Source organism: Streptomyces sp. NPDC096105, assembly GCF_044763335.1.
GTDB lineage: Bacteria > Actinomycetota > Actinomycetes > Streptomycetales > Streptomycetaceae > Streptomyces.
The window spans coordinates 100696-156221 of the sequence record NZ_JBIWGC010000006.1 but is presented as its reverse complement, the minus strand read 5'-3'; the positions used below and the strand labels follow the sequence as shown (position 1 = coordinate 156221).

The 55526-nt window shown below is 74.1% G+C and carries 51 protein-coding genes and 3 pseudogenes (1 of these 54 running past the window's edge); 26 read left to right on the top strand and 28 right to left on the bottom strand.

The features are described from left to right. Positions 1-22 carry the start of a LysR family transcriptional regulator gene (locus tag ACIQ8B_RS12550; protein WP_403546657.1) on the bottom strand. The gene continues 896 nt to the left of window position 1, outside the view, so only the first 22 of its 918 coding nucleotides appear in the window; its start codon is at positions 20-22; its stop codon lies off the left edge, out of view. 112 nt (positions 23-134) lie between these two features. On the opposite strand from ACIQ8B_RS12550, the pseudogene ACIQ8B_RS12545 reads away from it, so the two are divergent. Next, positions 135-323: pseudogene (locus ACIQ8B_RS12545) on the top strand (EamA family transporter); the annotation flags it as partial. 202 nt (positions 324-525) lie between these two features. Here the strand turns inward: ACIQ8B_RS12545 and ACIQ8B_RS12540 are convergent. The 4 genes from ACIQ8B_RS12540 to ACIQ8B_RS12525 form a co-directional block, all read right to left on the bottom strand. Further along, on the bottom strand, positions 526-1764 hold the full coding sequence (locus ACIQ8B_RS12540) for an MFS transporter (protein ID WP_403546656.1): 1239 nt from the start codon (positions 1762-1764) through the stop codon (positions 526-528). A gap of 128 nt (positions 1765-1892) precedes the next feature. Beyond that, the gene (locus ACIQ8B_RS12535; protein ID WP_403546655.1) at positions 1893-2693 is read right to left on the bottom strand and encodes a sugar phosphate isomerase/epimerase family protein; all 801 of its coding nucleotides are present in this window, start codon (positions 2691-2693) and stop codon (positions 1893-1895) included. Between the two features lie 157 nt (positions 2694-2850). Further along, positions 2851-3897 (bottom strand): LacI family DNA-binding transcriptional regulator, encoded by a 1047-nt coding sequence (locus ACIQ8B_RS12530; protein ID WP_403546654.1) that lies wholly within the window; start codon positions 3895-3897, stop codon positions 2851-2853. Next, positions 3894-4067, bottom strand: a complete 174-nt coding sequence (locus ACIQ8B_RS12525; protein WP_157951284.1) for a hypothetical protein — start codon at positions 4065-4067, stop codon at positions 3894-3896. Before ACIQ8B_RS12525 ends, ACIQ8B_RS12530 begins: the two co-directional genes overlap by 4 nt. A gap of 135 nt (positions 4068-4202) precedes the next feature. Between ACIQ8B_RS12525 and ACIQ8B_RS12520 the strand changes: the two genes are divergently transcribed. Genes ACIQ8B_RS12520 through ACIQ8B_RS12510 form a run of 3 tightly spaced genes read left to right on the top strand, consistent with a single transcriptional unit; the run spans position 4203 to position 7338 of the window. Continuing rightward, positions 4203-5354 (top strand): Gfo/Idh/MocA family protein, encoded by a 1152-nt coding sequence (locus ACIQ8B_RS12520; RefSeq protein ID WP_198602552.1) that lies wholly within the window; start codon positions 4203-4205, stop codon positions 5352-5354. Beyond that, the gene (locus ACIQ8B_RS12515) at positions 5351-6508 is read left to right on the top strand and encodes a dihydrodipicolinate synthase family protein (protein WP_403546653.1); all 1158 of its coding nucleotides are present in this window, start codon (positions 5351-5353) and stop codon (positions 6506-6508) included. Before ACIQ8B_RS12520 ends, ACIQ8B_RS12515 begins: the two co-directional genes overlap by 4 nt. After that, positions 6505-7338, top strand: a complete 834-nt coding sequence (locus ACIQ8B_RS12510) for a sugar phosphate isomerase/epimerase (protein ID WP_290004514.1) — start codon at positions 6505-6507, stop codon at positions 7336-7338. The genes ACIQ8B_RS12515 and ACIQ8B_RS12510 overlap by 4 nt, the downstream gene beginning before the upstream one ends. 211 nt (positions 7339-7549) lie before the next feature. Here ACIQ8B_RS12510 and rbsD read toward each other — a convergent pair whose 3' ends face one another. The 7 genes from rbsD to ACIQ8B_RS12475 all read right to left on the bottom strand — a co-directional run bounded on the left by rbsD (position 7550) and on the right by ACIQ8B_RS12475 (position 15104). Then, on the bottom strand, positions 7550-7939 hold the full coding sequence (rbsD, locus tag ACIQ8B_RS12505; RefSeq protein ID WP_290004513.1) for a D-ribose pyranase: 390 nt from the start codon (positions 7937-7939) through the stop codon (positions 7550-7552). After that, the gene (locus ACIQ8B_RS12500) at positions 7936-8841 is read right to left on the bottom strand and encodes a ribokinase (protein WP_403546652.1); all 906 of its coding nucleotides are present in this window, start codon (positions 8839-8841) and stop codon (positions 7936-7938) included. Before ACIQ8B_RS12500 ends, rbsD begins: the two co-directional genes overlap by 4 nt. Positions 8842-8931: 90 nt before the next feature. Then, complete coding sequence (locus ACIQ8B_RS12495; RefSeq protein WP_403546651.1) at positions 8932-10890, bottom strand: substrate-binding domain-containing protein; 1959 nt, start codon at positions 10888-10890, stop codon at positions 8932-8934. Next, positions 10880-12412: a sugar ABC transporter ATP-binding protein gene (locus tag ACIQ8B_RS12490; protein WP_403546650.1), complete on the bottom strand. Its 1533-nt coding sequence runs from the start codon at positions 12410-12412 to the stop codon at positions 10880-10882. The genes ACIQ8B_RS12495 and ACIQ8B_RS12490 overlap by 11 nt, the downstream gene beginning before the upstream one ends. After that, entirely contained in the window at positions 12409-13449 is a 1041-nt protein-coding gene (locus ACIQ8B_RS12485; RefSeq protein ID WP_290004509.1) for a LacI family DNA-binding transcriptional regulator, read from the bottom strand. The genes ACIQ8B_RS12490 and ACIQ8B_RS12485 overlap by 4 nt, the downstream gene beginning before the upstream one ends. A 27-nt stretch (positions 13450-13476) precedes the next feature. Beyond that, positions 13477-13869, bottom strand: a complete 393-nt coding sequence (locus ACIQ8B_RS12480; protein WP_403546649.1) for a hypothetical protein — start codon at positions 13867-13869, stop codon at positions 13477-13479. Positions 13870-14165: 296 nt separating this feature from the next. Next, the gene (locus tag ACIQ8B_RS12475; protein WP_403546648.1) at positions 14166-15104 is read right to left on the bottom strand and encodes an alpha/beta hydrolase; all 939 of its coding nucleotides are present in this window, start codon (positions 15102-15104) and stop codon (positions 14166-14168) included. A 107-nt stretch (positions 15105-15211) separates the two neighbouring features. Here ACIQ8B_RS12475 and ACIQ8B_RS12470 point away from each other — a divergent pair, with 107 nt between their 5' ends. The 3 genes from ACIQ8B_RS12470 (at position 15212) to ACIQ8B_RS12460 (ending at position 17558) form a co-directional block, all read left to right on the top strand. Then, positions 15212-15847, top strand: coding sequence for a TetR/AcrR family transcriptional regulator (locus ACIQ8B_RS12470; RefSeq protein ID WP_403546647.1), 636 nt, complete (start codon positions 15212-15214; stop codon positions 15845-15847). 377 nt (positions 15848-16224) lie between these two features. Next, positions 16225-16572, top strand: coding sequence for a GntR family transcriptional regulator (locus ACIQ8B_RS12465; protein WP_106414149.1), 348 nt, complete (start codon positions 16225-16227; stop codon positions 16570-16572). A 29-nt stretch (positions 16573-16601) separates the two neighbouring features. Then, a complete protein-coding gene (locus ACIQ8B_RS12460) occupies positions 16602-17558 on the top strand; it encodes a DUF1648 domain-containing protein (protein WP_403546780.1) in 957 nt (318 codons plus the stop codon). Between the two features lie 30 nt (positions 17559-17588). On the opposite strand, the pseudogene ACIQ8B_RS12455 reads toward ACIQ8B_RS12460, so the two are convergent. Together ACIQ8B_RS12455 and ACIQ8B_RS12450 are read right to left on the bottom strand one after the other, a co-directional pair. Then, positions 17589-17846, bottom strand: a pseudogene (locus ACIQ8B_RS12455) (epoxide hydrolase); the annotation flags it as partial. Continuing rightward, positions 17843-18415 (bottom strand): CGNR zinc finger domain-containing protein, encoded by a 573-nt coding sequence (locus ACIQ8B_RS12450; protein WP_403546779.1) that lies wholly within the window; start codon positions 18413-18415, stop codon positions 17843-17845. The pseudogene ACIQ8B_RS12455 and the gene ACIQ8B_RS12450, both read right to left, overlap by 4 nt. Positions 18416-18573: 158 nt before the next feature. On the opposite strand from ACIQ8B_RS12450, the gene ACIQ8B_RS12445 reads away from it, so the two are divergent. The 6 genes from ACIQ8B_RS12445 (at position 18574) to ACIQ8B_RS12420 (ending at position 25765) form a co-directional block, all read left to right on the top strand. Beyond that, a complete protein-coding gene (locus ACIQ8B_RS12445) occupies positions 18574-19029 on the top strand; it encodes a VOC family protein (RefSeq protein WP_290004505.1) in 456 nt (151 codons plus the stop codon). Between the two features lie 98 nt (positions 19030-19127). Next, positions 19128-20045 carry a pyridoxamine 5'-phosphate oxidase family protein gene (locus ACIQ8B_RS12440; RefSeq protein WP_403546646.1) on the top strand — a complete coding sequence of 306 codons (918 nt, stop codon included), beginning with the start codon at positions 19128-19130 and terminating at the stop codon, positions 20043-20045. A gap of 89 nt (positions 20046-20134) precedes the next feature. After that, positions 20135-20344: a ferredoxin gene (locus ACIQ8B_RS12435; RefSeq protein WP_403546645.1), complete on the top strand. Its 210-nt coding sequence runs from the start codon at positions 20135-20137 to the stop codon at positions 20342-20344. After that, complete coding sequence (locus ACIQ8B_RS12430; RefSeq protein WP_403546644.1) at positions 20341-21561, top strand: NAD(P)/FAD-dependent oxidoreductase; 1221 nt, start codon at positions 20341-20343, stop codon at positions 21559-21561. Before ACIQ8B_RS12435 ends, ACIQ8B_RS12430 begins: the two co-directional genes overlap by 4 nt. A 302-nt stretch (positions 21562-21863) precedes the next feature. Continuing rightward, positions 21864-24176, top strand: a complete 2313-nt coding sequence (locus ACIQ8B_RS12425; RefSeq protein WP_290004501.1) for an ATP-dependent RecD-like DNA helicase — start codon at positions 21864-21866, stop codon at positions 24174-24176. A gap of 299 nt (positions 24177-24475) precedes the next feature. Further along, complete coding sequence (locus tag ACIQ8B_RS12420; RefSeq protein ID WP_106414153.1) at positions 24476-25765, top strand: citrate synthase; 1290 nt, start codon at positions 24476-24478, stop codon at positions 25763-25765. A 679-nt stretch (positions 25766-26444) separates the two neighbouring features. Here the strand turns inward: ACIQ8B_RS12420 and ACIQ8B_RS12415 are convergent. Together ACIQ8B_RS12415 and ACIQ8B_RS12410 are read right to left on the bottom strand one after the other, a co-directional pair. Further along, complete coding sequence (locus ACIQ8B_RS12415) at positions 26445-28709, bottom strand: heavy metal translocating P-type ATPase (protein WP_403546643.1); 2265 nt, start codon at positions 28707-28709, stop codon at positions 26445-26447. Positions 28710-28834: 125 nt separating this feature from the next. After that, positions 28835-29074 carry a heavy-metal-associated domain-containing protein gene (locus tag ACIQ8B_RS12410; RefSeq protein WP_006136275.1) on the bottom strand — a complete coding sequence of 80 codons (240 nt, stop codon included), beginning with the start codon at positions 29072-29074 and terminating at the stop codon, positions 28835-28837. A gap of 201 nt (positions 29075-29275) precedes the next feature. On the opposite strand from ACIQ8B_RS12410, the gene ACIQ8B_RS12405 reads away from it, so the two are divergent. Beyond that, a complete protein-coding gene (locus tag ACIQ8B_RS12405; RefSeq protein ID WP_403546642.1) occupies positions 29276-30319 on the top strand; it encodes a zinc-dependent alcohol dehydrogenase family protein in 1044 nt (347 codons plus the stop codon). Positions 30320-30385: 66 nt separating this feature from the next. On the opposite strand, the gene ACIQ8B_RS12400 is transcribed toward ACIQ8B_RS12405, so the two are convergent. Beyond that, positions 30386-30577: an AlpA family transcriptional regulator gene (locus ACIQ8B_RS12400; RefSeq protein ID WP_106414156.1), complete on the bottom strand. Its 192-nt coding sequence runs from the start codon at positions 30575-30577 to the stop codon at positions 30386-30388. Positions 30578-31037: 460 nt separating this feature from the next. Between ACIQ8B_RS12400 and ACIQ8B_RS12395 the strand changes: the two are divergent. From ACIQ8B_RS12395 to ACIQ8B_RS12375, 5 genes and pseudogenes are all read left to right on the top strand, one after another. Next, positions 31038-31142 (top strand): annotated as a pseudogene (locus ACIQ8B_RS12395) (5-deoxy-glucuronate isomerase); the annotation flags it as partial. A 203-nt stretch (positions 31143-31345) separates the two neighbouring features. Beyond that, positions 31346-32848: a CoA-acylating methylmalonate-semialdehyde dehydrogenase gene (gene mmsA / locus ACIQ8B_RS12390; RefSeq protein ID WP_403546641.1), complete on the top strand. Its 1503-nt coding sequence runs from the start codon at positions 31346-31348 to the stop codon at positions 32846-32848. A gap of 133 nt (positions 32849-32981) precedes the next feature. Beyond that, positions 32982-35627, top strand: a complete 2646-nt coding sequence (locus ACIQ8B_RS12385) for an alpha/beta fold hydrolase (protein ID WP_403546640.1) — start codon at positions 32982-32984, stop codon at positions 35625-35627. Then, the gene (locus ACIQ8B_RS12380) at positions 35624-36523 is read left to right on the top strand and encodes an ABC transporter permease (protein ID WP_403546639.1); all 900 of its coding nucleotides are present in this window, start codon (positions 35624-35626) and stop codon (positions 36521-36523) included. The genes ACIQ8B_RS12385 and ACIQ8B_RS12380 overlap by 4 nt, the downstream gene beginning before the upstream one ends. A gap of 176 nt (positions 36524-36699) precedes the next feature. After that, positions 36700-37611: a chaplin gene (locus ACIQ8B_RS12375; protein ID WP_403546638.1), complete on the top strand. Its 912-nt coding sequence runs from the start codon at positions 36700-36702 to the stop codon at positions 37609-37611. 99 nt (positions 37612-37710) lie between these two features. Here the strand turns inward: ACIQ8B_RS12375 and ACIQ8B_RS12370 are convergent, their stop codons facing one another. Both ACIQ8B_RS12370 and ACIQ8B_RS12365 read right to left on the bottom strand, forming a co-directional pair. Continuing rightward, positions 37711-38976: an NAD(P)-binding domain-containing protein gene (locus ACIQ8B_RS12370; RefSeq protein ID WP_403546778.1), complete on the bottom strand. Its 1266-nt coding sequence runs from the start codon at positions 38974-38976 to the stop codon at positions 37711-37713. Positions 38977-38978: 2 nt separating this feature from the next. After that, a complete protein-coding gene (locus ACIQ8B_RS12365) occupies positions 38979-40235 on the bottom strand; it encodes an ATP-grasp domain-containing protein (protein ID WP_403546637.1) in 1257 nt (418 codons plus the stop codon). A gap of 169 nt (positions 40236-40404) precedes the next feature. Here ACIQ8B_RS12365 and ACIQ8B_RS12360 point away from each other — a divergent pair, with 169 nt between their 5' ends. Continuing rightward, positions 40405-41733 carry a glycoside hydrolase family 26 protein gene (locus ACIQ8B_RS12360; RefSeq protein WP_403546636.1) on the top strand — a complete coding sequence of 443 codons (1329 nt, stop codon included), beginning with the start codon at positions 40405-40407 and terminating at the stop codon, positions 41731-41733. Positions 41734-41765: 32 nt separating this feature from the next. Here ACIQ8B_RS12360 and ACIQ8B_RS12355 read toward each other — a convergent pair whose 3' ends face one another. Genes ACIQ8B_RS12355 through ACIQ8B_RS12320 form a run of 8 tightly spaced genes read right to left on the bottom strand, consistent with a single transcriptional unit; the run spans position 41766 to position 51486 of the window. Next, positions 41766-42416: a lipopolysaccharide biosynthesis protein gene (locus tag ACIQ8B_RS12355; protein WP_403546635.1), complete on the bottom strand. Its 651-nt coding sequence runs from the start codon at positions 42414-42416 to the stop codon at positions 41766-41768. Then, complete coding sequence (locus tag ACIQ8B_RS12350) at positions 42413-43567, bottom strand: glycosyltransferase (RefSeq protein WP_290004491.1); 1155 nt, start codon at positions 43565-43567, stop codon at positions 42413-42415. Before ACIQ8B_RS12350 ends, ACIQ8B_RS12355 begins: the two co-directional genes overlap by 4 nt. Before the next feature lies 1 nt (position 43568). Continuing rightward, positions 43569-44336 carry a polysaccharide deacetylase family protein gene (locus tag ACIQ8B_RS12345; protein ID WP_403546634.1) on the bottom strand — a complete coding sequence of 256 codons (768 nt, stop codon included), beginning with the start codon at positions 44334-44336 and terminating at the stop codon, positions 43569-43571. Beyond that, a complete protein-coding gene (murJ, locus tag ACIQ8B_RS12340; protein ID WP_403546633.1) occupies positions 44320-46338 on the bottom strand; it encodes a murein biosynthesis integral membrane protein MurJ in 2019 nt (672 codons plus the stop codon). Before murJ ends, ACIQ8B_RS12345 begins: the two co-directional genes overlap by 17 nt. Continuing rightward, entirely contained in the window at positions 46335-47681 is a 1347-nt protein-coding gene (locus ACIQ8B_RS12335) for an O-antigen ligase family protein (RefSeq protein ID WP_403546632.1), read from the bottom strand. The genes murJ and ACIQ8B_RS12335 overlap by 4 nt, the downstream gene beginning before the upstream one ends. Before the next feature lie 6 nt (positions 47682-47687). Next, positions 47688-49112 carry an exopolysaccharide biosynthesis polyprenyl glycosylphosphotransferase gene (locus ACIQ8B_RS12330; protein ID WP_403546631.1) on the bottom strand — a complete coding sequence of 475 codons (1425 nt, stop codon included), beginning with the start codon at positions 49110-49112 and terminating at the stop codon, positions 47688-47690. Further along, entirely contained in the window at positions 49109-50350 is a 1242-nt protein-coding gene (locus ACIQ8B_RS12325) for a glycosyltransferase family 4 protein (RefSeq protein ID WP_403546777.1), read from the bottom strand. Before ACIQ8B_RS12325 ends, ACIQ8B_RS12330 begins: the two co-directional genes overlap by 4 nt. Before the next feature lie 44 nt (positions 50351-50394). Continuing rightward, positions 50395-51486, bottom strand: coding sequence for a DUF3344 domain-containing protein (locus ACIQ8B_RS12320; protein ID WP_290004485.1), 1092 nt, complete (start codon positions 51484-51486; stop codon positions 50395-50397). A gap of 324 nt (positions 51487-51810) precedes the next feature. Between ACIQ8B_RS12320 and ACIQ8B_RS12315 the strand changes: the two genes are divergently transcribed. Together ACIQ8B_RS12315 and ACIQ8B_RS12310 are read left to right on the top strand one after the other, a co-directional pair. After that, on the top strand, positions 51811-52734 hold the full coding sequence (locus ACIQ8B_RS12315; protein WP_403546630.1) for a hypothetical protein: 924 nt from the start codon (positions 51811-51813) through the stop codon (positions 52732-52734). Between the two features lie 160 nt (positions 52735-52894). Then, positions 52895-53161 carry a hypothetical protein gene (locus ACIQ8B_RS12310; protein WP_290004483.1) on the top strand — a complete coding sequence of 89 codons (267 nt, stop codon included), beginning with the start codon at positions 52895-52897 and terminating at the stop codon, positions 53159-53161. A gap of 153 nt (positions 53162-53314) precedes the next feature. On the opposite strand, the gene ACIQ8B_RS12305 is transcribed toward ACIQ8B_RS12310, so the two are convergent. Continuing rightward, a complete protein-coding gene (locus tag ACIQ8B_RS12305; RefSeq protein WP_290004482.1) occupies positions 53315-53554 on the bottom strand; it encodes a chaplin in 240 nt (79 codons plus the stop codon). Between the two features lie 314 nt (positions 53555-53868). Here ACIQ8B_RS12305 and ACIQ8B_RS12300 point away from each other — a divergent pair, with 314 nt between their 5' ends. The 4 genes from ACIQ8B_RS12300 to ACIQ8B_RS12285 all read left to right on the top strand — a co-directional run bounded on the left by ACIQ8B_RS12300 (position 53869) and on the right by ACIQ8B_RS12285 (position 55410). Then, the gene (locus ACIQ8B_RS12300) at positions 53869-54129 is read left to right on the top strand and encodes a hypothetical protein (RefSeq protein WP_403546629.1); all 261 of its coding nucleotides are present in this window, start codon (positions 53869-53871) and stop codon (positions 54127-54129) included. Positions 54130-54216: 87 nt separating this feature from the next. Next, positions 54217-54510: a hypothetical protein gene (locus ACIQ8B_RS12295; protein ID WP_403546628.1), complete on the top strand. Its 294-nt coding sequence runs from the start codon at positions 54217-54219 to the stop codon at positions 54508-54510. A gap of 209 nt (positions 54511-54719) precedes the next feature. After that, entirely contained in the window at positions 54720-54989 is a 270-nt protein-coding gene (locus tag ACIQ8B_RS12290) for a hypothetical protein (RefSeq protein ID WP_403546627.1), read from the top strand. 142 nt (positions 54990-55131) lie between these two features. Then, complete coding sequence (locus ACIQ8B_RS12285) at positions 55132-55410, top strand: hypothetical protein (RefSeq protein WP_403546626.1); 279 nt, start codon at positions 55132-55134, stop codon at positions 55408-55410. Positions 55411-55526: the final 116 nt, after the last annotated feature.

The following is a 55526-nucleotide window of genomic DNA, read 5'->3' as shown; positions in this document are numbered from 1 at the left end:
GCAGACGCTGGAGATCGAGCATGGCGGTACCCCTGAACGGTCAGCGATGCTTCATCCAACCATGCAGCGGACGTCGCTGGTGCCGAAGTGCCGTCACCGGAGATGCTCGACGCGTGCGGCCGGCACACGTGTGGGGCCCGTCGGCGGACCTGGCCGCCCTGCGCTCCCTGGACCGGCCGGGCGCGGGCACGGTGCTCCACGTCGCCCGGCGCGCCACGGTGTTCGGGTTCGGCGCCTGCGGCCGGCTCCTGCGCCGTCACCCCGCCTCCACGGTCGTCCCGTTCTCCCTCCTGGCCCCGGTCTTCGGCATGACCGGGGACGCCGGCCGGCCGTCCCCGGACGCGGGGCGCGGGACCAGGGGGTGGCGGTGCGGGCCGGGGACGGTCACACGGTGCCCGTCCCGGTCCGGTGCGTGCGACGGGACACGGGGGTGCGCGCCGGGTCGCCCGGCCCGGCGCACACCCCGCGGGCCGGCGCCGGCCGTCCTGACCGGGCGCCGGGTGACCGTGACGTCGGACATGAGGATCAGGGCGATTCCGGGGCGGGGACGCCGGCGCGCAGTTCGGGCGTGCTCGTGGCGACCCAGACCACCGCGAACAGGCACAACAGCCCGCCCGTCACCAGGGCCGTCGCACCGGAGGCCGCGCCCGCCACCAGTCCCGCCCGCATGTTGCCGAGGTGCGGGCCGGCCTGTCCGACGATCTGCTCGGCGGCGGTGACCCGGCCCAGCAGGGCGTCGGGCGTACGGGTCTGCACGATCGTGGTGCGCGAGAGCACCGAGAGGGCGTCGGCCGCCCCGGCCAGGACCAGCAGGCCGAGGCCCGCCCAGGGGCTGCTCATCATGCCGAACGCGGCCAGCGCGGCCCCCCAGACGCCGGCGCCGCACAGCATCACGAGGCCCGGACGGCCCAGGCGGGTCACCGTCCCGGACAGCGCCGACGCCGTCACCCCGCCGATCGCGATCGCCGACATGAACAGACCCAGTGTGCGCGGGTCGCCGCCGAACCGCTCCTCGTTGATCAGCGGGAAGAGGCTGGCCGGCATGGACAGCACGGTGGCGGCCAGGTCGGTGACCAGCGCGCCCCGCACCACCCGGTGGCCGGCCAGGAAGCGCAGCCCGTCCAGCACGCCGTGCAGCCCGGCCCGGGACGGCTCCCCCTCGGGCGGCAGCGCGGGCAGACCGAACGCACCGTAGAAGGCGATGAGGAAGCTCAGCGCGTCCAGCAGGTAGCAGACGCCCAGGCCGAACCAGCCGAGCATCAGCCCTCCGAGGGCGGGGCCGATCAGCATCATCGACTGGGCGGTGACCTGGTAGAGCGCCAGACCGGAAGCCACCTGCTCCTTGGGCAGCACCCGGGGCACGAACACGCCGGCCGCCGGACCGCCCACCGCCGCGCAGGCGGACTGGGCGGCCACCAGGGCCAGCACACCGGCCACCGGCACGTGTCCGGTGAATCCCTGCAGCGCCAGCAGCAGCGAGCACACCGCCTGGCCGACCGTCGCGGCCAGGTAGATCCGGCGCCGGTCGCCCCGGTCCACCCAGGCCCCGGCGAACAGGCCGAAGCACACGAGCGGCAGGGCCTGAGCCAGGCCCACCGCACCGCTCCAGGCCGCGCTGTGCGTCATCTCCCAGACCTGGTACATGACGGTGACCATGGTCATGAAGCTGCCGAGCACGGACACGGTCCGTCCGATCAGCAGACGTCGGAAGAGGGGGGAGGCACGCAGCGGACGCACGTCGATGAACGCGCGGGACACACTCACGAGGGCATGACAGGGCGGCGGCGGACAGGCTGAGGCACGGCGGGGACGTTATCCGCCCGCCCACGGCCCGGGCCAGTCGTTTTCCCCGCCGCCCGGCCGGCACGCCAGCGCCGGGCCGCCCGCGGCCGTCAGGCCGATTCGTTCAGCAGTCGCGACAGGTGCTCGCGGCCGGGGGTGAGGAGCCCGGGCAGGGGCGCCGCGCCGGCGTGCCACCGCTGCTCGTACTCCCAGCACAGCCACCCGTCCCACTCGTGCCGCGACAGCACCTCGACCACGTCGGCCAGCGGCAGCACCCCCGCCCCCAGCGCGACCGGCGCCGGGTCCTCCGCGGAGGCGATGTCCTTCACCTGGACGTACCCCAGGTGCGGCGACAGCGCGGCGAAGCTGTCCACCGGCTGCTCGCCGCCGAGCCACGTGTGCATCACGTCCCAGAGGGCGCCCACGTGCCGGTGTCCGACCAGCCCCAGCACCCGCATCGCGTCCGCACCGGTGCGGTGGGAGTCGTGCGTCTCCAGCAGGATCCGTACGCCCCGGTCGGCCGCGTACCTCGCGGCCGTGCCCAGCCGCCGCGCGGCCGTCGCGTCCGCCTCCTCCGCGCCCTGCTCGTCCCCGCCGCCGGGGAGGACCCGTACGAACGGGGCGCCGATGTCCCCGGCGAGATCGACCAGCGCGCGGACCTCGGCGAGGACCGGCCCGTCGTCACCGGGCGCGGCGACCCGGGCGTACCCGGCCACCCCCAGGACGTCGAGCCCGGCCGCCTCGAACCCGGCGGCCACGTCCGCCCGCTGCTCCGCGGTGAGACCCGGGTGGACGGGCTCCTCGGGGTGGGCGCGCAGCTCGACGCCGTGATAGCCGTGCGCGGTCGCCAGGGCCGTCACCTCGGAGAGAGGGAGGCCGGGGACACCGAGGGTGGAGAACGCCAGTTTCATGGATACGGGACTACCCCCGACCGGCGCGGGCGATTCCTCCCTCACTCCGGTGCCGCACAGGGGCTCCTCGGCGGATCGCCGGGCGCGGTCCGGCGGGGGCCGGTCGCGCAGTTCCCGCGCCCGTGCGGGAGGCGACCGCCGGCCCCCTCGGCAAGGCTCAGCCCCGCGGCCCCGCCGTGGACCCCCGCACCGTCAGCTCCCCCCGCACCGAAGCGATCCCCCCGGCCGGCGCCTCCTCCCGCCCCATCGCGATCCGCCCCGCCCGCGCCCCCGCCTCCGCGAGGGGCAGCCGGACCGTCGTCAGCGCGGGCACCGCGTCGATGCTGAACGGCAGGTCGTCGAAGCCGGCCACCGACACGTCGTCCGGGATGCGCAGCCCCGACTCCCGCAGCGCCGCGCACGCGCCCAGCGCGACGGAGTCGTTCGCCGCGACCACGGCGGTCAGCGACGGGTCGCGGCGCAGGAGTTCGAGCGTGGCCTCGTAGCCGGACCGCCGGTCGTAGCGTCCGTGCACGGTCCACCGCGGGTCCTCCTCGATGCCGTGCGCGGCCAGTGCGGCCCGGTGGCCCTCCAGGCGGTGCCGGGTCGTGGTGCGCTCCTGGGGGCCCGCGATGTAGCCGAGCCGCCGGTGCCCGAGCCCGATCAGGTGCTCGGTGAGCTCCTGCCCGCCGCCCCGGTTGTCGAAGGTCAGCGCGATCGCCCCGGTCTCCGGCGCCTGCGGCCGCCCGCACAGCACCACCCGCGTCCCGGCGTCCGCCAGCTTCCGCAGCTTGGCGTCCATCGCCGCCTTGTGCTGCGCGTCCTCGATCGCCCCGCCGGTCAGCACCACCGCCGCGGCCCGCTGCCGCTGGAGCAGCGTGAGGTAGGTCAGTTCGCGCTCGGGCGATCCCCCCGTGTTGCACACCACGGCGAGTCTCTCCCCGCCCGCGCGCCCGCCGGGACCGCCGATCTCCGACTGGATCGCGCTCGCCATGATCCCGAAGAACGGGTCGGCGATGTCGTTCACCAGGATGCCGACCAGGTCGGAGGTGGCGGCGGCGAGGGCGCTGGCGGGACCGTTGAGGACGTAGTCGAGTTCGTCGACGGCCTTGAGCACCCGCTCGCGGGTGGACGCGGCCACGGGATAGTTCCCGTTGAGCACACGCGACACCGTCGCGGGGGAGACCTGCGCCCGCGCCGCCACGTCCGCCAGGGTCACCGTCATGTCTCGTCCTCCGCCTCGCCGCCGTGCCGTCCGCCCGCCGTGCCGTCCGCCCGTGCCGTACGCGTCGTGCCCGCCCACGCCCGCACCGGGGGTTCCGAGCAGACCCTACGGCCAACGGCCCGGTTGTCCGCCCCCTCGAACAAGTCGGGGTCGGCAGTGGTCTTGTCCACACCGCGGTCCAGAGGCTAGCTTCTGTCTGTATAGAAAGCGCTTGCTGTCACGCCCACCAGTCCCGCCGCTCCTCCGGAAGCGCGTGGGACGCGTGCGGCGTACGCGGCGCGCGGACCGCGTACGAAGGGAACGACGTGACACGCAAGACGGTGCGTATCGCCATGAACGGTGTGACCGGACGCATGGGCTACCGCCAGCACCTCGTCCGCTCCATCCTGGCCCTGCGCGAGCAGGGCGGCCTCGACCTCGGCGACGGCACCGTGCTGTGGCCCGAGCCGGTGCTGGTCGGCCGCCGCGAGCACGCGCTGCGGGCGCTGGCCGAGCGCCACGGACTCGAACACCTCTCCACCGACCTGGACGCGGTCCTCGCCGACGACAGCGTGGACATCTACTTCGACGCCCAGGTGACCTCCGCCCGCGAGGAGGCGATCAGGAAGGCGATCGCCGCCGGCAAGCACGTCTACACCGAGAAGCCCACCGCCACCGGCCTCGACGGCGCCCTGGAGCTGGCCCGCCTGGCGAACGCCGCCGGGATCAAGCACGGCGTCGTCCAGGACAAGCTGTTCCTGCCGGGCCTGCTCAAGCTCAAGCGCCTCATCGACGGCGGTTTCTTCGGCCGTGTCCTGTCCGTGCGCGGCGAGTTCGGCTACTGGGTGTTCGAGGGCGACTGGCAGGAGGCGCAGCGCCCCTCCTGGAACTACCGCGCCGAGGACGGCGGCGGCATCGTCGTCGACATGTTCCCGCACTGGGAGTACGTGCTGCACGAGCTGTTCGGCCGCGTACGCTCCGTGCAGGCGCTCACCGCCACCCACATCCCGCAGCGCTGGGACGAGAACGGCAAGCCCTACGACGCCACCGCCGACGACGCCGCCTACGGCGTCTTCGAGCTCGACGGCGGCGTGATCGCGCAGATCAACTCCTCCTGGGCGGTCCGCGTCCACCGCGACGAGCTGGTCGAGTTCCAGGTGGACGGCACCGAGGGCTCCGCCGTCGCCGGCCTGCGCACGTGCCGCGTCCAGCACCGCTCCGCCACCCCCAAGCCGGTCTGGAACCCGGACATCCCCGCCACCGAGGCGTTCCGCGACCAGTGGCAGGAGGTGCCGGACAACGGCGAGTTCGACAACGGCTTCAAGGCCCAGTGGGAGCTGTTCCTCAAGCACGTCCACGCCGACGCCCCCTACCACTGGGACCTGCTGGCCGGCGCCCGCGGCGTCCAGCTCGCCGAACTCGGCCTGCGGTCCTCCGCCGAGGGCCGCCGCCTCGACGTGCCGGAGATCGTCCTGTGACCCTGCACCTGCCCGACGCGCACGGCGCCCTGCGCGTCTACGAACCCCGCACCGAGCCCCTCGCCCTCACCCCCGGCGCCCCCCTCACCTCCCGTACGGTCTTCTCCGCCGCGCACGTCGTCGCCGACCCGTACGCCGACACCACCCCCGACTCGCCCGCCGCCGTCGACTGGGACGCCACGCTCGCCTTCCGCCGCCACCTGTGGGCGCACGGGCTGGGCGTCGCCGAGGCGATGGACACCGCGCAGCGCGGCATGGGGCTGGACTGGGCGGGCGCGGCCGAGCTGATCCGCCGGTCCGCCGCCGAGGCGAAGGCGGCCGGCGGCCGCATCGCCTGCGGCGTCGGCACCGACCAGCTCACCGGCGGCCCGGCGACCCTCGCCGAGGTCCGCACGGCCTACGAGGAACAGCTCGCGGTCGTCGAGGAGTCGGGCGCGCAGGCCATCCTCATGGCGTCCCGCGCCCTCGCCGCCACCGCCCAGGGCCCCGAGGACTACCTGGAGGTCTACGGCCACCTCCTCCGCCAGGCCGCGGAGCCGGTCGTCCTGCACTGGCTGGGCCCCATGTTCGACCCGGCCCTTGAGGGCTACTGGGGCTCGTCCGGCCTGGACGCGGCGACGGACACCTTTCTCGACGTGATCGCCGCCCACCCCGACAAGGTCGACGGCATCAAGGTCTCCCTCCTCGACGCCCAGCGCGAGATCGACCTGCGCCGCCGCCTGCCGAAGGGCGTGCGCTGCTACACCGGCGACGACTTCCACTACCCGGAACTCATCGCGGGCGACGACCAGGGCTTCAGCCACGCCCTGCTCGGCATCTTCGACCCGCTCGGCCCGCTCGCCGCGGAGGCGGTCCGGGTCCTCGACACCGGCGACACGGACGGCTTCCGCGCCCTCCTCGACCCGACCGTCGACCTGTCCCGCCACCTCTTCCAGGCGCCCACCCGCTTCTACAAGACCGGCGTGGTGTTCCTGGCGTGGCTGGCCGGCCACCAGAGCCACTTCACGATGGTCGGCGGCCTGCAGTCCGCCCGTTCCCTGCCCCACCTCGCCCGCGCCTACGAACTCGCCGACCGCCTCGGCCTGTTCCCCGACCCCGGGCTGGCCGAGGACCGGATGAGGACCCTGCTGCACCTGTACGGAGTGACGCCGTGAGCGACCTGACCCGCTTCAGCATCAACCAGATGACCGTCAAGCAGCTCACGCTCCCCGAACTGGTCGCCGCCTGCCGCGACCTGGGCGTCCCGGCGGTCGGCCTGTGGCGCGAACCGGTCCAGGAGTACGGCGTGGAGGCGGCCGCCAAGCTCGTACGGGACGCGGGCCTGGCGGTGACGACGCTGTGCCGGGGCGGCTTCCTCACCGCGACCGACCCGGACGAGCGGGCGGCGGCCCTCGCCGACAACCGCCGCGCCGTCGACGAGGCGGCCACGCTCGGCACGGACACCCTGGTCCTGGTCTCGGGCGGCCTCCCGCCCGGCTCGAAGGACCTGCGGGCGGCCCGCGAACGCATCGGGGACGCGCTGACGGAACTGGCCCCGTACGCCGAGGACCACGGGGTGAAGCTGGCGATCGAGCCGCTGCACCCCATGTTCGCGTCGGACCGCTGCGTGGTCTCCACGCTCACGCAGGCCCTGGACCTGGCCGAACGCTTCCCGGCCCACCAGGTCGGCGTCACCGTGGACACGTACCACATCTGGTGGGACGACACGGCCCCCGAGGCCGTCGCCCGCGCCGGCGCCCAGCACCGCATCCACACCTTCCAGCTCGCCGACTGGATCACCCCGCTCCCCGAGGGCGTCCTCAACGGCCGCGGCCAGATCGGCGACGGAGCGATCGACGTGCGCGCGTGGCAGCGCTGCGTGGAGGCGGCGGGCTACACCGGCCCCATCGAGGTCGAACTCTTCAACGAGGAGCTGTGGGCGAGGGACGGCCGCGAACTCCTGGCGGAGACGGCCCGGCGGTGGGCGGAGAACGTGGAGGTGTGAACCGGCCTCGCCGGGTGTCCTCGGGCGGGTGAAAAAACTTCGCGGGGCCGTACAACCCTCCCCCCGCCCCGCCCGTCTCCATACCGTCAGGACTTCCGGGTGGGGACCCGGGGGGGGATTTCAGGGAGGTCCTGGCGGGGGAGGGAAGCGAGGGGCCCGGTCGACGGACCGGGCCCCTCGAAGTTCGTGCGGACGCCCGTCAGGGGGCGGCTCAGAAGAACACCCCGCACCGCAGCAGCACGTTCGCGTACGGGCTCGCCTCGCCCGTGCGGACCACCAGCCGGGCGCCGGACGTCAGTTCCTTCAGCCGCTCGTGCGGGACGTACGCCAGCTCCGGGAAGTGACCGGCCAGCAGCGACGCCGCCGCCGGGTTCGCGTCCCGCACCTCCTCCGCCGCCGTCGCGCCCTCGACGGCCAGCTCGCCGAGCAGTCCCTCCAGCACCTCGGCGAAGGAGGGCACCCCGGCCCGGAAGGCCAGGTCCACCACGCGCGGCCCGGCCGGTATCGGCATCCCCGCGTCGCACACCAGCACCCCGTCGGTGTGGCCGAGTTCGGCGAGGGCGCCGGAGAGGTGCCGGTTCAGGATCCCGTGCTTCTTCACAGCGCCGCGACCTCCGCCGCCGTCGGGAAGGACACCTGCGCGCCCTCCTTGGTGACCGTCGCCGCGCCCACCCGGGCCGCGTAGGCGGCGGCCTCGGCGAGCGGCTCGCCCGTGCCCAGCCGCCACGCCAGCGCCGCGGTGAACGCGTCGCCCGCGCCCGTGGTGTCCACGGCCTCCACCGTCACCGACGCGACCCGCGCGACCCCCGCCGAGGAGGCGACCAGCGCTCCCTCGCCGCCCAGCGTCACCACCACCGAGCGCGGGCCCTTCGCCAGCAGCAGCCGCGCCCAGTCCTCGGGTTCGCCGCTCACCCCGGCGCTGTCGCCGAGGATCACCTTCGCCTCGTGCTCGTTGACGATCAGCGGGTCGCAGGCCGCCAGCACCTCCGACGGCAGCGGCCGCGGGGGCGACGGGTTGAGGACGAAGCGGCTGTCCGGCGACAGGCTCCGCACCACCTCCACCACCGTCTCCAGCGGGATCTCCAGCTGCGTCGACACCACCCGCGAGGCGTGGAAGAGGCTCGCGGCGGCCCGTACGTCCGCCGGGGTCAGCCGGCCGTTCGCGCCCGGCGAGACGACGATGCTGTTGTCGCCCGACGGGTCCACCGTGATCAGCGCGACGCCGGTCGGCGCACCGCCCGCCAGCACGCCCACCGTGTCGGCCCCGGCCTCGCGCAGCGAGTCCAGCAGCAGCCGGCCGTGCTCGTCGTCCCCGACCCGCGCCAGCAGGGCGGTGCGCGCGCCGAGCCGTGCGGCGGCGACCGCCTGGTTCGCGCCCTTGCCGCCCGGGTGCACGGCCAGGTCGGAACCGAGCACCGTCTCCCCGGCGCCCGGCCGGCGCTCCACCCCGATCACCAGGTCGGCGTTGGCCGAACCGACGACCAGGAGGTCGTAGTCGTACATGAATTCGCTCCCGATCCGCTGAGGAGGGCGGGCGGTCGAGGTGACCGCCCGCCCGTGAGCCCCTGTGCCTCTGTGCCCCTGTGTCCGGTGTCAGCCTTCGAAGCCGGCCACGTTCTCCTCGGTGACCACCTTCACCGGCACCTTCACCATCTTCTCCACCTTTTCGTCCTCGGCGGCCCGCAACGCGTTCCGCACGGCGATCCGGCCGAGTTCGCTCGGCTGCTGCGCGACGGAGGCGTACAGCGTGCCCGCCTGCACCGCCTTCAGCCCGTCCGGCGTGCCGTCGAAGCCGACGACCTGCACCGACGTCCCGGCCCTGGAGCCGAGCGCCTTGATCGCGCCGAGCGCCATCTCGTCGTTCTCGGCGAAGACGCCGTTGATGCCGGGGTGCGCCTGGAGCAGGTTCGTCATCACGTCCAGGCCCTTGGTGCGGTCGAAGTCCGCGGGCTGCTTGGCGACGACCTTGATGCCCGGGTAGTCCTTCAGTCCCTCGGCGAAGCCCGCGCCGCGCTCACGGCTGGCGGAGGTGCCGGCCTGGCCCTGGAGGATCACGATGGTGCCCCTGCCGCCGAGCTTCTCGGCGAGCGCCTTGGCACCGAGCGCGCCGCCCTCGACGTTGTCGGAGGCGACCAGTGCGGAGGTGTCCGCCTTGTTGACGCCGCGGTCCACGGCGATCACCGGGATGTCCGCCTGGTTCGCGCCGCGCACCGAGGGACCGGCCGCGTCGGAGTCCACCGGGTTGACGACGACCGCGTCCAGCGAGCCGCTGGTGAAGTTCTGCAGCTGGTTGGCCTGCTGGGAGGCGTCGTTCTGCGCGTCGGTGACCGTCAGGTCGACGCCCAGCTTCTTCGCCTCCTCCTCGGCGCCCTCGCGGATCTGCACGAAGAACGGGTTGTTGAGCGTCGACAGCGACAGGCCGATCCTCGGCTTGGCGGTCCCGGACGAGCCGCCGTGCAGCAGCGAGGTGGCGCCGACGACCGCGACGGCGACGACGGCCGCGATCACGTACGTCAGTGCCTGCCTGCCCTTGTTGCCGCCGCCGGACGCCCCGGCCGCCGGGGCGGTCGCGCCCGCCTTGCGGCGCAGCGTGTCGAACAGCACCGCCAGCGCGATGACCACGCCGATGACGACCTGCTGCCAGAACGCCGACACCGACAGCAGGTTGAGCCCGTTGCGCAGCACCGCGAGGATCAGCGCGCCGATCAGCGTGCCGGACGCCTTGCCGGTGCCGCCCGCGAGGGAGGCGCCGCCGATGACGACGGCGGCGATCGCGTCCAGCTCGTAGCCCTGCGCGGCCTGCGGCTGCGCGGACGCCAGCCGGGAGGCGAGCACGATGCCCGCGGCGGCGGCGAACAGTCCGGAGAAGGCGTAGATGGCGAGCTTCTGCTTCTTCACCCGCAGGCCGGACAGCCGCGCGGCCTCCTCGTTGCCGCCGATGGCGTACATGGACCGGCCGATGTACGTGCGGCCGAGGACGAACGCGGTCAGCAGGCCCATGACGGCCATCACGAGCACCGGCACCGGCAGCCAGCCGCCGAGCGTGTCGCCCAGGTGGGAGACCGAGTCGGGGAAGGCGATGGGCGAGCCCTGCGAGATCACCAGCGACAGACCGCGCGCCACCGACAGCATCGCCAGCGTCGCGATGAACGGCGGGAGTTTGCCGTACGAGACGAGGAAGCCGTTGACCAGGCCGCAGGCGATGCCGGTGACGACGGCGAGGACGACCGCGAGGGCCACCGGGATCCCGGCCTCCGTCGCGCTCCAGGCGAGGACGGTCGCGGACAGCGCGGCGACCGAGCCGACCGACAGGTCGATGCCCGCCGAGACGATCACGAAGGTGACGCCGAAGGCGAGGATCGCGGTCACGGCGGCCTGGACGCCGACGTTGAGCAGGTTGTCGGCGGTCAGGAAGTCCCCGGACAGCGCCGACATGGCGATCACGAGGAGGATCAGCGCGGTCAGCGCGCCGTTGTCGAGGAGCAGCCGGCGCAGGCCGCCCGTGGCGCCGCCCTGCGCGCCCGGCTTGCTCTTGAGCGTGTCAGTGGCCACCGGGGGCCTCCGTTCCGTTGCTGGGGGAAGTGGTGCCGACGGCGAGGGCCATCACGGCGTCCTGGGTCGCCTCGGCGGCGTCCAGTTCGCCCGCGAGCCGGCCCTGCGCCATGACCAGGACCCGGTCGCTCATGCCGAGCACCTCGGGCAGGTCGCTGGAGATCATGAGCACCGCGGCGCCGGCCGCCGTCAGCTCGTTGATCAGCTGGTAGATCTCGACCTTCGCGCCGACGTCGATGCCGCGCGTGGGCTCGTCGAGGATGAGCACCTTGGTGTCCGCCAGCAGCCACTTGCCGATGACGACCTTCTGCTGGTTGCCGCCGGACAGGGTGCGCACGTGCTGGCCGAGACCGGCCATCCGCACGCCGAGCTGGTCGGCGATGCGGGCCGCCGCCTCGCGCTGACCCTTGAGGTCGACCAGCCCGGCGCGGGACGAGGAACGGAGGGTGACCAGGCCGAGGTTCTCCTCCACGGAGGCGTCCAGCACCAGCCCCTGGCCCTTGCGGTCCTCGGGCACCAGACCGACCCCGGCCTCCATGGCGGCGTTCACGTCGTGGCCGCGCAGCCGCACCCCGCCGACGTGCACCGTCCCGGCGTCGTACGGGTCGGCCCCGAACACCGCCCGGACCACCTCCGTCCGCCCGGCGCCGACCAGCCCCGCGATGCCGACGACCTCACCGGCCCGCACCTCGAAGCTCACGTCGTGGAAGACGCCGTCGCGCGTCAGCCCCTCGACCTTGAGCAGGGCGTCACCGGCGTCGGCGCGCTCGCGCGGGTACTGCTGCTCGATGGACCGCCCGACCATGAGCCGGACCAGCTCGTCCTCGGGCGTCGAGGCGGGCACCTGGCCGACGCTGCGCCCGTCCCGGATCACGGTGACCCGGTCGCCGAGCGCGGCGATCTCCTCCAGGTGGTGGGTGATGAAGACGATGCCGACGCCGTCCTCGCGCAGCCGCCGCACGATCGCGAACAGCTTCTCGACCTCCTCGGAGGTCAGCACGGCGGTCGGCTCGTCCATGACCAGCACCCGCGCGTCGAGGCTGAGCGCCTTGGCGATCTCGACCATCTGCAGCCGCGCGATGCCCAGTTCCCGCACCCGCGCCCGCGGTGACACGTCCACCCCGACGCGCCGCAGCAGCACCTCGGCGTCGGCGTCCATCTTCTTCCGGTCGATCATCCCGAACCGGCGCGGCTGCCGCCCCAGGAAGATGTTCTCCGCGACCGTCAGATCGGGGACCAGGTTGAACTCCTGGTAGATGGTGGCGATCCCGAGCCGCTGGGAGTCCTGCGCACCGCTGATGCGCACCTCCTCGCCGCCGACCGTGATCCGGCCGGCGTCGGGCGTGTAGGCGCCGGACAGCATCTTGATCAGCGTGCTCTTGCCGGCGCCGTTCTCACCGAGCAGCACGTGCACCTCGCCCCGGCGCAGCTCGAAGTCGACGCCGTCGAGCGCGACCACGCCGGGGAAGGTCTTGCGGATGCCCTCGATGCGCAGCAACTCGTCAGGACTGCGGCTGCTCACGGCGTACTCCTTCGTACGGGGGAGGGGGACGGGGGTCGTTCGCTCCCCGGCTCACCGCACGAGCGGCGCACGACGAGCCGGGCGGGGAGGGCGACGGAGGCGCCGGGCCGCCCCTCGATCCGGTCGACCAGGGCGCGCACGGCGGCCCGCCCCAGGTCGCGGACCGGCTGGGCGATCGCGGTGACCGGCGGGTCGGTGTGCACGAACCAGGGGATGTCGTCGAACGCGGCGAGCCCGATGTCGTCCGGCACCCGCAGTCCGCGGGCGCGGATGGCGTCCAGGGCGCCGAGCGCCATCAGGTTGTCGGCGGCGAACACGACCTCGGGGGGCTCCGCCAGGTCGAGGAAGCCCTCGGTGACCCGGCGCCCGCTGCCGGCCTGGAAGTCGCCCTGGCCGATGTAGGCGTCGGGCAGCTCCAGCCCGTACGCGGCGAGCGCCTCACGGAAGGCGTCCACGCGTTCCCGGCCGGTCGTGGTGGCGGCGGGCCCGGCGATGATCGCCAGCCGCCGGTGCCCGAGCCCGTGCAGGTGCGCGACCAGGTCCCGTACGGCGTCCCGCCCGTCCGAGCGGACCACGGGCACGTCGACGCCCGGGATCCACCGGTCGACGAACACCATGGGCGTCCCGGCCCGCGCGGCCCCGAGCATGCCGGGCGAGCCGCCGTCGGTGGGGGAGACCAGCAGCCCGTCGATACGGCGGTCCAGCAGGGTGGTGACGTGGTGGTCCTGGAGGCCGGGCCGCTCGTCGGCGTTGCCGATGATCACGCTGTACCCGAGCGCGCGGGCCTCCTCCTCGACGGAGCGGGCCAGCTCGGTGAAGTACGGGTTCATCACGTCGCTGATGACCAGACCGAGGGTGCGGGTCTGGTCGGTGCGCAGGGACCGGGCGACGGCGTTCGGCCGGTACCCCAGCCGCTCGACGGCGGCGGTCACCCGACGCCGCGCGTCCTCGCTGACCGACGGATGCCCGTTGAGCACGCGCGACACCGTGGCCACGGACAGGCCCGCCTCGGCGGCGACGTCCTTGATACCCGCCATGCCCGACCCACCTCCTCGTGGAATCGATTACACGGAGGATTGGAAACGATTACACCGTTCGGGGGCAAGGGGGTGGGAGTGGCCGAAATCGAATCGTGACCGGCGTGCCGGCCCGGCATCGCCCCCGGCCGCGGACGGGGCGGTGCGCAGCGAGCCGACGGCGCCGTGCGCCCGGGCCCCGGACCGGCCGGCCTCCGCATGACCTCGGGTTCCGGGCAGAGCCCGGTGCACCTCGTCGGCGCGCTGGGTCTCGGCGAGGGCGTCTTCGTGGCGGGCCCGGCCGTTGAGGCTGCGAGCCGGACCGAGCGGCGGCACCGGGGAGATCCGGTCGCGCTCGTGACGCGCGGCGGGCGCCTCCCGGGCAACCGCCTCCGCGTGGCGGACTTCGGCGCCGGCGGCGAGCGCGGCGGTGTTCAGCACCGCGACGGCGTACGGATCGTCGTGCGGCCGTGAGTGCCTGCTCCTGACCCTCCTTCCGGACCGGTCAGGGTCCGTCCGGGTGCTCCGGGCGTCAGGGTCCGCCGTTCGGTGGACGGTCACCGTGACCGGTTGCCGAACGGCTCATCGGTCGGGACGGCCACGAACTGCCGCGGACGAAGCGGCCGGTCCGGACGGCCCCGGACCGGCCGCTTCACGGCGAGGGTCAGGACAGCGGTGGTCGCTGTCCTGCCTGCGTGCGCAAGAGGAGCGGCGACCGGCGAGGCCGTGCGGCCCCGTCAGCCGAAGGCCGCGGCCACGGCGTCCGCGAGCTGGTCCAGTACGTCCCGCGAGAGCCGCACCGAGCCGGTGAACGAGAGGAAGCCGTGGACGGCTCCCGCGACCGGGAGGTGCTGGACCGGCACGCCGGCGTCGGCCAGCTTGCGGGCGTAGTGGTCGCCCTGGTCGCGCAGGGGGTCGTTCTCGGCGGTGACGATGACGGCGGGAGCGAGTCCGGCCAGGTCGTCGGAGCGCGCCGGCGAGACCCGCGGGTCGGCGCCCTGGTCCGGGGTGCTGAGGTAGGCGCCCCAGAACCACTCGAGGTAGGAACGGGAGAGGACCGGGCCCGTCATGTTCTCGTACATCGAGGGGCTGTCGTCGAACCGGTCGACCGCCGGGTAGGCGAGCACCTGGAGCGTGATGCGGGGTCCCCCGCGGCGCAGGGAGTCCTGTGCGAGAACCGCGGCGAGGTTGCCGCCGGCGCTCTCGCCGAACACGGCGATGCGCTCCCCGTCGCCCCCGAAGCCCGGGGCGTTGTCCGCGACCCAGGCCAGTGCGGCGCGGGCGTCGTCGACCGCGGCCGGGAAGCGGTGTTCGGGCGCCAGCCGGTAGTCGACGGAGACCACGATCGTGCCGGAGCGGACGGCCATGACGCGGGCGATGTTGTCCTGGGTGTCCAGATCGCCGAAGACCCACCCGCCGCCGTGGAAGAAGAGGGTCACGGGCAGCGGCCCGGCGTCCGGCCCGGTGAAGGGCCGGTAGATACGGACGGGTATGTCGCGGCCGTCGGCGGCGGCCGTGGTGTCCCGGACGTCGGCGACCGGTACGGGAGCGCCGGCCAGGGCGCCGAAGGCGCGCCCGAACGCGCGGTTCTGCGCCACCGTCAGGGTTTCGGGAGCCGGTCCGCCTCCTGCGGCCACTTCCTTGAGCAGGGTCTCGATCTGGGGGTCGAGGGGCATGGCACTCACCTGTCTGAAGGGACGGCCATCCGGTGTGGAATGACCTTTCCAGGATCTTCGGCGGAGCATGATTGGAATGTCAATTCCAACTTGGGTAGCGTGGGCGTATGAGCGCACCAGGGAAGGCCGGAGAGCCGAAGAGCCAGCGGCTCACCAAGGGCGGCCGCAAGACCCGCGAACGCATCGTCGAGACCGCTGCGGAACTGATGTTCCACCGCGGCGCGGGGGGCACGAGCATCCCGGACATCCAGGCGGCCGCCGGGGTCAGCGCGTCGCAGATCTACCACTACTTCGGCGACAAGCAGGGCTTGGTCCTGGCGGTCATCGACCACCAGACGGACACCCAGCTCGCCCGGCAGCGTCCGCTGCTGGACAACCTGGACAGCATCGAGGCCCTGCGCGAGTGGTGCGACAGGGCGGGGAGCCGGCAGGACGAGAGAGGATGCGAAGGCGGCTGCGAGATCGGCTCGCTCGCCAGCGAACTCGCCGACAGCGACCAGTCGGCACGGACCAGACTCGTCTCCGCCTTCGACCGGTGGGAAGGCCCCATCAGGTCGGGACTCGCACGCATGCAGGCGCGGGGCGAGCTGAGCGAGCGCGCCGATACCGACGCGCTCGCCACCGCTCTGCTGGCCGCCATTCAGGGCGGCATGCTGCTGTCCCAGGTCCGCCGGTCGAGCACCGCCTACCGGCAGGCCGTGTCAGCGGTGATCGACCACATCGAGAGCTACCTCGTCCGATAGCGGCGCGGGGGCGTCAGCTCACCGCCGGCACTCTTTGACCTGCTGATACAGGGTTCAGGAGCGGGCACTGATCGGGACGCCGCGCGCGCCTCGGCCTCCGCCTCGGCGTGACGCCCGGCACCGTGAAGGGCTTCGGGCCCGGCCGGGGGCGTCCCCGTCGGCCCCGGGCGCTCACCGCGCCGTCGGGGGAATCTCACGGTCCGGAGCCTGCGGTGCCGACGTGGACAGTCGGGCCCGTCCGTCCGTCACCTGCTGCCCGCGGTTCTCCGCGCGTATCCCGCGTCCCCCTCCGGCCGGGCGGAACGGCGCCTCCTCACGGGCCCCGGGCGCCCGGCGGCCGACCGCCGCAAGCGCATGGTGCTATCTTCATTAGCACCATGCTGCTGAGACTCGACGTCACCGATCACCGCCCCCTGCACGAGCAGGTGGCCGGTGCCGTCCGGCGGGCCATCGCCGAAGGGGAGTGCGCGCCGGGCGACCGGCTGCCCCCGGCGCGGGACCTCTCCCAGGCCCTGGGCGTGAACGTCAACACCGTGCTGCGCGGCCTGCGCGCCCTGCGGGACGAAGGACTGCTGGAGTTCCGGCGGGGGCGCGGGGTGACCGTGGCCCGAGGGGCGGACGAACGGTCGGCGTTGCTGGACCGGGTCCGTGAGGTCCTGGCCGACGCGGCGCGCCTCGGGTACGGCAAGGACGACGTCATCGACATGATCAGGGAGGTCACGTGACCGAGCGGACTGCGCGCGGGAACGCCGTGATGTGGGGCGCCGGCGCCTGGGTCGTGGGAGTGCTGGTGCTCCTGGTGGTCTTCCCCCTCACCGCGAGGGACCGGCTGCCGGACCGGCTGGCGACCCACTGGGGCGCGGCCGGCGAGCCGGACGACTCGATGCCGTTCTGGGCCGCGACGTTCTTCCCGGCGCTGATCTGGCTGGTCATGGCGGCGGTTGCCGTGTTCCCCCTGTGGCGCGCTCGCCGGAACACGAGCGAGGCGGCCGCGGCCCCCGGCTGGGCGGGCGTGACCCTGGGCTTCACCGGCGTGACCCTCCTCGGCGCGCAGGCGTCCGTCGTGCGGGCGAACCTGGACCGCGCGGACTGGCGCGAGGCCGGCTCGGTGACGACCTGGGCGGTCGTCACCCTGGCCGGGGCGGCTGCGGTGGGAGCGGTGGCCCTGCTGGCCGGCCGCCGGGCGCGGGGCACGGTGCCGCCCACGGCCGGGCCCGCGATGGAGATACCGGAGGGGCAGCGCTTCGTGTGGCTGTCCCGGGCCTCCAACCCCTGGCTCCATCTCATGGCGGCCGTGAGCGGCATCGTCGCGCTCGCGGCCACGGCGGCGGCGGTGGGCGGCCTGGCAGGGGCGGAAGCCGTGCCGCTCGCCGGGACCTTCGCCCTCGTCGCCCTGGTGGTGCTCGGCTGCGCCTCCGTCCAGGCCCGGGTGACCGAGAAAGGACTCGAGGTCGCCTTCGGCCCGCTGGGGTGGCCGGCCCGGCGGTGGGCCGCCGACGGCATCGCCTCCGCCTGGGTCGAGACCCGCACCGCCATGCGGGTCGGCGGCTGGGGCTACCGGCTGAGCGGACTGGGCACCACCGTCATGCTGCGCGGCGGCGAGTGCCTGGTGATCCGCACGGCCAAGGGCAAGGACTTCGCCGTGAGCGTCGACGACGCCGAACGCGGAGCCGCCCTCCTGAACTCCCTGATCGGGCAACGCTCCGAGTGACGCCCCCGCCCGTCCCGGGACGGGCGCCGTTCATCCCGCAGCCCCCGGCCCCACGAAGAACTTCCGCACATCGTCGGCGAGGAGCTCCGGCACCTCCATCGCCGCGAAGTGGCCGCCCCGGTCGAACTCCGACCAGTGCCGGATGTCGTACAGCCGCTCGGCGAGAGGCCGCACCGACCGGGTGATGTCGTGGGGGAGCACCGCCACCCCCACCGGAACCGGGCACCGCTCGCTCCGCCGGGCCGACCCGCGGCGCAGCCGCGCCGAGGAGGCCGCCGTGGCGGTCAGGCCTTCTTCTGGCGTGCGTAGTGGCGCTGCGCCTTCGCCCGGTTTCCGCAGCCGGCCATCGAGCACCAGCGGCGCGTCCCGTTCTTGGAGACGTCGTAGAAGTGCAGGACGCATTCGGGGTTGCCGCAGGCCCGGATCCGCTCGGGCCGCTCGGCGAGCAGGCACAGGTAGTCCTCTGCCGCCCGCCAGGCCGGCAGCCAGGCGGGGGTTTCCACCTCGACGTAGGCGTCCGGCCCGTCGGGACGCAGCAGGAGTCCCCTGCGGCCGTGCGCGAGGACGGCGTTGAGGGCCTCGACGGCGTCGGCGTCCGGGTGCTGCGGATCGGAGACCGCCCGGTCCAGGGCGGCGCGCGCCTGGAGCAGCCACCGCAGCGTGTCGTGGCCCACCGGGACCGGTGTGTCGCCCAGGGCCCGGCTCACCAGGGGGCCGGCGAGCCAGGTCGCCAGCCCGTCGAGCGAGTCCAGCAGGTCGTGACGGCCGTCGGCGTCGATCCAGCGGGTGTTGAGCAGGTCGATGGCGAGCGGTTCGTCGGTCAGGGGGCGGGGGTCGGCCCCTGGAGCTGGCGGCACGGTGCGCTGTCCTTCCTCGGCGATGACGGCGGCGTCACGACCACCGTAACCGGTCATTGCGCGATCACCGGTTGACGCCTCTCTTCTCTAACCCTTAAAGTCGCTTTCAGTGGTTACGAGGCGGGCTCGTGACGATGAGTGAAGGCATGTGAGGAACCATGGCTGAGGCGAAGACCCTGCAGACCGGGCACGTGGGAGTGAACGTCACCGACCTGGAGCGGTCCCTGGCCTTCTACCGGGCCGTGTTCGGCTTCGACGTGATGGCGGAGGGCAAGGAGGCCGGTCGCCGCTGGGCGTTCCTCGGCCGGGAGGGCCGGCTGCTCGTGACGCTGTGGCAGCAGAGCACGGGCTCGTTCGCCACCGGCCGGCCGGGGCTGCACCACCTGTCGTTCCAGGTCGGGACCGTCGAGGAGGTCAGGGCCGCGGAAGAAGTGCTGCGCGGCCTGGGCGCGGAGTTCGCCTACGACGGGGTCGTCCCCCACGGCGAGGACGGCACCTCCGGCGGCATCTTCTTCACCGACCCCGACGGCATCCGCCTGGAGATCTACGCGCCCACGGGTGCGGACCCGGCCGACGCACCGACTCCCGGCGCCCCCACCTGCGGCTTCTTCTAGGAACCCTCCGGCCCGCCGGGGGCGCCGCGCGGGCGCCCCCGGCCTGACCCGCGTCGGCGACGCAGGACCGCGAGCCGGCGCGCGGGAAAGGACCCACCGTGCCCACGTATCACAGCGGTGAGATCGCGGTGCAGGAACGCGCCGGTCTGGCCCGACAGGCGGAGTTCTCGCTCGGCGGCATCGGCGAGAGCATCCCGCCCGTCGCGAGGGACTTCCTCGCCCGGCAGCCGTGGAGCGTGCTGGGCGGCGCCGACCGGGACGGCCGCGTCTGGGCCACGCAGCTGACGGGCGGCGCCGGGTTCCTGCGCGTGCCCGACCCCCGCACCGTCATCGTCGACGCCCTGCCCCTGCCGGGGGACCCGCTGGCCGAGGCCCTGACCGCCGGACCGGCCGCCCGGATCGGGATGATCGTCATCGAGCCCGCCACCCGGCGCCGCATGCGCGTCAACGGCCGGGCCCGCCGGGAGGGGGCCGGCCTGCTCGTCGACGTCGACCAGGTCATCGCCAACTGCCCCAAGTACCTGCAGAAGCGGGACTACCGCTGGGCGGGTCCGGACGAGGACGGGGCGGCGGACCGCACCGTCACCGGCGGCACCGAACTCAGCCCGGCCCAGCAGCGGAAGGTGCGCGCGGCCGACACGTTCTTCATCGCCACCGCCTCCGACCGCGGCGACGCGGACGCCTCCCACCGCGGCGGCAACCCCGGCTTCGTCCAGGTGCTCTCACCCACCCTGCTGCGCTGGCCCGACTACGCGGGCAACGCCATGTTCCTGACCCTGGGCAACCTGCTGCTCAACGCGTCGGCGGGCATCCTCGTCCCGGACTGGGAGACGGGCGCCACCCTGCACCTGTCCGGCACCGCGCGCACCGTGTGGGACGCCGAGGACATCGCCACGGTGCCCGGCGCGCAGCGCCTGGTCGAGTTCTCCGTCGAAGCCGTACGGGAGATCACCGCCGCTTCGCCCCTGCGGTGGACCAGCCCCGGTTACTCGCGCTTCAACCCCCCGGTCGGCTGACACCCGCACGTACCGCGCGCACCACATGTACCGCGTGCACCGCACGCACCGCGCACCGACGACCCTCACCCGACCCCTACGGAGCGACCATGCAGATCACCGTGGACATGACCCTGTGCGAGAGCCACGGGCAGTGCGTCTTCGCCGCGCCGGAGATCTTCTCCTTCGACGACGACGACCGCCTCGTCCACGAGGCCTCCCCGCCCGACGCGCTGTCCGACAAGGCCGAGAAGGCTGCGGCCGTCTGCCCGGTCCGCGCCGTCACCGTCTCGCCGGCCTCCCCGCCGGCCGCCTCATGAGGGCCGAGGACCGCCGCGAACTGGTCGTCGTGGGCGCCTCGCTCGCCGGGCTGCGGGCGGCCCTGACCCTGCGCGAACGGGGTTTCGCCGGCGCCCTGACCATCGTGGGCGACGAACCGCATCCGCCCTACGACCGGCCGCCGCTGTCCAAGCGGGTACTGACCGCCCCCGGCCGGCCGGCCCGCACCGAACTGCCCGTGCCGAAGGGCCTGCGGGCCCGCTGGCGGCTCGGGCAGGCGGCCGTCCGCCTGGACCTCGCGGCGAGGTCCGTCACCCTCGCGGACGGTACGCGGCTGTCCTACGACGGCCTGGTCATCGCCACCGGATCGACTGCCCGCGGCTGGCCGGCCGGGAAGCCCCCGCCGCCGGCCGGCGTGGTCACCCTGCGCGGCTGGGACGACGCGCTGGCGCTGCGGGCCGCGCTGGCCGCGGGAGGGCCGCTCGTCGTCATCGGCGCCGGCTTCCTCGGTGGCGAGATCGCCGCCGCCGCCCGCGGACTCGGGCTGGACGTCACGCTCGTCGAAGCCGCGTCCCAGCCCCTGGAGAGCGCCCTCGGCACCACCGCGGGCGCCTACGTCGCCGCGCTCCACCGCGAGGCGGGCATCACGCTGAGGACCGGAACCACCGTGGAGGGCTTCCTGACCGGGGCCGACGGCCGGCTGGCCGGCGTCCACCTGGGCGACGGCACCACGGTCCCGGCCGGCACGGCGGTCCTGGCGTGGGGCGGGGCGCCGTCGACGGGCTGGCTGGCCGGCTCCGGCCTCGCCCTGGACGGTGGCGTCCACTGCGACCCGTGTCTGCGCGTCCTGCGCACCGACGGTTCGGCCGTGCCCGACGTGGTGGCGGCCGGTGACGTGGCGCGCGTGCCGCAGCCGCTGGCCGGCGGCGAACGCCTGGCGCTCGGCCACTGGACCGACGCCGTCGAACAGGGCACGGCGGCCGCCGCCACGCTCCTGGCCGCGCAGGACCCGGACCGGACACCCGCGCCGTTCGCGGCCGTGCCGTCCTTCTGGTCGGACCTGCACGGCGTCAGGATCCGCTCGGTGGGCCTGCCCGGCGTCGCTGACGAGACGCGGGTCGTGGAGCACGACCCGGCGGGCCGCCGGCTGGAGATCGGCTACCACCGCGCGGGCCGGCTGGTCGGAGCACTGACCATCGGGCGGACAGGACGGCTGGCTTCCTACCGCCGCGCACTGGAGGGGCGCCCGGCCCCGTGACGGCGACGGACGCACCGGGCGCCGCGTGACGGGCCGCGGTCCCGGCGCCGCTGCCCCGGCGCCGTGACGCCCCGCGGTCAAGGGCTTCCCGACGCCCGTGAGCCGCCCCCTCGTCCCGTACCGCGGGCGGGACGCAGGGCCGGCTCCGGGCGGTCGTCGTCCCGCACGGCAGGGCGCCGCCGTCGTACGGCCTCTCAGGAGAGGCCGACGGGCCGGGTCCGCCGGGGCGCGGCGGTCGGTGCCGGGTGCCGGATCCCGGCCGCCGCGGTATCCCTGTCACACCCCACCGGTACCGTCGACCCATGCCCACCCATCCCTCCGCCCCGCCCTCCGGCGAACGCCGGTTCGCCACGCTCGAAGGCGTGCTGGAGCGCATCACGTACGCCAACGAGGAGAACGGCTACACGGTCGCCCGGGTCGACACCGGCAGGGGCGCCGGTGATCTGCTCACCGTCGTCGGGGCGCTGCTCGGCGCGCAGGTGGGGGAGTCGCTGCGGATGGAGGGGCGCTGGGGGTCGCACCCCCAGTACGGCAAGCAGTTCCACGTGGAGAACTACACGACCGTGCTGCCCGCCACCGTGCAGGGCATCCGCCGCTACCTCGGCTCCGGGCTGGTGAAGGGCATCGGGCCGGTCTTCGCCGACCGGATCACCCAGCACTTCGGGACGGACACCCTCCGCGTCATCGAGGAGGAGCCCGAGCGGCTCATCGAGGTCCCCGGGCTCGGACCGAAGCGGACCAAGAAGATCGCCGACGCCTGGGAGGAGCAGAAGGCGATCAAGGAGGTCATGCTCTTCCTCCAGACCGTCGAGGTGTCGACGTCCATCGCCGTGCGCATCTACAAGAAGTACGGCGACGCCTCCATCTCCGTGGTGAAGAACCAGCCCTACCGGCTGGCCGCCGACGTCTGGGGCATCGGGTTCCTCACCGCCGACCGGATCGCCCAGTCGGTCGGCATCCCGCACGACAGCCCGGACCGGGTGAAGGCGGGCCTGCAGTACGCGCTGTCGCAGGCCACCGACCAGGGACACTGCTATCTCCCCGAGGAGAAGCTGATCGCGGACGCGGTGAAGCTGCTCCAGGTGGACACCGGCCTGGTCATCGAGTGCCTCGCCGAGCTCGCCGCCGAGCCGGAGGACCCGGGCGAGGACCCCGGCGTCGTACGGGAGAAGGTGCCCGACCCGCAGGGCGGCGACCCGGTCACCGCCGTCTACCTGGTGCCGTTCCACCGCGCCGAAGTGGCCCTCGCCGCCCAGTTGCTGCGGCTGCTGCGCACCGACCAGGACCGGATGCCGGCGTTCCGGGACGTGGTGTGGGACAAGGCGCTCGGCTGGCTGCGCGGCCGCACGGGGACGGACCTGGCGCCCGAACAGGAGGCCGCCGTCAAGCTGGCGTTGACGCAGAAGGTCGCCGTGCTGACCGGCGGACCCGGCTGCGGCAAGTCGTTCACGGTGCGGTCGATCGTGGAGCTGGCCCGCGCCAAGAAGGCGAAGGTGGTGCTCGCCGCGCCGACCGGGCGCGCCGCCAAGCGGCTCGCCGAGCTGACCGGCGCCGAGGCGTCCACCGTGCACCGGCTGCTGGAACTCAAGCCCGGCGGGGACGCGGCGTACGACCGGGACCGGCCTCTGGACGCCGACCTGGTGGTGGTCGACGAGGCGTCCATGCTGGACCTGCTGCTGGCGAACAAGCTGGTCAAGGCCGTGCCGCCGGGCGCCCACCTGCTGTTCGTCGGGGACGTCGACCAGCTCCCCAGCGTCGGGGCGGGCGAGGTGCTCCGGGACCTCCTCGCCGACGGCAGCCCCGTCCCCGCCGTGCGCCTCACCCGCGTGTTCCGGCAGGCCCAGCAGTCCGGCGTGGTCACCAACGCGCACCGGATCAACGCGGGGAAGCACCCGGTCACCGACGGCATGAAGGACTTCTTCCTCTTCGTGGAGGAGGACACCGAGGAGGCCGGGCGGCTCACTGTGGACGTGGCGGCCCGGCGCATCCCCGCGAAGTTCGGTCTCGATCCGCGCCGTGACGTGCAGGTCCTCGCCCCCATGCACCGGGGCCCGGCCGGCGCGGGCACGCTCAACGGACTGCTGCAGCAGGCCGTCACCCCCGCCCGCCCCGACCTGCCCGAGAAGCGGTTCGGCGGCCGGGTGTTCCGCGTCGGCGACAAGGTCACCCAGATCCGCAACAACTACGAGAAGGGCGCCAACGGCGTCTTCAACGGCACCGTCGGCGTGGTCACCGCGCTGGACCCGGTCGACCAGCGCCTGACCGTGCTGACCGACGAGGACGAGGAGGTGGGGTACGACTTCGACGAGCTGGACGAACTGGCCCACGCCTATGCCGTGACCATCCACCGCTCCCAGGGCAGCGAGTACCCGGCGGTGGTCATCCCCGTCACCACGGGCGCGTGGATGATGCTCCAGCGCAACCTGCTCTACACGGCGGTGACCCGGGCCCGGAAACTGGTCGTCCTGGTCGGCTCCCGCAAGGCCGTCGGACAGGCGGTGCGCACGCTGTCGGCCGGCCGCCGGTGCACGGCGCTCGACATGCGGCTCGCGGGCGCGGGTCCGGCCGGGACGGGACCGCGGTCCGCCGGTTCCGGTCCGTCAGGCGGGTCCTGACCTCGCTCCGCCGGTTCCGGAACGCCGGGCGGGGGGACCCGGAGGGGGCCGCCTCCCGGCGGGGGCGGGGGCCGCGGTGAGGATCCCGTCACCGAAAAATGATCGATCAAATGAGTCGTGAAGGTCACACAGGGGTTCCGGATGGGGAACACAGGGGGCAGGATGGGCAAGTTGGCGGCACTCAGTGCCGTCAATAGGCCCGATGGTCGACCCCGAGTGCACTCTCCTGAGCCGAGTGGGGGATGGTAGAGACAGTCAGGGCACCTCGAAGATGAGGCACAACGTCGGTGAGGGAAGACGTGAGCGACAACTCTGTAGTACTGCGGTACGACGGCAGCGAGTACACCTACCCGGTGATCGACAGCACCGTCGGTGACAAGGGCTTCGACATCGGGAAGCTCCGCGCCCAGTCCGGTCTGGTGACGCTGGACAGCGGCTACGGCAACACCGCCGCCTACAAATCCGCGATCACCTATCTCGACGGCGAGGCCGGCATCCTCCGGTACCGCGGCTACCCGATCGAGCAGCTGGCCGAGCGCTCCACCTTCCTGGAGGTCGCCTACCTGCTGATCAACGGCGAGCTGCCCACCGTCGACCAGCTGGCCGGGTTCAAGGGCGACATCACGCAGCACACCCTGCTGCACGAGGACGTCAAGAACTTCTACAAGGGCTTCCCGCGCGACGCCCACCCGATGGCCATGCTGTCCTCGGTGGTCTCCGCGCTGTCCACGTTCTACCAGGACAGCCACAACCCGTTCGACGAGCAGCAGCGCAACCTCTCCACCATCCGCCTGCTCGCCAAGCTCCCGACGATCGCGGCCTACGCCTACAAGAAGTCGGTCGGCCACCCGTTCGTCTACCCGCGCAACGACCTCGGCTACGTCGAGAACTTCCTGCGCATGACCTTCTCCGTGCCGGCGCAGGAGTACGAGCTCGACCCGGTCGTCGTCTCCGCCCTGGACAAGCTGCTGATCCTGCACGCGGACCACGAGCAGAACTGCTCCACCTCCACGGTCCGCCTGGTCGGCTCCTCGCAGGCGAACATGTTCGCCTCGATCTCCGCCGGCATCAACGCCCTGTGGGGCCCGCTGCACGGCGGCGCCAACCAGTCGGTGCTGGAGATGCTGGAAGGCATCCGCGACTCCGGCGGCGACGTCGACTCCTTCATCCGCAAGGTGAAGAACAAGGAGGACGGCGTCCGCCTGATGGGCTTCGGCCACCGGGTCTACAAGAACTTCGACCCGCGCGCCAAGATCATCAAGGCCGCCGCGCACGACGTGCTGTCCGCCCTCGGCAAGTCCGACGAGCTGCTGGACATCGCGCTCAAGCTGGAGGAGCACGCGCTCTCCGACGACTACTTCGTCTCGCGCAGCCTCTACCCGAACGTGGACTTCTACACCGGCCTGATCTACCGGGCCATGGGCTTCCCGACCGAGATGTTCACGGTGCTGTTCGCCCTCGGCCGCCTGCCGGGCTGGATCGCCCAGTGGCACGAGATGATCAAGGAGCCGGGTTCCCGCATCGGCCGCCCGCGCCAGATCTACACGGGCGTCGTCGAGCGCGACTTCGTCCCCGTCGAGAAGCGCTGACACCTGCCGGTGCGGGTGTCGTACGCCTGAGAGTGCGTCGCTGAAGGGGCGCGGGCGGCTGCGGGCCGTCTTGTGGCCGGCCGCGCCCGCGCGGCGGAGCCGCATGCCGGCGCGGCCCCCGCGCCCCTTCGGGCACGTCGCACCACCGCGAGGAAGAACGCGAAGAAGCACGCAAAGAAGAAGGCGCCCCGGCCGCCGGTCCCCCCACGGGCCGACGAACCAGGGCGCCTTCCCATGTCCCGGTGCGGATTCCCCCCACGGGATCCGGCCGGGCGCTTGTGAGGACAGCGCCTGAATCGCTGTGTGAGCACGACGGACCTGAACCCGTCGCACTCGTCGGTGTGCGGTCTGCCGGGACATCGCACGTCGGGAGGGCCGCTCAAAGCTTCCCTGGGCACGTGCCCCGGCAACGCAATCTCTGGAGAAGTCCCCCAAGACATCTCCAGATGCCAGGAAGCGCCCCCCAAGACGCTGCCCGACATCGCCAACTTAGACCTTCGAACCCCTTCGATGGTTACGTTCAGATCACTGTGATCTGCGTCTCTTGCCTATCTCCCCACAGTGCGCAGGAGCCCGCAGATCTCTCACGAGGCCCAAGCGTAAGGAGGATGCGCGAGGCTTGTGAAGAGCTTATGTGAGGGTCTTACCGGACTCCAGGGGGCCCGCCCAACTCGAGACCTCAATGAAACGACCGCAGCCGCAGACTGTTGGTCACCACGAACACCGACGAGAACGCCATCGCGGCCCCGGCGATCATCGGGTTCAGCAGTCCCGCCGCGGCCAGCGGCAGCGCGGCCACGTTGTAGCCGAACGCCCACACGAGGTTGCCCTTGATCGTGGAGAGGGTGCGCCGGGACAGCCGTATCGCGTCCGCCGCCACTCTCAGGTCGCCGCGGACCAGGGTCAGGTCGCCCGCCTCGATCGCCGCGTCCGTGCCGGTGCCCAGGGCGAGCCCCAGGTCGGCGACGGCCAGCGCGGCCGCGTCGTTGACGCCGTCACCGACCATGGCGACGCTGTGCCCCTCCTCCTGGAGCCGCCGCACCACGTCGGCCTTGTCCTCGGGCAGCACCTCGGCGATCACCCGGTCCTCGTCGATGCCGACGGTGCGCGCCACCGCCCCGGCCACCGCCCGGTTGTCGCCCGTGAGCAGCACCGGCGTGAGCCCCAGCGCCCGCAGTGCGCGGACCGCTTCGGCGCTGGTCTCCTTCACCGTGTCGGCGACGGCGAGAACACCGCGTGCCGCCCCGTCCCAGCCGGCCACCACCGCCGTGTGCCCGGCCCGCTCGGCCTCCTCCTTGGCCCGCGCCAGCTCCGGCGGCAGCTCCCCGAACACCTCGGACAGCCGCCCCACGGCCACCTCGCGGCCCTCCACCCGCCCGCGCACCCCCCGGCCCGGCACGTTCTCGAACCGCTCGGCCCGGGGCAGCGCGCCGACCCGCTCCTGCGCGCCGGCGGCGACCGCGCGGGCCACCGGGTGCTCGGAGGCGTGCTCCAGGGCGCCCGCGAGCCGCAGCAGCTCCCGTTCGTCGGTGCCCTCGGCGGCGTGCGCCGCGCGCAGGGACATCCGGCCGGTGGTGACGGTCCCGGTCTTGTCCAGGACGACGGTGTCCACGCGCCGGGTGGACTCCAGCACCTCGGGGCCCTTGATGAGGATGCCGAGCTGGGCGCCCCGCCCGGTGCCGGCCATCAGCGCGGTCGGCGTGGCCAGCCCGAGGGCGCACGGACAGGCGATGATCAGCACGGCGACGGCCGCGGTGAACGCGGCGACGGTGTCGCCGGTGTTGCCCAGCCACAGTCCGAAGGTGGCGGCCGCGATGAGCAGCACCACGGGCACGAACACCCCGGCGATCCGGTCGGCGAGGCGCTGCACCTGTGCCTTGCCGGTCTGCGCGTCCTCCACCAGCTTCGCCATCCGCGCGAGCTGCGTGTCCGAGCCGATCCGGGTGGCCTCGACGACGAGCCGGCCGGCCGCGTTGACGGTGGCGCCGGTGACGGTGTCGCCGACGGTCACGTCCACCGGCACGGACTCGCCGGTCAGCATGGACGCGTCCACGGTGGAGGAGCCCTCGACGACCGTGCCGTCCGTGGCGATCTTCTCGCCGGGGCGGACCACGAACCGGTCGCCCACAACCAGCCGCTCGGCCGGGACCCGCACCTCCCGGCCGTCCCGCAGCACGGTCACGTCCTTGGCGCCCAGCTCCATCAGCGCCCGCAGCGCGGCGCCCGCACGGCGCTTGGAGCGGGCCTCCAGATAGCGGCCGAGCAGGAGGAACGCGGTGACGCCGGCGGCGACCTCCAGATAGATGGCGGAGGCCCCGTCGGTGCGGGACACGGTGAGTTCGAAGGGGTGCCGCATGCCCGGCGCGCCCGCGTCACCGAGGAACAGCGCCCACAGCGACCAGCCGAACGCGGCCAGCGTGCCCACCGACACCAGGGTGTCCATGGTGGCCGCGCCGTGCCGCAGGTTGGTCCAGGCGGCCCGGTGGAACGGCGCCGCGCCCCACACCACGACCGGCGCGGCGAGGGTCAGGGAGAGCCACTGCCAGTGGTCGAACTGCAGGGGCGGAACCATCGCCAGCAGCACCACCGGCAGGGAGAGCAGCGCGGAAACGATCAGCCGGGTGCGCAGGGCGGCCGTCCCGGGGTCGGCCTCGGAGGCCGTCTCCTGCTCGTCCTGCCGCTCGGGCGCCGGTTCCTCGGCGGTGTACCCGGTCTTCACCACCGTGGTGATCAGGTCGGCGACCCCGACGCCCGGCGGATACGTGATCCGGGCCTTCTCGGTCGCGTAGTTCACCGTGGCGGTGACGCCCTCCATGCGGTTGAGCTTCTTCTCGACGCGGGCCGCGCAGGAGGCGCAGGTCATTCCGCCGATGAGCAGTTCGACCTGGGAGAGGGCCGGCTGCCCGGCGGTGGTCGGCGCCTCGGGGGCGGTGGTGCTGGTCATGTCCGTGCTCCAGGGACGTCCGGGATGCGGGGCGGCGGCGGGCCGGGCCGGAGGGACCGGTCCTCCGGGTGGCCGGCACGGCCCGGTTCACGCCGCGTGGGGTGCCTCGGGGGGACGGCCCCGGGTCAGACCGTGCCGGCCAGCTCGAAGCCGGCCTCGTCGACGGCGGCGCGCACGGCGGCCTCGTCGAGCGGGGCCGCGGAGACCACGGTCACCTCGCCGGAGGAGGCGACGGCCGTCACCGAGCTGACGCCGGGGAGCTGCGAGATCTCGCCGGAGACGGCGCCCTCGCAGTGCCCGCAGCTCATCCCGGTCACCTTGTAGACGGTGGTGACGGAACCCTGGGTGTCGGTCTGGGACGTCATGTCGTTCTCCTCGTCGGGACGTGGGGGTGTGCAGGGGGGTCGCCGGGGTCCCTGGGGACCCCGCCTCCCTCACATTATACCCCTAGGGGGTATCAATCCAGGGCGGGGCGCACGGGAGCGGAGCGGCCCGCGCGCCGGGGTGCGACGGCCCGGGGATAGCGTTCCGGCGACAGCGGCGATCACCGGAAGGCGGGACCTGGCATGCGAGCGGTGGTGTTCGAGCGGTACGGGGAACCGGCCGAGGTGCGCGAGGTCGCGGACCCCGAGCCGGCGGAGCACGGGGTGGTGGTCCGCGTGGAGGCCACCGGCCTGTGCCGCAGCGACTGGCACGCCTGGCGGGGCCACGACCCGGACATCACCCTCCCGCACGTCCCCGGGCACGAACTCGCCGGAGTCGTCGAGGCGGCCGGCGCCCGGGTCACCCGCTGGCGCGCGGGGGACCGGGTCACCGTGCCGTTCGTCTGCGCCTGCGGCTCCTGTCCCGCCTGCGCGGCCGGCGACCAGCAGGTGTGCGAGCGCCAGACCCAGCCCGGCTTCACCCACTGGGGCTCCTTCGCCCAGTACGTGGCCCTCGACCACGCCGACGTGAACCTGGTCGCCGTGCCCGACGGCATGGCGTACGCCACGGCCGCCTCCCTCGGCTGCCGGTTCGCCACCGCCTACCGGGCCGTGGTGCAGCGGGGCCGGGCCGCGGCGGGGGAGTGGGTGGCGGTGCACGGCTGCGGGGGCGTCGGCCTGTCCGCGGTGATGATCGCGGCGGCGGCCGGCGCGCGGGTCGTCGCGGTCGACGTGTCACCGGGCGCCCTCGCTCTGGCCCGGCGGTTCGGCGCGGCGGAGTGCGTGGACGCCTCGGCGGTGACCGACACGGCCGGCGCGGTCCGCGAGCTGACCGGTGGCGGCGCCCACCTCTCCCTGGACGCCCTGGGCGCGCCCGCCACCTGCGCCGCCTCGGTGAACGGCCTCCGCAGGCGGGGCCGGCACGTGCAGGTGGGCCTGCTCCCCTCCGAGACGGGCACGACCCCCGTGCCCATGGCCCGCGCCGTCGCGCTGGAGCTGGAGATCCACGGCAGCCACGGCATGGCCGCCCACGCCTACCCGCCGATGCTCGATCTGGTGCGCGCCGGGGTGCTCCGCCCCGACCTGCTGGTCACCTCCGTGATCGGCCTGGACGCGGTCCCCGCGGCGCTCGCCGCGATGGACGACGCCCCGGGGGCCGGGGTCACCGTGATCGAACCCTGGGGCTGAGCACGCGCACGGACGCCGTGCCCCCGCACGGTCGATGCGAGGGCACGGCGTCGTGCGTGCGCGTGCTCAGCCCCGGCGGTTCCGGTTGCCGGGGCGCGCGGCGGCCCAGCGGCGGACCGTGTCGGGGAGCCAGTAGGGCTTCCCGCTCTCCACCCGGTCCGGCGGCGGCAGCAGGCCGTGCTTGCGGTAGGAACGCACGGTGTCCGGTTGCACCTTGATGTGGGCCGCGATGTCCTTGTACGACCACAGCTCGGTCATGCGTGCACCTCCCCGCGCGTGCCACGGCGGCGGCCGGGGCGGCCGTCAGGGGGAGCCGGGCGTGCGCTGGCGATCGACAAGCGTGGTGCGGGAGGACGAGCCGGTCCGCTCACCGGGAGGGCTCGTGCGCGGGTGTGACGGAAGGACCGCCCGCGTGTGACATCCGTGACGCGACCGGTGCATTTGTGACAGGAGTGACGCACAGGCGCACTCCGGCACACCGGCGGGGCGCATTGACGCCCACGGCGTCCTTCCCCACCGGCCCGGCCGCTTTTCCGGTGGTGGCGGTGACATTCTCGTCCGAATGTCCGGACAAAACATTGACAGGGCATCGCGCGCGGGGCTAGAACTCGGGAGAGCCCTCGGACCCCGCAGGGCGGACGAGACGTGCGAAGGGAGCGTCATGGCGAGCCTCCACCGCCGCCGGGCGCTTTCCGGCCGTCGGGGCGCCCCTGGCGTCGCCCCGTCACAGATCGCCTCCGGCGCGGGAGGCCGCCTCGCTTTGGCAGGAGCGAGGTGCGAGCGACGACTCCCCGCCCGCCGCGGCCCCGCGCCGGAGGTTCCGTCCCGGACGCCCGCCCCCAGGACCCATGTGTCTACGCGGGGACCCGAACGGCCGACACAGTGTCGGGCCCGCCCGGCGCCCCGTCACTGGTGGGATGGGCCCGCGGCCGTCGCCGCGGCGCGCCCGTCCGCGGCACCGCCCCATGAGCTGTACGAACGGCACGTCTCCACCCGACGCCGCCCTCTGCGAAGGAGTTCTCGGTCATGACGAAGATCGTCAACCACTGGATCGGCGGCAAGACCGCCGAAGGCGCCTCGGGAACCTACGGCCCGGTGACGAACCCGGCGACCGGCGAGGTCACCACCAAGGTCGCCTTCGCCTCCGTCGAGGAGGTCGACGCCGCGGTCGCCGCCGCCAAGGAGGCGTTCCGGACCTGGGGGCAGTCCTCCCTCGCCCAGCGCACCTCGATCCTGTTCAGGTTCCGCGCGCTGCTCGACGCCCACCGCGACGAGATCGCCGGGCTGATCACCGCCGAGCACGGCAAGGTGCACTCCGACGCCCTCGGCGAGGTCGCGCGCGGCCTGGAGATCGTCGACCTGGCCTGCGGCATCAACGTCCAGCTCAAGGGCGAGCTGTCCACCCAGGTGGCCAGCCGCGTGGACGTGGCGTCCATCCGTCAGCCGCTCGGCGTGGTCGCCGGCATCACCCCGTTCAACTTCCCGGCGATGGTGCCGATGTGGATGTTCCCCCTCGCCATCGCCTGCGGCAACACCTTCGTGCTCAAGCCCAGCGAGAAGGACCCGTCCGCCTCCGTCCGCCTCGCCGAGCTGCTCGCCGAGGCCGGACTGCCCGAGGGCGTGTTCAACGTGGTGCACGGCGACAAGGCGGCCGTCGACCGCCTGCTCGAGCACCCGGACGTCAAGGCCGTGTCCTTCGTCGGCTCCACGCCCATCGCCCGTCACATCCACACCACCGCCTCCGCCAACGGCAAGCGCGTCCAGGCCCTCGGCGGCGCCAAGAACCACATGCTGGTGCTGCCCGACGCCGACCTCGACGCCGCCGCCGACGCGGCCGTGTCCGCCGCCTACGGCTCGGCGGGCGAGCGCTGCATGGCGATCTCCGCGGTCGTCGCCGTCGGCGCGATCGGCGACGAGCTGGTGGAGAAGATCCGCGAGCGCGCCGAGAAGATCAAGATCGGCCCGGGCGACGACCCGGCCTCCGAGATGGGCCCGCTGATCACCGCCGCCCACCGCGACAAGGTCGCCTCCTACGTCGCCGGCGCGGCGGACGAGGGCGCCGATGTGGTCCTGGACGGTACCGGCCACACGGTCGACGGCTACGAGAACGGCCACTGGATCGGCATTTCCCTGCTCGACAAGGTGCCGACGACCGCCAAGGCCTACCAGGACGAGATCTTCGGCCCCGTCCTGTGCGTGCTGCGCGCCGGCACGTACGAGGAGGCCCTGGACCTCATCAACGCCTCGCCGTTCGGCAACGGCGCCGCCGTCTTCACCCGGGACGGCGGCGCCGCCCGCCGCTTCCAGCTCGAGGTCGAGGCCGGCATGGTCGGCGTCAACGTCCCGATCCCGGTCCCCGTGGGCTACCACTCCTTCGGCGGCTGGAAGGACTCCCTCTTCGGCGACCACCACATCTACGGCAACGACGGCACGCACTTCTACACCCGCGGCAAGGTCGTCACCACCCGCTGGCCCGACCCGGCGGACGCCCCGGCCGGCGTCGACCTGGGCTTCCCCCGCAACCACTGAGCCCGCTCAGGGGGCGTGTGGCCGTGTACCGCGGACGCGGTACACGGCCACACCCGCGTACACCCCCGGGAGGTCACACGGGTCGGTCCGCGGCCGACACCGGACCGACAGGCGGACCCCGTACGGTTGACGCATGGATCTTCGACTGCCCGGCCTCGGGCGGCCGCGGCCCCGGCGTGCCCTCGCCGCCGCGGCCGCCGTCGTCGTGCTCGCGGGGGCCGGCACCTGGACCGCCGTCGCCTCCGACGCCGAGCCCTCCGTGCGCCGCGCCGACCGCGTCATGACCACGGACGAGGGGGTGCGCATCGACACCTCCTACTTCACCGCCGGACCCGACGGGCGGCGTCCCGCCGTGCTGCTCGGCCACGGCTTCGGCGGCAGCAAGGAGGACGTCCGGGAACAGGCCGAGGACCTCGCCCGCGACGGGTACGCCGTCCTCACCTGGTCCGCGCGCGGCTTCGGCGGGTCCACCGGGAAGATCGGGCTGAACGACCCCGAGGGCGAGGTCGCCGACGTCTCCCGGCTCGTCGACTGGCTGGCCACGCGGCCCGAGGTCCGCCTCGACCAGGACGGCGACCCCCGTGTGGGCATGGCCGGCAACTCCTACGGCGGGGCCGTCGCCCTGCTCGGCGCGGGACACGACGACCGGATCGACGCCATCGCCCCGGCCATCACCTACTTCGACCTCGCCGAGGCCCTGTTCCCGGGCGGCGTGTTCAAGAAGCTGTGGGCGGGCGCCTTCGTCACCTCCGGCGGCGGCTGCGCCCGCTTCGAGCCCGAGCTGTGCGCCATGTACGAGCGGGTCGCCGAGTCCGGCGTGCCCGACGAGCGGGCGCGGGCCCTTCTCGAAGCACGCTCGCCGGCCGCCGTCGCGGACCGCATCGACGTGCCCACCCTGCTGATGCAGGGGCAGACCGACTCGCTGTTCCCGCTCGGCCAGGCCGACGCCGCCGCACGCGCGATCCGCGCCAACGGCGCCCCCGTCGGCGTCGACTGGCTCGCCGGAGGGCACGACGGCGGCGACCCCGAGACCGACCGCCTGCACGGGCGCGTCCGCGCCTGGTTCGACCGGTACCTCAAGGGCGACGAGAACGCCGACACCGGCCCCGCCTTCCGCGTCACCCGCACCGGGGGCGTCGACTCCACCGACGGCCGGGCCCAGCTGCGCGGCGCGAGCGGCGACGCCTACCCGGGCCTGCGCGGCGACGGCCGCTCCGTGAAGCTCACCGGCCGCGAGCAGAGCTTCGCCAATCCGGCCGGCGCCAGCCCGCCCGCCGTGTCCGCGCTGCCCGGCATCGGCGGCGCCGGCGGCCTCTCCCAGCTCTCCTCCCTCGGCGTCGGCGTCTCCCTGGACTTCCCGGGCCAGCACGCCCGCTTCGAGTCCGCCCCCGTCGCCCGCGACCTGCGCATCACCGGCTCCCCGGCCGTCACCGTGCGGGTCAGGTCCACCAGCGACGACGCCGTCCTCTTCGCCAAGGTCTACGACGTCGGCCCGGACGGCCGGCAGCAGGTGCTGCCCTCCCAGCTCGTCACCCCGGTCCGCGTCGAGGGCGCCCGCGCCGGGAAGGACGTGCGGCTCACCCTCCCGGCCGTCGACCACGAGGTCCGCGAGGGCCACCGGCTGCGCCTGGTCCTCGCCTCCACCGACCTCGCCCACGCCTCCCCGGCCGCCCCGGCGACGTACACCGTGTCCCTGAGGAGCGACCTCACGGTGCCCACCGCCCCCGGCGTGACCACCGCCGCGGCCCCGCTGCCCGCGTGGGTGGTGTGGCTGCCGGTCGCCGGCGCGGCCGTCGCGCTCGCGCTGCTGCTCACCGGCCGCCGCCGCACCGCCGCCCCGGCCCCCGACCCGGACCTGGCCGACGTACCGCTCCAGATCACCGGCCTGAGCAAGCGGTACGCCCGCTCCGCCGACCGGTACGCCGTGCGGGACCTGTCGTTCCGGGTGGAGAAGGGTCAGGTGCTCGGCCTGCTCGGGCCCAACGGCGCCGGCAAGACCACCACCCTGCGCATGCTGATGGGCCTCATCAAGCCCGACGACGGCGAGATCCGGGTGTTCGGCCACGCCGTCCGCCCCGGCGCCCCCGTGCTCTCCCGGGTCGGCGCCTTCGTCGAGGGCGCGGGCTTCCTGCCGCACCTGTCCGGCCGGGAGAACCTGGAGCTGTACTGGGCCGCCACCGGACGCCCGCCCGAGGACGCCCACCTCGACGAGGCCCTGGAGATCGCCGGCCTCGGCGACGCCCTCGCCCGCGCGGTGCGCACCTACTCGCAGGGCATGCGCCAGCGGCTCGCCATCGCCCAGGCCATGCTCGGCCTGCCGGACCTGCTGATCCTCGACGAACCGACCAACGGCCTCGACCCGCCGCAGATCCGCGAGATGCGCGAGGTGATGATCCGGTACGCGGCCGCCGGACGCACGGTGATCGTCTCCAGCCACCTGCTGGCGGAGGTCGAGCAGTCCTGCACCCACCTCGTCGTCATGGACCGCGGCCGGCTGGTGCAGGCCGGACCGGTGCACGACATCACCGGCTCCGGGGACACCCTCCTCGTCGGCACCGTCACGCCCGTCGAGGAGCCGCTCGCCGAGAAGGTCGCCGCGCTGCCCGGCGTCGCCTCCGCCGTCCGCACCGACGAGGGACTGCTGGTCCGGCTCGGCGCCGACGGCACCGCCCCCCGGCTGATCGCGGAACTCGTCCGGCTGGAGGTGCCCGTGACGTCGGTGGGCCCCCACCGCCGCCTCGAGGACGCCTTCCTCACCCTGATCGGAGGTTCCGCATGAGCGCGCTCACCGAGCGGGCCGAGCAGTCCGGGACCTCCGGGCCGTCCGCACCCGCCGAGACCGCCGACGGCTACCGCGCCGGCCGCACCCTGCCGCTGCGGGTCGAGCTGGTCCGCCAGCTCAAGCGGCGGCGCACCCTCGTCATGGGCGCGGTCCTCGCCGTGCTGCCGTTCGTACTGGTGATCGCCTTCGCGATCGGCGGGGAGCCGGACCGCCCCGGCGGCCGGGTGAACCTGATGGACACGGCCACCGCGTCCGGGGCCAACTTCGCCGCCGTCAACCTCTTCGTGTCGGCGGGCTTCCTGCTGGTCATCCCGGTCGCCCTGTTCTGCGGGGACACCGTCGCCTCGGAGGCCGGCTGGTCCTCCCTGCGCTACCTGCTCGCGGCGCCCGTGCCCCGGATGCGGCTGCTGTGGTCCAAGCTGATCGTCGGACTGGGGCTCAGTCTCGCCGCGATGGTGCTGCTGCCGGTGGTGGCGCTCGCCGTCGGCGCCGTCGCCTACGGCTGGGGCCCGCTGCACATCCCGACCGGCGGCACGCTCGACCCCGCCACCGCCGCCGGGCGGCTCGCGGTGGTCGTCGCGTACCTCTTCGTGTCGCAGCTGGTCACCGCCGGACTGGCGTTCTGGCTGTCCACCCGCACCGACGCCCCGCTGGGGGCGGTCGGCGGCGCCGTCGGCCTGACCATCGTCGGCAACGTCCTGGACGCCGTGACCGCCCTCGGCGACTGGCGGCACTTCCTGCCGGCCCACTGGCAGTTCGCCTGGGCGGACGCCGTCCAGCCCACCCCGGAGTGGTCCGGCATGATCCAGGGCGCGTCGGTGTCCGTGACGTACGCGCTCGTGCTGTTCGCACTGGCGTTCCGGGGGTTCGCGCGCAAGGACGTGGTGTCCTGACCTGCTCCCGCGTGACCGTCACGCGGGCCAACCGGGTGAACCTGCGCAACCGATTCCCCGCAGCAGGGTTGGAGAGGGAGACAGGCCACAGGGCAGCCGGGACCGTGACGCGCGGCCTCGGCCGCCTCTCTCATGCCGGGGCCGGCCTCCCATCTTCAAGCAGGAAGACAACCACATTGCGACAGACCCTGAGCAGGGGAGTGTTCACGGCGGCCGCTGCCGCCACGGGCATTCTGTCCCTGTACGGAACCCCCGCCCTCGCCGACTCGTTCGCGGGGGGCGGTGCCGAGGATTCTCCCGGTGTGCTGTCCGGGAACAATGTGCAGGCGCCCGTCCACGCCCCCGTGAACGCCTGCGGCAACACCGTCACCGCCGTGGGGGCTCTCAACAGCGCGTCCGGCAACACGTGCGTCAACGAGTCCGGCGGCCACGGCGAGTCGGCCGGCGGGGCCCACGCGGCCGGCGGCGCCGAGGGCTCGCCCGGTGTGCTGTCCGGGAACAATGTGCAGGCGCCCGTCCACGCCCCCGTGAACGCCTGCGGCAACAACGTCACCGTCGTCGGCGGGCTCAACAGCGCCTCCGACAACACCTGCGCCAACGTCTCGGAGGGCTCGCACGGCGGCAAGTCCTCGGACCGCTCGGCGCACTCCCGCCACGAGGCCGCCTCGGGCGTCTCGCACGCCGAGAGCGGCGGGGCCCACGCGGTCGGCGCCGCCAAGGGATCGCCCGGCGTGCTCTCCGGCAACGTCATCCAGGCGCCCGTCGACCTGTCGCTGAACGCGTGCGGCAACAGCGTCAACCTCGTCGGCCTGTTCAACGACGCGTCCGGCAACACCTGCGTCAACGAGTCCGGCCACGAGGAGAAGGAGCCGGAGAAGACGCCGGAGAAGGACAAGCCCGAGCCGCCCGCCAAGGTCGTGACGCCGCCGAGGCACGTCGAGCCGCCGGCCGTCGACACGCCGGACAGCCCGCCGCACCTCGCGGAGACCGGCACCGACGGCCTGGTGGCCGCCTCCGCCGCCGGTGCCGCGCTGCTCACCGGAGGGGCCGTGCTGTACCGCCGCGGCCGCGTCGGCGCCCGCCGCTGACAGCTCCGCGGATGCCGGACCCACCCCACCCGGCATCCACGCCCCCACGAAGCGTCCCCCGGACCTCCTGGTCCGGGGGACGCTTCGTGACACCGGCCGTCAGCCGCGCACCGGGACCGGCGCGCCACCGCGGCCGGTGCCCGCGGGCACCGGCACGGTCCCGCGCGCCGGGGCCGCCCGCAGCCGCCTGCGCACCCCCTGCACCAGCGTCGACGCCGTGAACGTCGCCCCGTGCACGAACCGCATCGCCGGACCGAACCCGGGCGCCGTCACCAGACCCGCAAGGAACAGGCCGGGGTAGGACGACTCGAAGCCCCGGTCGACCACCGGGGACCCGTCGGGCAGCGCCGTCATCGCGCCGCGCAGCTCCGCCGACAGCAGCCCCAGCCGGTCACGGTGCGCCTTGAAGCCGGTGGCGGCGATGACGTGCTCGGTCTCCAGGGTGCGCCGCGCGCCCGTCCGGTCGGCCAGCTCCAGCCGCAGCCCGCCCGGCACCGCGGCCGCCGCGGTCACCTCATGGCCCGGCAGCAGGTCCACCGCGCGCTCCACCCGCTCCCGCACCCACCAGGCGCCCGCCGGACCCAGCGCCGTCGCCGCGATCCGGGTCCGGGTCGCCTCCGGCAGCCGCCGGAACAGCCCCGGCCGCTCCGAGTAGAACCAGTTCCGCCAGCCCGGCCCCAGACCGCTGTGCGGGGAGCGCAGCGACTGCCACCACGGGCGCTCCCACGGCGGCGGCACGTCGTTCCAGCGCAGCCGCTCCGCCCGCGCCAGCACCCGCACCCGCGTGCCCTGCTCCGCCAGCAGCGCCGCCGTCTCCAGCGCCGCCTGCCCGCCGCCGATCACCGTGACGTCCTTGCCCTGGAAGGGACCCAGGTCGCTGTGGTGGCTGCTGTGCGTCACCAGCGTCGGGTGCAGCCCGCGCAGCGCCGCCGGCACCTCGATGAACGGCATCACGCCCACCGCCAGCGCCACCGTCCGCGCGTGCAGCACCTCCCCGTCCTCGGCGACCGCGCTGAAGCCCTCCGGGCCCGACGACACCCGCGCGATCAGCCGCTCGTCCACCTCCGGCACGGCGTTGCGCGCGAACCACAGCCCGTACGAGGCGAAGTCCGCCACCGGGATCGGCTGCGCGTGACGGGCGGTCAGGCCCCGCTCGGCGCAGTACGCGTCCAGCCGCCAGCGTCCGGCCGGGTCGGACAGGTTGGACGCCCACGGCTCCGACTTCAGGAACATCCCGGCCGGCATGTGGTCCCGCCAGGACGCCATGGGCCGGCCGAGGACACGCAGGTTCAGTCCGGCGGCCGCCGCGTGCGACGCGATCGACAGACCGTACGGACCCGCGCCCACCACCAGGAGGTCGTACATCATCAGCTGCTCGCTTTCTCGTTGTCGGTCGTCAGGGAGGGCGTGTCCGCGCGGCGCGCCGGGCGCTGCGCCGGCACCTCGGCCGCGGCGCCCAGGCGCCGGCGCAGCCGGCCGGACACATGACGGACCCACAGGGCCCACATCGCCCAGCCCGGGGCGCGGTCGTCGCCCGCGTACCAGGCCAGTTCGCGCCCGCCGGGCGCGGGACGCAGCGCGGCGAGGGGCGCGTAGTTCTCCACCACGAACGCCCTGCCGGCCACCGGATCGCCGCCGGACAGCGGACGCCCCGTCAGGTCCGCGTGCAGCGCCCGTACGACGTCCAGGCCCGCGCTGTCGGCGAACAGCCGGAACTGGGCGCCGGGGCGCGGGTTGAAGTCGAGGAGGTGGTAGCGGCCGGTGGTGCCGCAGCGGCGGAAGTCCAGGTCGAAGACGCCCCGGTAGCCCAGCTCGCCGGTGAGCCGTTCGGCGAGCGCGCACACCTCCGAGTTGGGCGTCCAGCGGCCCACCGCGGTCAGTCCCGCCCCGCGCGGCCAGGACAGGTGCTTGCGGCCCGGCCCGCCAGCCCGCACCGTCCCGGTGCGGTCGGCGTAGCCGTGGAAGAACCAGTCCCGGTCCGTGCCGGGTGGCAGGTACGCCTGGAGCAGCAGCGGGCTGCCCGCCTCCGCGGTGCGCGCGTGCAGTTCCCGCGCCTCGCGGGCCGTGCGCAGCACCTGTGTGCTGCGCAGCCCGGAGCCCGCCGGGAGCAGCCAGGGCCGGCTCCACTTGGCGACCACGGGCAGCCCGAGCCGCAGCGCGTCCTCGGCGGCCCGCGCCGGGGTGTCCGGGACCAGCGTGCGCGGGTGCGGCACGCCCACGGAGGCGCACACACCGGCCAGTCCGGCCTTGTCCGCGACGCGTTCGGCCAGCGCCGGCGGCATCACCGGCAGCAGGTAGGAGGGGGCCAGCTCCTCGCGCAGCCGGGCCGCGGCGATCGCGGTGGCGTCGTCCATCGGCACCAGCACCGCCGGGCGTCCCACCTGCCCGGCCACGCGGCGCAGCACGGCGAGGATCTCCTCCGCGGACGCGTCCGGGGGCGGCGGGGTGTGCAGCCGGCGCACGAACCGCGACCGGGCCACGGGACTTTTCGTGCAGTCGGCGACGACATGCACGTCCACCCCCGCCCGGCCGAGCGACCGGACGGCGCCCAGTGTTCCGTGGTGAAAGGGATTCCGGTCGATCCGCAGCACAACCGCGGGAACCCGGGTGTCAAGCAAGGACACGCATTCTCACTTTCTTCTGGCGCCGTCTCACCCACACGGGGGAGAACGGCACTCGAAAGCCGCAGCGACAGTGGCACTGTCGTATGTCGTATGGCTGACTTCATATGACTGTCCGTCAACAGCGAGGCATTGAGCAGCAGACGGACGCGAGCGAGAAGAGGAGCAGCCAATGGCCCCACAGCACAGGCGGGTCCGGGCCCGCGCCCTGGCCGTGGGCGCGGCGGCGGTCGTGGTGACGGCCGCCCTGGCGGCGGGTCCCGCGGCCGGGGCGGCGCCCACGGACGACACCGGGGCCGCGTCGCCGGGCCCCACCGGGCGTCCCGCACCGGCCGCCGGACCCGCCGCGTCGGCCTTCCCCACGCCCGACGTCGGTGTCCCCGCCGTGTCCGTGCCCTACCTCCCCGCACCCGCCGTCCCCGCCGTCCCGGAGGTGCGGCCGCCGGCGGTCGCCCCGCCGTCCACGCCCGCTCCCGCGGAGGGCGTGCCGCCGTTCGGCGCGTTCCTCGCCTCCGACGAGCGCGGTGTGGAGCGGATGGAGCAGCTCAGCCACTGGCTCGGCGGCGCGGAACTGCGCGTGGGCCACACCTACCTGCCCGGCAACCACTGGAAGGACATCGAGGGCGACGTCGGCTTCCTCGAGGCGTGGGCGCGGTGGCGCAACGCCGACGACACACGCATGCTCGTCCTCAACGTCCCGCTCCAGGAGCGCAACGAGGCGGGCGTGCCCGACGGGGAGGTCCGCGAGCTGCTGCGGCGCGGCGCGGCCGGCGAGTTCGACCACCACTTCCGCGCCCTCGCCGAACGGCTCGTCGCGCTGAGGATCCCGGACACCGTGCTGGTGCTCGGCTGGGAGATGAACGGCGTCACCTACACCCACCGCTGCGGCCCCGACCCGGAGAACTGGAAGAAGTACTGGAACCGCATCGTCACCACGATGCGTTCCGTTCCCGGCCAGGAATTCCGGTTCGAGTTCACGCCCAACCGGGGCCGCGACGCCGTGCCGTGGACGCAGTGCTATCCCGGCGACGACACCGTCGACATCATCGGAATGGACTCCTACGACCAGCCGTCCGGGATGTCCTTCGACGAACAGGTGGAGGAACCCTACGGACTCCAGGCGCACGTCGATTTCGCCAAGGCGCACGGAAAGCCCATCTCCTACCCGGAGTGGGGGCTTTTCCGCAACGGCGACAATCCCGCGTACATGCGCGGCATGCTCGCCTGGATGCAGCAGCACCGGCCCCTCTACCACACGGTGACCGACTACTGCCCGCACGGCGTGTGGCAGTGCGACGACAACCCGGAGTCCTCCCGCGTCTTCCGTTCCGCCCTCTACGGCCGCACGCCCGAGGACCCGCAGACCCCGGCGCCCGACGAGCCGCCCGCGGGACCGGAGCTGCCGGACCACTGCGCGCCGCTGGACCTCGGACGCTGGGTGGAGCACTGGCTCGGCGGGAAGCTGTGCCTGCGCCTCGACTGGTGGTCGCGCTCCCGGTAGCGCCGGGCCCGTCCCGGCCGGGACCACCGCCGTCACCGCGGCACGTCGGCGGCGGTGGCCGGACCGGGCACCGAGGCGGCGGGCGCCGGTTCCCCGTCCCGGCCGCCGCGGCGGGGCCGGGCCAGCAGCGCGAGCCCGCCGAGCAGCCCGCCCGCGCTCGCGCCGACCAGGGCGGTCACCGCCGGCGACGCCGACGCGGGCGCGGACGGCTTCACCGCGCGGGAGAACTGCACCAGCCGCACCCGGGTGCTGTCCTTGGAGTCCTCCGCGTGCCGGGTCAGCGCCCGCGCCACCGCGTTCGCCATGTCGACGGCCGTGTCGGGCCGCTCGGAGACGGCCGTGACGGACACCATCGGCGCGTCCGGCGAGGTCGCCGTGCGCACGCTGTCCCGCAGGGTGCGCACCGGCACACCGGCCCACACCTGCGCGTCCCCCAGCACCGCGAGCTGGGCGGCCACCCGCCCGTACGCCTGCGCGAAACCCCGCGCGGACTCCGGGGTGGCCTGATCGGTGGGGACGGCCACGACGTAACTGGTCGCCGAGTACTCGGGCGGCGTGAGCAGGCCGTACGCGCCGCCGGACAGGCCGCCGAGAAGCGTGCCGGCCACCAGCGCGGACCAGGCGGGCAGCCTCCTGACGCGGTCCAGGGACGGGAGGCGCAGACGGGTCGGGGTGTCGGTCATGAGGGGCGGGCTTCCTTGGCGTGGGGGGACGGGGACGGGCCGGCCACGGCGGCCGCGTACACGTCCATGAGGCGGGCGGAGCTGCGGGTGATGCTGTAATGGCGGGCCGCCTCGGCGGCCGTGCGCGGCGCCGGGCCCGCCGCGCGGACCTCGGCGATCGCGCGGGCGTACGCCTCGGGGCCGCCGCGCACCCGCCGCGCGCCGGCCGAGGCGTCCGGCGGCAGGTCCTCGATCGCCGGGCAGGAGCCGTAGAGCACGGGCAGCCCGGCGGCCAGGGCCTCCACCACCGCGAGGCCGAACGCCTCCTCCGTGGACGGGGACGCGAAGAGGTCCATCGCCGAGGTGAGCGAGGGCAGGTCGGGGCCGGGGGAGCCGTCGGGCACGGCGGGCCGTTCCCCAGTGAACAGCACCCGCCCGGACACCCCGGCCTCGTGGGCGGTGCGGCGCAGCACGTGCTCCTCGGGTCCGCCGCCCACCAGCAGCAGCCAGCAGTCCTCCGGAAGCGCGGCGAGGGCCCGCACCAGCACGTCGAACCGCTTGCCGGGGGCGAGCCGGCCCACCCCGCCGACGACGAACGCGCCGTCCGGCAGCCCCAGCCGCCGGCGGGTGCGCTCCCGTCGCCGGGGGTCGAAGCGGAAGCGGTCCAGCTCGATGCCGTTCGGCACCACCTCGATCCGCGGGGCCGGCACCCCCCAGCGCTTCAGCCGGTCCGCCACCGTCGGGGAGACGGCCACCGTCGCCGAGCCGAGCCGCTCGCTCGCCAGGTACAGCGCCCGCACGCCCTGGGTGAGCGCGCGGCCCTCCATCTGGGAGTCGCCCAGCGAGTGCTCGGTCGCCACGACCGCCCGCACGCCCGCCACCCGCGCGGCCGGCCGGCCGTACACGCAGGCCCGGTACAGATGCGTGTGCACCAGGTCGTAGCCGCCGGAGCGGATCACCCGGACCAGGCGCGGCAGCACGCCCACGTCGCGGTTGCCCGCCATGCCCAGGTGCAGTACCCGCACCCCGTCGGCGCGCAGGCCCTCGGCGACCGGGCCCGGGTTGGTGAGCGTCACCACGTCGCAGTCGACGGGCAGATGACGCAGCAGCAGCCGCAGCTGCTGCTCCGCGCCGCCCACGCCGAGACCGGTGATGATGTGCAGCGCCCTCATCTCACACGCCCTCCACCGGGCGGCGGCGCCAGCGGTGCAGCCGCAGCTTCAGGTGCAGCCGCCACGCCGTGTCGTTCTGCCCGACGTGCGCCCGCGGCAGGGCGTGCGGGCCGGTCAGCGGGCCCGGGTCGATGGCGCAGGCGTACCGGTAACCGGCCTTGCGCACGGCTTCCACGGCGCGCGCGTCGACCGTGCCGTACGGGTAGCAGAAGCCGTCCGCCGGAGCGCCGGTCAGCTCGGCGAGCCGGGCGCGGCTGTCGGTCACCTCGGCGGCGAGCACGGTGTCGTCGGCGCGGGTCAGGTCGACGTGGGTGAGTCCGTGCGAGCCGATCTCCACGCCCTCCCCGGCGGCACGCCGGACGCCGTCGGCGGTCAGCAGCGGCTTGCGCGGGCCGAGCGGGTCCCAGGCGTTGTCGCCGCCGAGCCGCCCCGGCAGCACGAACAGGGTCGCGTTGAACCGGAAACGGCGCAGCAGCGGCAGCGCGCCGGTGAGGAAGTCGGTGTAGCCGTCGTCGAAGGTCAGACCGACCAGGTCCTGCCCCTCGCCGCGGGCGCGCGCGTCCAGCAGCTCCGCCACGGACACGCCCCGCAGCCCACGCCGGCGCAGCCAGGTCAGCTGGTGCTCCAGCCGGTCCGGGGTGACCGTGATGCGGTACGGGTCGTCCGAGCAGTCGCCCACCGAGTGGTACATCGCCACCCAGGGGACGGACGCCGGGCGGCGGCCCGCCGGGGTGCGGTCGGCGAGCGGGGATTCAACGGGTGCGGCCATGTGTGAGCCTTCGTGTGACGGTACGGACGGAGCGCCGCACGGTCGCGGCGCCCACGCCCAGGGCGGACAGGGCGAGGGGGAGGAAGACGGCGGTGACGGCCAGGCAGCCGGCCGCGAGCGACGCCACGGGCGAGGAGAAGCGGCCCGCGGCGAACACCCCGGCCGTGACGGCCAGGACGGACGCGAGGACGGGCCGGCCGAGGTCGGCGAGGACCCGGCGGACGCCCACCGTGAGGCCCGGCGCGTCCCCGGCGGGGGCGGTGCGCAGACCGGTCAGCAGCAGGGCGGCGGTGACGGTGATGCCGGCGGCGTTGGCCGCGGCGATCCCCGCGACGCCCCAGCGGCCCACCGCCAGCGCGCCGATCAGGGACGTGGCGACGATGCCCACGCCCATCACGCCGAGCGGGTACCAGCGGGCGCGGCCCGCCGAGAAGTAGCAGCGCACCAGCGCGCCCACCAGCGTCTGGCCGAGCAGGCCCAGCGCGTACACCCGCATCACGTCCGCCGTCGCGGCGGTGTCGGACGCGGTGAACGCCCCGCGCTGGAAGAGGAGTCCGGTCATCTGCGGGGCGCAGGCGACCACCGCGCACATGCCCAGCAGCACCACGCAGGAGGCCAGCACCAGGTCCCGCTGCACACGGGTGCGGGCCCGCGCGGTGTCCCCGTCGGCGAGCGCCCGCGCCACCACCGGGAAGGTGACGGTGCACACCATCAGCGACAGCGTCATCGGGATCTGGGCGACCTTCTGCGCGTAGTTGAGGTGCGAGATCGCGCCCGCGGGCAGTGAGGACGCCAGGAACCGCTCGACCAGGACCTGCGACTGACGGCACAGCGCGAACAGCAGCACGGCGGCGATCAGCGCCAGCCGCACCGGCCGCTCCTCGTCCGCCGGACCGTCGACGGCGGCGGCCGGCGCGGGCGTGCGGGAGGTGAGCTGCCGCCACAGCGACGGCAGTTGCGCCGCCACCATCAGACAGCCGCCCACCGCGACCCCGGCCGCGGCCGCGCGCACCCCCCACGCGTCGCCGAAGGCGAACATCGTCGCGATGATCCCGGTGTTGTACGCGACGTAGATCGCCGCCGGGGCGAGGAAGCGGTGGTGCGCCCGCAGCGCGGCGCTGCAGTACCCGGCGAGCCCGAAGGCCAGCAGGCTGAGCGCGGTGAGCCGGGTGCAGTCCACGGCGAGCCCGGGGTCGGGCAGCCCGGGCGCGAGGACGCGCACCAGGTACGGCGCCCCCGCGGCGACCAGCGCGGCCACCGCGGCGAACGCCAGGCACAGCCGCGGCAGCGTGGCCCGGACCAGCTCGCGCACCGGGTCGCCGGGGACGCCCCGGGCGCGCCGGGCCAGCGCCATGCTGAACGCCGGGATCAGCGCGATCGCCAGCCCGTCCTCGATCAGCAGCGTCGCCGCCATCTCGGGCACGGTCCACGCGACGAGGAAGGCGTCCGTGTCGCTGCCCGCCCCGAACAGCCGGGCCAGCGACTGGTCCCGCACCAGGCCGAGCAGCGACCCGGCGATGGACAGCACGGCGGTGACGAGCGCGGCGCGGGCGAGGAAGCGGCGGGAGGCACCGGGTTCCCCGGAGTCCCCGGAGTCCTCCGGACCTGCGCCGGCGCGGTCGCCCGGGGGGCGGCCGGACGCACCGGCGCCGGCGCGGGCGGGTCCGGCGGTGGCGCGGGCCTTCGCGCGGGCCGGGACGGCGGCGACCACCCGGCTCCCGCCGCGGGGCCGGCCGCACTCCGCGCGAGGGCCGGGCGCGGCGCCGGCCGACGGCGGGTCGGCGGACGGCGGGTCGGCGGACGGGACGCCGCCCGCCGGTGCCGCGTGCGCCGCGGCCGTCGGTTCCGTGCGTGCCGGACCGGCGGTCGCCGTGCCGGGGTCCGGGGTGCGGGTGGTGCGGGTCGTGCGGGGGGTCTCGGTCGTGGGCGAGCCGGGGAGGGGGAGCGAGGGCGGCGCGCCGAGCGGCGGCGTACCGGCCGGCCGGGCGGGGAGGGACGTCATCGGGCCACCGCCTCCTCCGCCCGGCCCGGGGCGGCGTCCTGGCGGGCCGCGCCCTCCCGGCCGTGCTCCGCCAGCCCCCACCACGCCGTCAGGCCGAGGGCGACCCCGGTCAGGACGGTCGAGGGGCCGCCGATGTCGCCGTACACGTAGTCGGTGAGCTGCCACAGCAGCAGGCCGCAGGCGATCAGCGCGCAGTCGAGACCGCGCCCGTCGCGCCGCGCCCGCACCAGGGCGCGCACCGCGCACACCAGCAGCGCCAGCCAGCTCCCCGTCAGCGCGCAGAAGCCGAGCAGACCCTGCTCGCTGAGCACCAGCAGGTACATGCTGTGCGGGGAGAGCAGCGCCTGCTTGTGGTACGTCTCCCCGGCGCCCTCGATGTCGCTGCCCGAGGACAGCGCGAGCGTGGCGTGCCCGTCGCGGTACTCGGGGAAGTTCTTCAGCCCCACGCCGGTCAGCGGGTGGTCGCGCCACATGCCGGCGGCCGACGCCCACAGCGTGTACCGGTCCACCACGGACTGGTCCGGCGCGTCGGCCACCTGCGTGATGCTGTCGATCCGCTCCTGCAGCATCGCCGTACCGACGCCGAAGCCGCCCACGAGGACCACCCCCGCCGCGACCACGGCCGCCCCCACCTTCAGCGCCCGCCGCAGTCCCGCCAGCGCGAGCTGCGCCGCGCAGGCCAGCGCGGTCGCGATCCAGGCGCCCCGGCTGAACGACACCGCCAGCGGCACGATCAGCGCGACCGCGCATCCGGCCGCCGCCGCCCGCTGCCACGACGGGGTGCGGCCCAGCGCCAGCCCGGTCGCGCAGACCATGCCGAGCGCCACCGCCGTGGCCATGCCCATCACGTCCTGCGCCCCGAAGGTGCCGACCGCGCGGACGGTCTCGCCCTGGTAGCTGGCGCCGGTCGCGGTGACGTACTGGTGCACGCCCACGGCCCCCTGCCACAGTGCGAGGCCCACGAACGACCAGGCCAGCACCCGGAAGTCGGCCCGGCCGCGCAGCAGCACCAGCACGGCCGCCGGGACCAGCACGAACACCTGCAGGTAGCGGGCCATCCCGCCGAGCCCCGCCGCCGGCGAGGCCGCGCCCATGGCGGCGACCGCGAGCCCCGCCACGGGCAGTCCCAGCACCACCGCCGCGCGCGGCGACAGCGGGCGCCGCCGCTCTCGCAGCAGGAGGATCACGCAGTACCCCACCACCAGCGCGGACACCACGTCGGCGGGTCCCACGCCGTCTCCCGTGGCCGGCAGGGCCAGCAGCGCGACCACCGCGACCAGCGGCAGGACCGGCGCGAGCCGGGCGGCCCGGCGCGGCAGCGGCAGTACGGGGACGTGGCTCACCTGGCGTCAGCTCCCCGTCGGACGGACCAGCGTGGCCGCCGTGCGCAGCAGGATGCAGACGTCCTGCCACAGCGACCAGTCGTCGATGTACGCGTTGTCGAACCGGGCGCGGTCCTCGATCGAGGTGTCGCCGCGCAGCCCGTGGACCTGCGCCAGCCCGGTGATGCCGGCGCGCATCCGGTGCCGGGCCGCGTAACCCGGGTACGTCTCGCTGAACTGGGCGACGAAGTACGGGCGTTCGGGGCGCGGGCCGACCAGGCTCATGTCGCCGCGCAGCACGTTCCACAGCTGGAGCAGCTCGTCCAGCGAGGTGCGGCGCAGCATCCGGCAGAAACGGCGCATCTCGTGCTCGTTGGCCACGCTCCACCGGGTCGCCGACTCGTGCTCGTCGACCGGCCGGTGGGTGCGGAACTTCAGCAGCGTGAACGGCCTGCCGTCCCGCCCGATGCGCTCCTGACGGAACACCACCCCGGGCCCGTCGGTGAGCCGCAGCGTCACCGCGCACACCAGCAGCAGCGGGCTGACCAGCAGCAGCAGCGTCCCCGACACCAGGATGTCGAGCAGCCGCTTGCCCGCGCCCCCGCCGCGCACCGCCGCGAGGTCCAGCCGCCGGCAGGAGAACCCGGCCAGCCGCTCCCGCGCCGGGTACGGCGCGGCGTCGGCGTCGACCTCCCACACCACGCATCCCGACGCGGCCAACGACCGCAGCAGCGGGCCCTGTTCGGTGCGCACCGACGGGTGGACGGCGAGCACCGCCCGCACCCCGTTCTGAATGACCGCCCGCTCGACCTCCTCGTCCGTCCGCAGCACGGGAACGCCTCCTTCGGTCCCGTCCCCCTGCGCGGCGACGACTCCTACCGGCCGCACCCCGCTGCGGGGGTGGCGCAGCACGGCGGCGGCCACGCGCTGCGCGGTCGCCGCGGGACCGATGACGAGCGCCGCCCGCGGGTGGCGCAGCAGCGCGGCGCGCCGCCGCCCGTGCACCAGCGCGCGCAGTCCGCCGGCCGCCGCCACCTGCACGGCGAACCCGGTCAGCACGGTGGCCACGGACAGCGCGTCCTGCGGCCGCAGCGCCGCCCACAGCGCGGCTGCGGCCAGCCAGGCCACCGCCACCCGCCCGCACACGGCGGGCAGTTCCTCCAGCAGCGCCGGCACCGGCGTCGGCCCGACGCGCGGGCGCAGCAGCAGGGAGGCCCCGGCCAGCAGGGCGAGGAGCAGCGGGGAGTGCCCGGCGGCCGTCCACCAGGCGAGCAGGGCCGCCGCGCCGTCCGCGAGCAGCGGGGGGACGGGGGAGGCGGGGCGGTCGGGGGGTCGTGCGGCGGGCAGCCGGGAAGCGGTGCCGGAGCCGCGCGGGGGCATGACGGACAGGGGGGAGGATCCGTGCTCCCGCGGTGCGACACCGGGGGAGGTCACGGTACGTTCGGCGGTCACGAGTGGATGGACTCCCTGTGCTCTGAGTACTCGACGCGCTGTGTCGTCCGGTCGGCCTCGGCGCCGCCGGCCGTCCGGAGCGGGTGCGCCCCGGTCACGGCCGGCCGGGCGCCGAGCAGATCGCGGTAGACGCCGGCGACCGCTCTCGCGGTGTGCCGCACGTCGTGGAGGGACAGCACATGGCGGCGGGCCCGGTCGCCGAGGGACGCGCGCAGCGGCGGGTCGAGCAGCAGCGCGGCCACGGTCCGGGCGAGCGCCCCCGGGTCCTCCGGCGGTACCAGGCAGCGACCGGCCAGCGACGGCGGCAGGCTCTCGCGGGCCCCGTCGACGTCCGTGACCACTACGGGCCGCGCGCAGGCCATCGCCTCCAGCGGGGCCAGCGCCATCCCTTCCCAGCGGGACGGCAGCACGACGAGGTCGGCGGCCTGGTACCAGGGCGCCGCGTCCGCCACGGCCCCGGCGAACACCACCGAGCGCGGCGCGGCGGCCCGCAGCCGGTCCCGGTCGGGACCGTCGCCGACCAGCACCAGCCGCGCCCCCGGCACCTGCCGCCGTACGGCGTCCCAGGCCCGCAGCAGGACGTCCTGCCCCTTCTGCCGGCACAGCCGCCCCACGCACACGACGAGCGGCGCATCGTCCAGGGTGCTCAGCCGGGGGAGCTGGGCCCTGACCGGACCGGCGTCCGCGGGCCGGAACTGCTCGGGGTCGATGCCGTTGGGGACGACGATCCAGCGGCCGCGGACGCCCGCGTCCACCCCGGTGGCCCGCTCCGCCTCGCTCACGCAGATCACCCGGGAGGCCCAGCGCGCCGCCCACCGCTCCCAGCGCAGGGCGAGCGCGGCCGTGCTCCCGCCCACCGCCTCGAACGACCAGGCGTGCGGCTGGAACACGGTGGGGACGCGCCCGCGCACGGCGAGCCGCCCGGCCAGCCCGGCCTTCGCGCTGTGCGCGTGCACCAGGTCGGGCCGCACCTCGGCGACGATCCCCTTGAGTTGCCGTACCTCACGCGCCAGCGAAGGGCCCGGCGAGCGGGTCGCGTCCCAGGTCCGCACGTGCGCGCCGAGGGAGCGCAGCCGGGTGGTGAGGGGGCTGTCGGGGCAGGCGGCGGTGACGTCCATGCCGTCGGCGAGCTGCGCCCGCACCAGGTCGGTCACGACGCGGGCGACGCCTCCGTCCACGGGCTGGGTGAGGTGCAGGACGCGTGGCCGCCGGCCGGGCGGTGTCAGGTCCGTGGGCACGGTTTCCTCGCTCACGCAGGGGTCCGGAACGTGGGACGGCGGGTTCACGGACGGGCGTCGACGGCGGCGAAGAGCACGCCGGCCCACGCGGCGTCCCGCTCGGAGGTGAGGCGGAGGGCCACCTGGTCACCGGCGCGCGTGAGGTGCCCGCCGAGGTCGAACACGTCGGAGTCGTAGCCGAGGGTGTTGGCGTACGCGGGCACGCGCGAGGAGGGCGCGTTCGCGGGATCGGAGACGGTGGAGTTCAGCACGTCGTCGGCCGGGTCGGCGCCGTTGCCGAGCGCGGTGGCGGTGTCGCCCGCGGTCAGGACGAGGGAGTCGCCGGTGGTGCCGCGGTCGCCGTTGTAGGCCACCATGCCCGCCCGGCCCCCGGCGGCCGCCGGGTACGGCAGGCCGCGCAGCGCGAGGGCCGCGCCGGAGTCGCCGCCCAGCGGGGCGAAGCCGTCCCACACCGACAGGTGCCGCAGCGGCTCCGCCGGGTTCTCGTAGGCCACCACCAGCGTCCAGCCGCCCCAGGCGCCGGCCGCCGACTGCCCGCCGGCCACGTTGATCTGCGCGACCGTGTAGAGGCCGGACCCGCTGTCCCGTACGAGCCGGGTCACATCGGCGGAGGCCTGGAAGGCGTCCATGCCGCCCGCCACGCGGTGCCCGACGACGGTGTCCGCGAGCAGTTCCTTGTAGCTGCCGCCCGGCTCGGCGATCAGCACCCGCCCGTTGTCCTCGGCCGGCTTCTGCTCGCCGACGAGCAGATTGCCGCCCCAGTACAGCCGCGCGTACGTCACCCGCGAGCCCGAGGGCAGCCGGACCTCCCCCCGGGAGGAGTTGTACGTGTTGGGGTCGTCGTCGACGTCGATGTAGTGCATGTCGAAGTCGCCGTTCACACCGGGCCGCGTGCCGTTCTGCACCGCGCGGCAGGAGGACGCCGAGGCACGGCAGGTGGCGGACGAGTTGGCCGCGCGCACGATGTCGCCGTGCTGGAGGGCCCGGTAGCGCTCGCTGAAGGGGATCACCTCCGCCTCAGGAGCCGGTGCGGCGGGTGCGGCGACGGCGGTGGAGCCGCAGGGCGCCCACAGCGCGGCCAGGGCGAGGACGCCCACCGTCACATGGCGAAGCAGCTGACCCAGGGTTTGGCGCATGACCGTTCGGAGCCTTTCGGAAAAGGGTGGCGGCGGCAGGGCAGCGGGGACGAGTGCGATGCGTCCGCCCAAGGAAGGTGCGTCGGAGCACCGCAACTCTAGTCACCAAACGGACAAAGTAGGTGAAATTCTTCTAAGGGTGGCAAGTGTGTTGGAATCGTGGAACCGGGTCTGCCGCTCCCGTTCCCCCGCATCCCGGCTCATCTGCCGGGACGCGCAGCAGGGTGACGGCGGCCCGGACCGAAAGGCGTACGCCCGGTTGCGGGGCGTCGCGGGCGCTTCGACGGTGGGTGCAAGATCCGAAGCCCCGCGAAAGGACTCTTCATGCGCGCTCTGCCGGCCCGGCGCATCGCACTCGGCGCCCTGTGCGCCGCCCTCCTGGCCACCACCGGCCCGGCCGCCCTCGCGGCCGACCGGCTCTCCGGGCAGGACCCGGCGGCGTCATCCGCCGCGCTTCTCGTGCGGGTCTCGCACACCGAGGCGGCCCGGGGCGACCTCGCCCCGGTCGCCGAGCTGATCAAGGCGGTCCTCGCCGCTCCCGACGGCCACCTCCCCCCGGTCCGGGCCCGCGAGCTGGCCGACGCGGCCCGGACGGCAGTGACCCGCGCGGCGGCCGACGACCCCGTGACCGTCACCACGACCGTGACCACCCACACCTCCACTCCCGCCGCCGCTCCCGTCACGCCGCTGCTGCCGGGTCTGCCGGCGCCGGTGACGGGCGTGCTGCTGCCCACGGCCGAGGAGGACGACGGCACCGCGAACAGCGGCCTGGACGCCGTGCGCGAGGCCCTCGACAGCCTCCTGGACCTGCTGCTCCCCACGTCCGGCCAGACCGGGGCCGGCAGCAGTGCGACGACCACGACGACCGAGACCACGTCGACCGGCACGACGGAGATCACGATCAGCACGGACAGCACGGACAGCACGGAGTCCACGACGGACGCGTCGGACATCACGGGCGCCACGGATGCGGCGGACGCGGTGGCCGATGCCGCCCTCGTGTCCACCGACGAGCTCCTCGCCCGGGTGGACGAGCTCCTCGACGCGCTGACCGGGACCGACCCGCAGACGGCCACGACCCTGCCCGCCCCCGCCGAGCCGGCCGCCCCCGCCGAGCCGGCGGATCCCGCAGAGCCCGCGGACCCCGCAGAGCCCGCGGACCCGGCGGCTCCCGCCGATCCCGCGGGGGCCGCCGCGTCACCGGGAGTGCTGTCCGCGCTCACGTCACTCCTGCTGCCGAATTCCTGAGAACACGACGCGGCCTCAGGAGCACCGTCAGTTCATAGAATTCGTATCTCGTATGAGAACTCGGCAATCTTCGATTTCCCGGTTTCCGCTCCGGCCGGGGATCGTTGTGCACGGCGACAGAACCACTCCGGCGACTTGCGTTGCCGAAGAAAGGAACACGATGAAGTCCCTGAAGGCTGCCGCCGTCCTTGCCGGGTCCCTGATCGCCGCCGGTGTCGCCGCGCCCGCGTACGCCGACTCCACCGACCTGGCGTCCACCGGCCTCGACACGGGCCTGCGCACCGCGGTTCCCTTCGAGCTGATGCCGCTGCACGAGTCGGACACGCTCGAGACCGACCAGGAATCGGTGATGGGCACCGCGAAGGAGGCGGCGGCCGTCGTGAACGAGGTCAAGCCGGTGCGTGGCGACGTGGGGCTGCACGCCTGAGTTTTCACCTTCCAGCGACATGTGGCCCCCGGTGCCGGCACCGGGGGCCACATGTTTTCCCGCTTCTGTGGTGGCGCGCAGAGAAGGAGCCCCGGGCGCGAGGCTACCGGGGCTCCCGGGGCGCTACGACGGAGTGCGTAGACCGCGGAACTGCTATTTGTTCACGCAGTAGTTGCCGAAGGCGGGGTTCAGGGCACCGATGATGTTCACGGTGTTGCCGCACAGGTTGACGGGGACGTGGATCGGAGCCTGGATCACATTGCCCGACAGGACGCCGGGCGAGTGGACGGCCGCACCCTCGGCGCCCGAGTGGGCCGAGGCCAGGCCGGCGCTGCCCAGAACCACGGCACCGGTGCCGAGGGCGATGGCGCCGACCTTCGCGATGTGAGACATCACGTTCTCCTTACTGACTGGTTAAGCGCGGCAGCACGACTAGCGCCGCACGCACCGCTCAACGCGGGACGGCAACCCGGGTCACGGGGTATGTCCAGGGATCACTCTTTGGCCCCCTTTGAGGCGAACCGCGGTCTGCGCCCACCTCGCCATGGACCGTTCGAGATGACCTCGCAAGCCCCTGACCTGCATCTTCATGGAAAAGTTACGCATATGGGCGTTTCGGCTACCCAAAGCCACAAAGTTCGCTTACGTTAACAACCGTCAGTGACCAGCCCATAACGGGCTGTGTCCGCACGAGAAACGGAGAGGTAATGCGTAAGTTCCAGAAGGCCGCCGTTGTCGCGGCCATGCTCGGCAGCGTCAGCTTCCTCGGTGCCGGCGTGAGCCACGCCGGTGACAACCCGGGCTTCGAGCTCAACAGCGAGCAGGTCACGACCTGCGCCCAGGACCAGTCGATCCAGTCGCTGGTGACCATCGACGACGTCACCGCCGGTGTCGGGGCGATCCTCGGCCTGGGCAACGCGTCGAACGTCGAGACCAACGCCATCGCCTGCTCCTCGAACCTCGGCTGAGCAGTCGCTGTCAGGTAAGCCTGGCGGGCTCCGGGTTCCGCGCCTTCGCGGTGCGGACCCGGGCCCGCACGGCCCCTCTGTCACCCCATGACCGTCAAGGAAACAAGGTTGATGTTCCAGTCGAAGAAGATCGCGGTGGCGGGCCTCCTGGGTGGCCTCGCGCTGACCGGTTTCGGTGCCGTCCAGGCCGTCGGCGCCGAGAGTCCGGGCAACTGCACCAAGAACGACAAGGGCCAGATTCGCTGCGTCCAGGTCAGCGAGTACCGCGTCACCGAACAGGACGGCAAGGTGCGCATCGACAGCAAGGTGTCGCAGAGCTGTTCCGGCAAGGGCGAGGTCAGGTGCACCAGCAGCCTTGTTGTCGAAGGCGAGAAGTCCTGACCGCGTGTCGATGCGCAGGTGCGTGTCGCTCGATGGCCGAATTGCCGGGCTGATTGTGTGAAATGGCGACAGCGGCCTGATGTGCCTTTTTCTGTCGCATGAATACCGTTCGGCGTTTCACTATCAATTGTCGCAAAGGTCGCTCTATGTTTAGCGGCTGTCACCGACCGGCCCGCCGTGGGTCGAGTCACTTCCAGAATGGAGCAGTAATGCGCAAGTACCAGAAGGCCGCCGTCGTCGTGGCGATGCTCAGCAGCGTCGGCTTCCTCGGTGCCGGCACCAGCTTCGCCGGTGACGAGCCGGAGGTGGAGGTCAACAACAGCCAGACCACGAACTGCGTGCAGGACAACTCGGTCCAGTCGCTGATCGCCATCGACGACATCAACCTCGCGGTCGGCATCCTGGGTCTCGGCAACGTCGAGAACAAGGAGGCGAACGTCGTGGAGTGCGCCAGCTCCCTCGCCTTCGGTGGCAAGTGACCACCCTCGGGTGAAGGGCAGGCCCGGCGTCCGGACGCACGCGATCCGGACGCCGGGCCTGCCCCGCTTCGTCGGCCGTCTCGGCTTCCCTGACGGCCCCGCCGCGCAGCAGCGGCGGGGCCGAGCGTGAAGGAAAAGGTAGATGCTCAAGTCGTTCAAGATCACGGTGTTGGCAGGGGTTCTGGGCAGCTCCGCCCTGATCGGTCTCGGCGCCGTTCAGGCCGCCGCCGTCGAGAGTCCCGGTAAGTGCACCAACGACGGCAAGGGGCACGTGCGCTGCGCGGACGTGCGCAAGGAACGGGTCACCAGCGAGGAGAACGGGGTGATTCACCTCGTCAACGCTATGAAGCAGGAGTGCTCCGGGAGCAACGCGAAGGTGTCCTGCGCCACCAGGGTCATCGTCGACGGCGAAGAGTCCTGACGCTGCCGCGGTCATGCGGAAGGGGCGGCACCCCCTGGTGGGGGTGGGGCCCGGCGCCATGACGGGCGGCAGACGGGGGGGGGGGGGTATACGGGGCCCGGGGGGAGGAGGGGGGT

What these genes read in the sequence shown, in the direction of transcription:
- ACIQ8B_RS12535 (WP_403546655.1), bottom strand. Translation starts at nt 2,693, where the DNA reads ATGAAACTGGCGTTCTCCACCCTCGGTGTCCCCGGCCTCCCTCTCTCC.
- ACIQ8B_RS12530 (WP_403546654.1), bottom strand. Translation starts at nt 3,897, where the DNA reads ATGACGGTGACCCTGGCGGACGTGGCGGCGCGGGCGCAGGTCTCCCCC.
- ACIQ8B_RS12500 (WP_403546652.1), bottom strand. Translation starts at nt 8,841, where the DNA reads ATGTACGACTACGACCTCCTGGTCGTCGGTTCGGCCAACGCCGACCTG.
- ACIQ8B_RS12485 (WP_290004509.1), bottom strand. Translation starts at nt 13,449, where the DNA reads ATGGCGGGTATCAAGGACGTCGCCGCCGAGGCGGGCCTGTCCGTGGCC.
- ACIQ8B_RS12475 (WP_403546648.1), bottom strand. Translation starts at nt 15,104, where the DNA reads ATGCCCCTCGACCCCCAGATCGAGACCCTGCTCAAGGAAGTGGCCGCA.
- ACIQ8B_RS12470 (WP_403546647.1), top strand. Translation starts at nt 15,212, where the DNA reads ATGAGCGCACCAGGGAAGGCCGGAGAGCCGAAGAGCCAGCGGCTCACC.
- ACIQ8B_RS12465 (WP_106414149.1), top strand. Translation starts at nt 16,225, where the DNA reads ATGCTGCTGAGACTCGACGTCACCGATCACCGCCCCCTGCACGAGCAG.
- ACIQ8B_RS12460 (WP_403546780.1), top strand. Translation starts at nt 16,602, where the DNA reads ATGTGGGGCGCCGGCGCCTGGGTCGTGGGAGTGCTGGTGCTCCTGGTG.
- ACIQ8B_RS12445 (WP_290004505.1), top strand. Translation starts at nt 18,574, where the DNA reads ATGGCTGAGGCGAAGACCCTGCAGACCGGGCACGTGGGAGTGAACGTC.
- ACIQ8B_RS12435 (WP_403546645.1), top strand. Translation starts at nt 20,135, where the DNA reads ATGCAGATCACCGTGGACATGACCCTGTGCGAGAGCCACGGGCAGTGC.
- ACIQ8B_RS12430 (WP_403546644.1), top strand. Translation starts at nt 20,341, where the DNA reads ATGAGGGCCGAGGACCGCCGCGAACTGGTCGTCGTGGGCGCCTCGCTC.
- ACIQ8B_RS12425 (WP_290004501.1), top strand. Translation starts at nt 21,864, where the DNA reads ATGCCCACCCATCCCTCCGCCCCGCCCTCCGGCGAACGCCGGTTCGCC.
- ACIQ8B_RS12415 (WP_403546643.1), bottom strand. Translation starts at nt 28,709, where the DNA reads ATGACCAGCACCACCGCCCCCGAGGCGCCGACCACCGCCGGGCAGCCG.
- ACIQ8B_RS12410 (WP_006136275.1), bottom strand. Translation starts at nt 29,074, where the DNA reads ATGACGTCCCAGACCGACACCCAGGGTTCCGTCACCACCGTCTACAAG.
- ACIQ8B_RS12405 (WP_403546642.1), top strand. Translation starts at nt 29,276, where the DNA reads ATGCGAGCGGTGGTGTTCGAGCGGTACGGGGAACCGGCCGAGGTGCGC.
- ACIQ8B_RS12400 (WP_106414156.1), bottom strand. Translation starts at nt 30,577, where the DNA reads ATGACCGAGCTGTGGTCGTACAAGGACATCGCGGCCCACATCAAGGTG.
- mmsA (WP_403546641.1), top strand. Translation starts at nt 31,346, where the DNA reads ATGACGAAGATCGTCAACCACTGGATCGGCGGCAAGACCGCCGAAGGC.
- ACIQ8B_RS12385 (WP_403546640.1), top strand. Translation starts at nt 32,982, where the DNA reads ATGGATCTTCGACTGCCCGGCCTCGGGCGGCCGCGGCCCCGGCGTGCC.
- ACIQ8B_RS12380 (WP_403546639.1), top strand. Translation starts at nt 35,624, where the DNA reads ATGAGCGCGCTCACCGAGCGGGCCGAGCAGTCCGGGACCTCCGGGCCG.
- ACIQ8B_RS12370 (WP_403546778.1), bottom strand. Translation starts at nt 38,976, where the DNA reads ATGTACGACCTCCTGGTGGTGGGCGCGGGTCCGTACGGTCTGTCGATC.
- ACIQ8B_RS12360 (WP_403546636.1), top strand. Translation starts at nt 40,405, where the DNA reads ATGGCCCCACAGCACAGGCGGGTCCGGGCCCGCGCCCTGGCCGTGGGC.
- ACIQ8B_RS12355 (WP_403546635.1), bottom strand. Translation starts at nt 42,416, where the DNA reads ATGACCGACACCCCGACCCGTCTGCGCCTCCCGTCCCTGGACCGCGTC.
- ACIQ8B_RS12350 (WP_290004491.1), bottom strand. Translation starts at nt 43,567, where the DNA reads ATGAGGGCGCTGCACATCATCACCGGTCTCGGCGTGGGCGGCGCGGAG.
- ACIQ8B_RS12345 (WP_403546634.1), bottom strand. Translation starts at nt 44,336, where the DNA reads ATGGCCGCACCCGTTGAATCCCCGCTCGCCGACCGCACCCCGGCGGGC.
- murJ (WP_403546633.1), bottom strand. Translation starts at nt 46,338, where the DNA reads ATGACGTCCCTCCCCGCCCGGCCGGCCGGTACGCCGCCGCTCGGCGCG.
- ACIQ8B_RS12320 (WP_290004485.1), bottom strand. Translation starts at nt 51,486, where the DNA reads ATGCGCCAAACCCTGGGTCAGCTGCTTCGCCATGTGACGGTGGGCGTC.
- ACIQ8B_RS12315 (WP_403546630.1), top strand. Translation starts at nt 51,811, where the DNA reads ATGCGCGCTCTGCCGGCCCGGCGCATCGCACTCGGCGCCCTGTGCGCC.
- ACIQ8B_RS12310 (WP_290004483.1), top strand. Translation starts at nt 52,895, where the DNA reads ATGAAGTCCCTGAAGGCTGCCGCCGTCCTTGCCGGGTCCCTGATCGCC.
- ACIQ8B_RS12305 (WP_290004482.1), bottom strand. Translation starts at nt 53,554, where the DNA reads ATGTCTCACATCGCGAAGGTCGGCGCCATCGCCCTCGGCACCGGTGCC.
- ACIQ8B_RS12300 (WP_403546629.1), top strand. Translation starts at nt 53,869, where the DNA reads ATGCGTAAGTTCCAGAAGGCCGCCGTTGTCGCGGCCATGCTCGGCAGC.
- ACIQ8B_RS12295 (WP_403546628.1), top strand. Translation starts at nt 54,217, where the DNA reads ATGACCGTCAAGGAAACAAGGTTGATGTTCCAGTCGAAGAAGATCGCG.
- ACIQ8B_RS12290 (WP_403546627.1), top strand. Translation starts at nt 54,720, where the DNA reads ATGCGCAAGTACCAGAAGGCCGCCGTCGTCGTGGCGATGCTCAGCAGC.
- ACIQ8B_RS12285 (WP_403546626.1), top strand. Translation starts at nt 55,132, where the DNA reads ATGCTCAAGTCGTTCAAGATCACGGTGTTGGCAGGGGTTCTGGGCAGC.